This is a genomic window from Leptolyngbya sp. CCNP1308, assembly GCF_034932455.1.
Classification (GTDB): domain Bacteria; phylum Cyanobacteriota; class Cyanobacteriia; order Phormidesmidales; family Phormidesmidaceae; genus Nodosilinea.
In genome coordinates this window covers 1-57,510 of record NZ_JAYGIH010000109.1, presented here as the reverse complement: position 1 = coordinate 57,510, position 57,510 = coordinate 1, and the positions used below count along the sequence as shown (strand labels likewise).

Below are 57,510 nucleotides of genomic sequence, written 5' to 3'. Positions count from 1 at the left end.
CGGGCGCATTTTGCCCGTGTCTTTGGCCACCTTTGGGGCCTCAGGGGTGAATCTGCCGGTTTGGGTTGCCCACCCCGCAGTGGTAGCCTTTCTCCAGGGTGTGACGCTGCTGCTGGGCATGGCGCTGTCGGTGTGGCTGACGGTCAAAATCTGTCGCCAATCTGGCCCCCAGCGGTGGATTCAGCACACCTGCACCGGGCTGTTGGGGCTGAGCCTGTGGTGGCTAATTCCGGGATTTTGAGTAGATTAAATTTAGGGCTGTAGCCCCTGTCGATTTAGCCGCATCTACCATGTAAAGTTTCAATGTCAGATTGGCCCCCGGTAGTGCCCCCCACAGTCACCCCCCGGTCAAGTCTGGTAGGGTACTGCTACCTTAAACCCAAGCATCTATAGCCCCCAGCACACGCATCCATAAACCCGCCGTCCGGTGGTCCTTTGCCGGTCGTTCCCTCCAGGTCGTCACCTCGTCCCGAGTTCCTTTTCATCGGTTTCGCCCATGTTCCAGGAAAGTTCGCTGGACTTCAAGCTGGTTCAGCGCGTCTGTCTGCTGCAGCAGGCCCTTGACCAGGCCAGAGAGTCTATCGAAGACATGCAGGAGCAGGTGGAAAATCACCAGATGCTCCAGGCCCATCTCGCCCAGACTGAAGAATATTCCAACGTTCAGCAAAAGATTATTGTCAACCTCAAGCAGCAGCTCGAGGCCAAAGACGAGTGGCAAGCCCAGGTGTTTGAACAGCTGCTGGCCGGGGTGAAGGGGCTGGTGGCTGACCAACAGCTGGAGCTAGAGCGGCTGCGATCGCGCATTCACCAGGGCCAGTCTGAGGTGCAAGACTACCTGGTGCGCCTGAAGAACTATTACCAGAGCCTGGCCCTGGGCCGCGCCCCCTCGCAAGATCTAGATTTGAACTCTGAGGTGATGATCGCGCGATCGCTCACCGTCAGCCTCAGCAGCCAGCTCCAGGCGGCCCAGCAGCACATTCAGCACCTCGACAACACCCTCACCCGCCACCAGGTGACTTTGGCCCGCATGCAGGCCTACACTAACGGCGGCAGCCAGGGTGTGGGCGGGCCAGTCGAGTCGTCTACTGCCCCCCTGGCCCTGGCTCCGGTGGGCCAGTCCCAATCCTTAGAGGAAGGCCAATCGTTAGATAACGACCCCATCGCCCTCAAGGCCATCGTTGAGGCCCAGCGGCAAAAAATTGCCGAACTCAGCAGCGAGCTAGGGCAGCAGTTTCACCAGCAAACCAGCCTCAAATACCGCTGCCAGGCGATCGCCGCCGAGCGCGACGGCCTCAAGCAGCGAGCCGTGGCCCTCAGCCTAGAGAACGAAGCGCTGCAGGAGCAGATCTGGCATCAGGAGCTAGATAGCGTGGGGTGATGAAAGTTTTGAGTGTTGAGTTTTGAATTAGCCGGAAAGCCTGAATTCAAAATTTTCCCTGGTACATAAACCTGCCGTTCAGGAGGTTTGAAACGCTGACACCCTGAAGATTGTTCATTTTTAACGTTGCATTTTGAACTCCGCGTAGCGGCCGGCACTAGTGCGCTTCCCCTAGGCGATCGGGCAACACCTCTTCCAGCAGCGGCGTCAGAGTATTTTTCAGCTGTCCGGCGCGAATGAACTCGGCGTAGGTATCCGACTCGATCGCCAGCAGTTCTTCCCGCAGCTGCTCGGAGGCGTACTCGCGAATGCTGTCGTTTTGCTGCTCTAGGGTGGCCAGTTTCTCTTTGACTTCGTGGAGCTGCCCTTGCACCAGGGCCATCTGGTAGCCGATGAACTCGGGGTCAAACTCTTCGTTGACCTTCATATCCTCTAGGCGCTGCATGACGCGGGTGAGGGCGACGCGGTGGGCGGCCATTTGGCTGTACTCCACCCGCATGGGCTGATCGCCCAGCAGGCCCAGATATTCTAGCAGGGGTTTGGTGGTCAGCCCCTGCACCAGCAGGGTAAACAGCATGACGCCAAAGACGATGGAGATGACTTCCTGGCGATCGCTCAATATGACCGGCACGCTCAGGGCCAGAGCCACCGAGACCGACCCCCGCAGCCCGCCCCACCAGAGAACGATCTGGCCCTTCACTGGCAAATCCATCTCGGGGCCGGTGACAGCGTTGCTGAGGGCACCGAGGGCAAAAATGCTGACGGCGCGGGCGGCAATCATCAGGGCGATCGCAATCAAAATCTTGTCTAGCTCGTCAATCAGCCCTTGAAACTGCACCTGATCACCGATCAGCAAAAACACGATGGAGTTGATGAAAAACGACATAAACTCCCAAAACTCAGACACCACCAGGCGGGTGCGGGGGTTCATGCCAATGCGCGAGCCAAAGTTGCCGAGAATTAGCCCGGTAGTCACCACCGCGATTACGCCCGAGCCGCCCAGTTCCTCCGCCACCAGGTAGGTGCCGTAGGCCGACACCAATGTCAGCGACTGCTCCACTAGGGGAATGTCGAACCGCTGGGTGAGAAACGACAGGCCAAAGCCAATTAGCCCGCCGATGCTGATGCCAACCCCAGCAAACACCAAAAAGCGCGCTACCGTCACCGAGACATCGAACTGCTCTAGCCCCAGGGCAATGCCGAGCAGCAGGTTAAAGGCCACCACCGCCACGCCGTCGTTAAACAGGCTTTCGCCCTCCATCACGGTGGTCAGCTTTTTATCGACCCCCAGTTCGCGGAATAGGGCCACTACAGATACAGGGTCGGTGGCAGACAAGCTAGCCCCTACCAGCAGCGCCGTCGCCAGGGATGCCCCCGCGAAGGTCTGCAAGCCCCACACCAGGCTAGCGACGCAGATCACCACGCCGACGATCGCATACAGCACGACGGGCACCGCGTACTGCTTTAAACGTTTCCAGTTGAGGTTCCAGGCGGCCTCAAACAGCAGCGGCGGCAAAAAGATAAACAAAATCAGCTGGGGCGACAGGTTGATCAATCGCACATCCAGCACCGCCAGACCCAGGCCGACCAGCAGCAGCAGCAGGGTGTAGGGAATGTTGCGCAGCACGCTAAACACCCGCGACAGGGTAGCGACCCCCAGCGACACCGACAGCACCAGGCAAAACTGGCGCAGGTGCTGCTCAATGGCGGGGTCTTCGAGGGCTGGCTCAACGGCAATGAAAAAATCCATGGGATGCTGATCCTGAGTTCTACGGCGCGACGGCTACACCACTGAAATAAATGAGAACTGTTTTTTGGCTACCACCGTAGCATTTAGCTAAGAGCAGGCCAGGGACGATTACCCAAAGCGCCTAGAATTTTCGGAGATTCGACGGCGATCGCCGCCGAATAGGCTAAATTCAGAGATCCCGCCCCCAAGATATCAGACATCACAATTTTTCTCGAATACTGTTGGCCTGAGACAACAGCGCTTCCGCAAAGGACAACGATTGCTGGTGCGACTCACCCCCGGCCAGCTGGGCCAGTTCCTCCTGCCGTTCGGTGGGCGACAGCGGCAGCACCCGCACCACCGTGCGCTCGCCCTCGCCATCTGCGGCCTTGCGGCCCTTCGCCACCACCGCTTCCACCACCTGCTTACCGACGCGAAAGTGGGCATCGGCCAGGGCCGCCACCATGGGCTGGTGGGTGACGCAGAGCACCTGGTGCTGGCGACCGAGCTGGTAGAGCTTTTCGGCGATCGCCTGGGCCACCCGCCCCGACACCCCCACATCGATCTCGTCAAATACCAGCGTGCCCACTGGGTCAACCTGCGAAAAACAGGCCTTCAGCGCCAGCAAAAATCGGCTCATCTCGCCCCCCGAGGCCGTTTCCGCCAGGGGTTGCAGCGGTTCGCCGGGGTTGGGGCTAAACAAAAACCGAATGCCGTCGGCCCCGTTGGCGGTGGGGGCAATGGGCTTGAGTTCGACTTCGAACTGCACTCGATCCATGGCCAGGGGTTTGAGTTCGTCGACCAGGCGCGTCTCTAGCTTTTGGGCGACGCCCTGGCGCAGCTGGGTTAGTTTGGCGCAGGCATCCCCCAAGATCTCCTGGGTCTTCTCGACCTCGGCTTCCAGAGCCTCAATGGATTGCCCTTCTCCCGACAGCTCAGCTAAGGATTGAATCACCTCGTCGCGGTAGGCCACCAGCTCGGGCAGGGTGCGGCTAAAGCGGCGGCACAGGGCTTTGAGCTGGCGCATGCGTTCTTCGACTTCTTCGAGCCGCTGGGGGTCGGCCTCGACGCTGGCCCCGTAGGCGTTGATGGCGCGCCCGGCTTCTTCGATCTGGGTGAGGGCTTCGCTGACCATGCCCAAAATCGAGGTAATGGCCGGGTCATAGCGCTCCATGTCGATCAAAATGGCTTCGGCTTTGCCCAGCAGGTCGGCGCCGGCGCTTTCCCCCGCATCGCTCTCGTAGAGAATTTGGTAGGCGGCGTAGCTGTTTTGCTGTAGGTCGACGCTGTGGTTGAGGCGATCGTGCTCCTGGGCGAGAAGATCTAGCTCATTGGGATCGTCGAGCTGGGCCTGCTCTAGGTCTTGGCAGTGCATTTTTAGCAGCTCGAGCTGGTCGCGGCGCTGCTGGTCGGCCTTGCGGCGGGTTTCCAGCCTTTTTTTGGCCTGGGCTGCTGCATCGTAGGCTGTGGCGACCCGCTGGCGTTGGGCCACCAGGGGGGCACCACCAAAGCCGTCGAGCCACTCCCGCTGGCGATCGCCCGAGCCGAGCAGCACCGTTTGCCCCTGGGCGGTAATTTCGACCAGCTTTTGCCGCAGCCCCTCTAGCTGGGGTCGGGTGGCGGGGCTGCCGTTGAGAAAGGAGCGGCTGCGTAGGGTCTTGCCCAGGGTCAGCTCTCGCCGCAGCACGAGGGTACCGTCAGCGGCGGGGAACTCCTGCTCGGCTAGCCAGGTGTGGATGTCTTTGGGTACGTCAAAGGTGGCTTCTACCAGGGCTTTTTGGCTGCCCGATCGCACCAGCCGCTGGTTGGCCTTGCCTCCCAGCGCCGCGTCGATGGCGTCGAGAATGATCGATTTGCCCGCGCCGGTTTCGCCGGTCAGCACGTTTAGCCCCGCCTCTAGCCGCAGATCGAGGTGATCGATCAGGGCAAAGTTCTCGATGTGCAGGGCCGTTAGCATGGGGGCAGCATGTTAGTACCCACGTATTTTAATTGGAACTCCTGTGGATACGCCGCTGAAAGTGCGTAAGATTTAAGCGGCTCGCCGTTTCTCAGGTAGGGCAAACATGGCGCTTGCGTTATTTGACTCGGTGGCAACGTTGCAACCTATTGATGTGGCTCGGCTGACGCTAGTAGAGCCCGTAGAGGGGGCTGCTGAGCAGTTAGCGCGAGGGCAGGTGGGTACGGTGGTGGATGTGGTTGACCAGGATGAGAGCAAGCAATATCTGGTAGAGGTTGCTGACCTGGAGGGGCGCGAATATGCGATGGCATATTTGATGGAGTCGGAACTGCTGCTGCTGCATTACCAGTTCACTGCTGCATAGTGTTCTTGATTAGGCAATAGTTGCGAGGGGGTGGTCCCTAATTTAAGAGAGGTGAGCCATACTATGGGCTGAAACCTCACAGTTGCTGGTGCCGCTTATGCCTCTGGAGTGGAGTGTGCTGATTCGGGCTATAGCAGTTCCTGCTTCGGTGCTCAAAGGGCCTGTTACGGCTCAGGTAAACCGCAACGAAACGGTCATCAAGCTGCTCCAGAACTTTGACCTTGACCCGTATCATCCACCGGAAGAGTTTCAGGGTGTGTATGCCTATGCTCTGGTGGAATATGGCGTGGGCAAGCCTGAACCGATGCTGGAGCTGTTGCGGCGAGAAGAGTTTCGGCAGATTTTTTTTGATGCCTTCAACAACAACTCGTTTCAATAGCTTTTTCAAGAAGGCGAACAGTTCGTTGACTTGTATGCAAGCGGCAAAATCACCGATGCCATTGAGGTAGCAGCCTGGAGAGAGGCAAACGTTGATCCGAAACGAGAGTTTTTTCACTTCAGCAGTGTTTTTATTGAGGTTGCGAAACGGACACGAACGCCTAAAGAAGCTCTGCAAGACCACAAGATAGATAGCTTACGGCGAGGCATAGCTGACTTGCAGCAACAGATCGCACGTCAACCCACCTTAGAAGCTATTCGGACTGAAATCGCGCGGTTAGCTGACAACTCATTACATGCATTGCCTGCATCGGAGTCTGAGCGATGTAAAGCCTATGCCTTGTCTCAGCAAATGAAAGGCTGGTTTGAAACGCTCGACTATAGCTTTGAACCCTACGAGATCTGGGAAGACGATTACTTTGAGTGGATCTTGCAGATTCCAGCACGACGGGGCTTTGACCGGGTGCTGGTGCGAGGCATTGCCGGTGTTGCCGAGATGAGTGATGTGGAGGGACTGCGGCAATCGGTTGAGGCCCAAAAGGCCGATGAAGGATGGCTAGTGACGGCTCGCCGCAAAAGCCCCCTAGCAGAGGAGCAGATTGATCAAGCGCGTGACTTGTTTTGCTACACCTTTGACGAGCTTTTGGATGAGAATGCCGATTTCAGCACCTATCTAGACTGGTTAGAAGCAGAAGTCAAGCAGCGAAAGGTTGATCAGTACTACATTCCGCTCGGCTGCCAGAAAGATGAGTTTGACCCCATCACTCAACGAAAATTAGGGGTGAGTCGGTTTGCTGAAGAAAAAGGTGGCATTGATGCCTACATTAATCAGTGGTTGGATGACCCCAACAAAGAACACATTTCTATTTTGGGGGAGTTTGGCACGGGCAAAACCTGGTTTTCGCTGCACTATGCCTGGACTGCGCTGCAAGCCTACCGTAAGGCAAAAGATGAAGGGTTAGAACGCCCCCGCCTACCGCTGGTGATTACCCTACGCGACTATGCTAAAGCGCTGGATTTAGAAAACGTGATAGCCGGGTTCTTCTTTAGTAAGCACAACATTCGTCTGACCAGCAATGTATTTAACCAGCTCAACCGCATGGGGAAACTGCTGCTAATTTTTGATGGGTTTGATGAAATGGCGGCGCGGGTCGATCGGCAGCAGATGATCAACAACTTTTGGGAACTGGCACAGGCGGTGGTGCCGGGAGCCAAAGCCATTTTGACCTGTCGCACGGAGCATTTCCCAGAGGCTAAGGAGGGGAGATCGCTTTTGAACGCCGAACTAAAAGCATCTACGGCAAACCTGACTGGAGAATCACCGCAGTTTGAAGTGCTGGAGTTAGAAAAGTTTAGCGACGACCAAATTCAGCGAGTCTTTTCGTTTAAGGCCAATGAGCAAACCGTGATTCAGGTAATGAGGAATCCGCAACTGCTGGATTTGGCCCGTCGCCCGGTGATGACCGAACTAATTTTGGCCGCGCTGCCCGATATCGAAGCGGGTAAACCTATTGACTTGGCGCGGGTATATCTCTATGCCGTGCGTCACAAAATGCAGGAAGACATTCGCAATGGTCGCACCTTTACCTCTCTGGCCGATAAGCTCTACTTCCTGTGTGAGCTGTCGTGGGAAATGCTCTCGACCGAAAAGATGTCGATTAACTATCGCCTGATCCCTGACCGCATCAGGCGGTTATTTCCTAATGTCGTGCAGGAAGACAAGACCCTGGATCACTGGCACCACGACATGATGGGCCAGACGATGCTGATTCGTAATGCCGATGGCGACTATAGCCCAGCCCACCGATCGCTGCTGGAGTTTTTTGTGGCCTACAAGCTCGTAGCGCAGTTGGGCGTGCTGGCTGATGATTTTACTGAAGTGGCCCGAGAGCAGTCTCATCTAGCTAGCACCGACCCGCAATTTTATACTTGGTCGGGCTATTTCAAGCGCCAGATGGGCGAGAACGATGAACCGGTTGCTATTACCCCCCTCAGCCAATTTGAGTTGGATGATTTAAGTGACTTAAGCCTTATTTTGGTCGATGCACCTCTGGCAAAAGCCGTGCTGGATCTGGCAGTACCGATGCTGAATGACCAGGTGATGACCGCACGCCTGCTGGATTTAGTGCGAACCACCCGTGGCAAAACAGTGGCTGAGGTTCAGTACTTTGGGGGCAATCTCATCACGCTGCTGACTCGATGCAATCGGTTTGCTTTAGAGTACAGTGATTTGTCTGAAACCGTGATTGCAGGCGTCAATTTTGCCAACATCAGTCTGCGCTGGGTCAACGGGGTAAATAGCACCTTTGACCGGGTGCTGTTTAACAAGGTTTTAGGAACGGTTCATGCCGTTGTTTTTAGCCCCGATGGGCAGTTGCTTGCCATTGGCGATAGTGACGGTCGAGTTCAGCTTTGGGAGGCCGCCACGGGGCGAGTGCTGTGGATACGACAAGACCATACGAGTTGGGTCACTTCAGTGAGCTTTAGCCCCGATGGGGAGCGCATTGTCAGCGGCAGTTTGGACAATACGATGCGGCTGTGGGGTGTGGCGGGCCAGGCCATCGGCGAACCCTTTGAGGGCCATACAAGTTTTGTCTTGTCAGTGGGCTTTAGCCCGGATGGCCAGCGCATTGTCAGCGGCAGTTATGACCAGACGATGCGGCTATGGGATGCCAAAACGGGTGAATGTCTGCAAGTCATTGATATGCGCCTGTGTGTGGGGTTGCAGTTCGCTGGCGCAACCGGGTTGACCGAGGCGCAGCGCATTGTCTTACAGGGGCTGGGGGCAATTGATGAGTAGAGCAGCACTCACTTAACACCTCAAGCCACGTGGGGTACATTCCCGACACATAAATCCGCGCAAAGTTCAAAAGTAGGGTGGGCACTGCCCACCACCCCACTCGTTCACCCACCATCAACCCCTCCCCTCAAATATTCAGTGATGGTATAAGGCAGACCGTAAGCGGTGCTCACCCAACCTATCTAGCTTGCGATTCCTTCGGATAGCTTCGCGAACGCATGGGTAAAAGGTGGGCAGTGCCCACCCTACAGCGGTCTACGTTTTTGTCGCCAACGCGAAGCAAGTACATCCCAGCGCAAATCAAGTACGAGCGATGCTCTAGAGCGGCTTCGCCAACGCGAACCAAGCACACCCCAGCGCGAACCAATTACGGGCGATTCTCCGCTGGAGAGGCTTCGCCAACGCGAACTAAGTACACTCCAGCGCGAGGCAAGTCCCACGGCGGTGGGCTTTACCCACTACGCCATCGACATCCACAGCTGCCGCTATCACAACTACGGCGAATGGCCGGCCGGGTCAACCGAATCTATAGAAAAGGTGATCCAAATCCACCTTGGGAGATAGAAAGACGCTACATTTGTTACATAAAGTAAAGAAGACCCTCAGGTGGATTCCGCCCGTGCTACCCGTTATTGTTGTCGAATCACTGGTTTCGCCGTTTAAGTTTTGGCATGGGAATATCCATAGCGGTATGCTCTACCGCAACGACTTTTTTGCCTGTGTGCAACAGTTTTCGGTGGATGATCGCAGCCGCGCCTATGCTCGCGCCATAGAGGAAGGCAAGCCAGGATACAAGGTCTGCATCACCGTCTCCAAAACCACCTACACCGTCTGGGTAGAAATGCGATCGCGCCTGCCTTACCCTGCCAACGATACGGTTCTAGGCCCCTCGGGCGACTCTGCAATTGTTGATGAGCCTGTCGAGAGCTGCGTAACAGCCTAGGGCAACACAGTGCAGTGCCCTACGTGATTCCTGTTTTGAATCGAGTTTCTCGATTGGGGATTTCGTATTCAACAAATTCGTATCCAGCAAAATGGTACGGCTCATCCAGTTGGGGTGCCGCCGGGTTCAGCAAAATCCAAATCTGCCCTTGGCCCAGGGCCACCCCCCACCAGAGCGGGCCAGGCATAGATGGGAACCCGAAGGCTCTCTCAATTGACAGACGCCGATCGGGGGAAGTAGGGCGGTCACTACCGGGGATTCGTGAGTCAAACCGTTACAATAGTTTACGGGAATGCTTCAGGCTGCGGTCTTTGATTCCTCGGTTCCCTTACTCTTCTCTGAGCGTGCTATGGCATTAGACACCAACCAGAATTCGGCTCAGCGCTTCGGTGGCTCCATCGACATTATCGATGCTGAGGTGATCGACGCTGAAGTCATTGCGGTAACCGAGGAAGTGCTGCCTGCGCCGCTGCCCGACCCCGCCGCACCGCGCACGCTGGCTACCAAGGCCCAAGATCCCTTCGTGTCGTTTGGCTATGACCCAGAGGCGATCGCCGCCCACTACCGCCGCCGCCCCCTTCAGGTTTGGGCACGGTTTGTCGGCATCTTCTTGCCGCTGATCAGTTTCTTCGCCCAGCTATGGCTCGATGCCCGCGCCGGTCGCAGTGCTCAAAACGAGGTCAAGCGGGCGGCCCAGCTGCGCACCATGCTCACCAAACTTGGCCCCGCCTACATCAAAATTGGCCAGGCCCTCTCCACCCGGCCCGACCTGGTGCCACCGATTTTTCTCGAAGAGCTGACCACGCTGCAAGACCAGATTCCGCCCTTCCCTAACGCCACGGCCTACCGCTTTATTGAAGAAGAGCTGGGCGCACCCCCCAGCCAGATCTACGCCGAAATTTCTGAAAACCCGATCGCGGCGGCGTCCCTTGGCCAGGTTTACAAAGGCAAACTGCACAGCGGCGAAGACGTAGCGATTAAGGTGCAGCGCCCCGGCCTGGCCCGCAGCATTGCCCTCGACCTGCACATTCTGCGGGGGCTGGCCCGCTTCGCCACCAACCGCATTAGCCAGATTCGCAGCGACCTGGTCGCCATTATGGATGAGTTTGGCGAGCGCATCTTTGAGGAGATGGACTACACCCACGAGGGCGAAAACGCCCAGCGGTTTGCCAAACTCTACGGCCACATTGCCGACATCTACGTGCCCCACATTTACCCCCAGTACACCGCCCGCCGGGTGCTGACCATGGAGTGGATTGAGGGCACCAAGCTCACCAATATCGACAAGCTCAACAGTCTGGGCATCGACGCCACTCACCTGATCGACGTGGGGGTGCAGTGTTCGCTGCGACAGCTGCTCGAGCACGGTTTCTTTCACGCCGACCCCCACCCCGGCAACCTGCTGGCTATGGCCGACGGCAAGCTGGCCTACCTCGACTTTGGCATGATGAGCGAGGTCAAGCCCTACCAGCGCTACGGCCTGATTGAGGCGGTGGTGCACATGGTCAACCGCGACTTTGAGGGGCTGGCCAATGACTACGTTAAGCTGGAATTTCTCACCCCCGACACCGACCTGACGCCGATTATTCCGGCCCTGGCCAACGTGTTTAGCAATGCCCTGGGGGCCAGCGTCGCCGAGCTGAACTTTAAGAGCATTACCGACGAATTTTCGGCGCTGATGTATGAGTACCCGTTTCGGGTGCCCGCCTACTACGCGCTGATCATTCGCTCGCTGGTGACGCTGGAGGGGATTGCGATCAACGTGGATCCTGAGTTTAAGGTATTGAGCAAGGCCTACCCCTACGTGGCCAAGCGCCTGCTGACCGACCCCTCACCGCAGCTGCGGGCCTCGCTGCAAGATCTATTATTTAAAGACGGCAGCTTTCGCTGGAACCGGCTGGAGAATTTGCTGCGCAACGCCCGCAGCAGCGATGACTACGATATGGATCGGCTGATTGACCAGACCCTGGAGTTTTTGTTCTCAGACCGGGGCTCGTTTTTGCGCGATCGCATCGTCTCTGAACTGGTCAACGGCCTCGACAGCTTTGGCCAAAGCACTGTGCAAAACCTCACCACCGCCGTGCAGCGCCGTCTGGGCCTCAAGCCAGATCTGCCCCCTGCGGCCACCGCTGCCCCCAGCGACCTCGACCACCTGCGCCGCATTCTAGATATTTTGAAGGATACCCCTGGATTCGATGCCGCCCAGGTGGCGACCCGAATTCCGACCCTGCTCTTTAAGCCTGAGACCCAGGCGATGGGGCAGCAGGTGGTGGCGGGGCTGGCCCAGCGGGGCTTGGCGCGGCTGATTCGGACACTGTTACTAGAAGGGGAGCCTACGCTGAGTAGCGGTAGCCCTCAGCTCCCTCCTTCCCGTGCTGGAAGGTAGGCAAACCCTGCTTGACCCCTGCCGGGGGTGCATCTAGAGATGGGAGACTACTGGCCAAAGCTAGTACCGCTATGCGGAGTTCAAAATGCAAAATTCAAAGTGAAAAAGCCTTGGGGTACAGGCATTTCAATCATTCTGAACAGTAGGGTCATTTCTGCCGCAGCGTACTAGCGATTTCCCTTACTTAAATTCCTCTCTTTAAAGGGGAATTTGAAGCGGACTCAGCTCCTTCTTTTTCAAGGGGCAGGGGGAATCTCCCAACCGTTGCATACGCCCAAGGCAATCTGCTGTGGACAAACGAATAAACAGACAGAACTCGGTTTCAAACAACGAATCCACCCCGAAATCAATCATCGGGCTGTAATACTTCAAATTGTTAGCCGCTCATTTGTGACAGATGATCTTGTTAACGCTAACAAACTGAGGTAATTCCCATGGCTGATATTGTAGATACTGCCGTAAACGCCGGTTCATTTAGTACTTTGGTGGCTGCTGTTAAAGCCGCTGGCCTAGTCGATACCCTTAAGGGTAAAGGCCCATTCACTGTCTTTGCACCCACCGATGAGGCTTTCGCCAAACTGCCCACAGGTGCCGTAGACGGCCTGCTAAAAGACGTGACCAAGCTCAAGAAAGTCCTCACCTATCATGTCGTTTCTGGCAAGGTGATGGCCGCTGACGTAACCAAAATGAAGTCAGCTACCACCGTTGAAGGCTCTGATGTCAAAATCGACGCCTCCAATGGGGTCAAGGTCAACGACTCCACGGTGACCACCGCTGACGTAGCAGCTGACAATGGTGTAATTCACATCATTGATACGGTGCTCATGCCGGCGTAGATTGTTAGCGATTGGGGGGGCGATCGCCCCCAATCGCTAATCCATGCTGGCATGCAACTTGGACATGAATCTGCTGCCGATCATCCCGGTGCCTTTCTAGACAGGTACTGGGGTGATCGACAGCAGCAATTATTTTTTATATACACTTCGGTTATAGCCGTAACTACTCGGTTGGGATATCCAGAAAACATTCCAACGTCGGAACATTCCAACGTTCCGACGTTGGAATGTTTTAACCAAACTGACGACAATATCTATAAATAGCTTTTGCCGATATCCAGTTGATTAAGACACTTTTGAGGCAAGTCTTTGCCTCAAAGGGCTTTCTGGCAGCAAAATATCCTGACGCTCTGCCCACTTGCAGTCCTAGAAACTTAAAGAATTAGGGAAGGAAACGGGTTCCCAGTCTTCTTTTGCGCCATTTATACGAAATCCAATTTGGTAAACCCCGATTCGCAATCAGGAACCCCGATTTGTAGGGGCGTAGCATGCTACGCCCCTACAAATCGGGGTTTATTCATTCGGGATTTGGTATGAGAAACTTTGGTTTTAATTTTACATAAACTTTTAGAGGGCGTTTGAAAAGTGATTTGCTGTAGTTTTAGTCACCTGCCGATCCCCCCTGCCCCCCTTTAAAAAGGGGGTAAAAGTCCCCCTTTTTAAGGGGGATTTAGGAGGATCTCCACTTTTGCTACAAGAAATAGGACTTTTCAAACATCCTCTTACAGCGATTGGCCTACCGGAACGCACGACAGAGTTGCCGCTCGGGTCAGCAATAGTGCAGTTGTGGAGGCAGGTGAAGCCTTGTTTGGCTCAATTGCAAACAGCTGCTGTTCCGGTGGGCAAGGGCGATCGCGTTGACTAGACGATGGCCGCTAGCGCTCAGCTCGGGTTTACCGCCGCGTCTTGGCGTTTCAGTTCTGGTAACCGCCCCAAAAACCCTTCAACCCTGGGGAAAATAGGAGCTGAACCGCAGTCATCTCTGCCCTACCGTGCGGAATTATCGCGCTGGCGGCTGAAGAATCTGGAGCAATCCTTCGGCTCGGAGAAGCATGCGATCGCCCCTAGAGGCTGCGTGACCAGCACCTTGGCCCCGACGTTGCCCGCCTTCGCCCGGTGGGGCGTAACGTCTTTCTCTCCCATAACCTATGAAAACCTCTACTCGTTTGCCGACTCTAGTCAGCATCAGCTTACTCACCACGGTTCTACTGGCCTGTTCTGCAAAGCCCCCGCTCGCTCCGCCAGAGACGCCCGTTCCCCAGGGCGAGGCGGCCACCCTATCAGGCTGGGCCGACATTTTAGGGCCGATCTCTGCTCCCCCAAACTGGCAGGTCAAGCCCTGCGTCAACGCGGTGCTGCTCTGCGTTGAGGCCAACGGTGAGCTGATTGGCACCGTAGAACGCTTTAGCCATCCCATCAGTGAGGTGCCCGTGCCGGGCGGCTTACCGCTGCCCGAAGGGTCAGAACTTGAGTTTCTCCAGGCCTGGGTGAGCAACCACTACCGCACCATCGAAGCAGACCGACAGGTGGCTGACCCCGCCCTCAAGTTTGTTGCAGAAACGCCGACAGCCATCTCCGTGGGTACCCTGCCTGGGCTCCGCTACGACTACACCATCACCCACCCCAACGGGGCGCTGTTTGATCGCAGCCTGGGCTATGTGACCACCGACGGCACCATGGTTCATGTGTTTGTCACCGGGGTAATCAGCGGCGACCCCAGCGGCTCATTTTCAGACGAAGAGCTGGTAGAAACCTTTACACCCCATCTCAACACCATTATTCAGGGGCTAAAACTATGATGCGAGGCAACATGAAGCAGCTGAAACGGTTGGCCTATTTGGCCCTAGGTCTGGTGCTGGCAACGACCTTGAGCTGGCCGGTGTCTCTCCAGGCCCAGGTAGACCCGACCGCACAGCAAACGAACTGGGCCCAGGCCCAGGCGGTGGATGTGGGGGCGCTGCGATCGCACCTAGCCGCCCAAGACTGGCCCGCCGCCGATGCCGAAACCCGCCGGATTTTAGACCCCTGGATTCATCCCGGTGGCGCGATTCTCGGTACACCGCTGGCGACCAACATTCCCCCCGAGGTGCTGCAAACCCTCGACCGGCTCTGGGTCGAGGCCAGCGGCGGTCGGTTTGGCTTTAGCGTGCAGCAGCAAATTTGGGCTGAGGTGAGAGCCGCGAACCCGGTAGATTCGGCGGTGGCGGCCAAGGCCTTTGGCGATCGCGTCGGCTGGACGCGCCCCCCCGGCATGGCAGACCCCACCTTCATTGCTGGAGAATGGCTAACCGAGTCAGAAATTAACCCATCCCTGGATGCGCCCGTGGGCCACCTGCCCTGGGCCGGGGTGAGCTGGGAGCAAATCGCCAAAATTCTGTCGGTCGAAAGCTGCGGCAGCTGCACCATCGATGCCATGTATTTGCAGGGCGAACGGTTCAACCAGTATCTGCCGCTGCTATTTAGCTGGGTAGACACGGCGCTAGAGCTGCCCGTTCCGGCGATCGGCTCCTGGCAGCAGCCCCAGCTGGCGAGAAGCATCGATCTAAAGTCCCTCTACCCCAACTCTCAGTGCCCAATTCACACCGCGTCTTCGGCCATTAGCCCCAATGGGGCGGTGATTGCGATCGGCAGCTACAGCTACGAGCGATCGTGCAGCCCCGGCGAAAGCGCCCTGGCCCTGTGGAACGCCGAGCGCGGCAACCGCATCATTACCCTGCATCGGGGGCCAGCCCTAGAGGCGGCGGCCCAGGGGAATCCGCCCCAGGAGCCTGCGGGGCAAGGCACTCGCATTGTTGGGGATGTGGCCAATGCCGTGGCGTTTACCCCCGACAGTCAGTTTGTTTTGGCGGGCATGTCCTACGGTGTGGTGCGGCTCTGGTCAGCGACCACGGGTCAGCAGATCCGCACATTTGAGGGGCATCGGTACGCGGTACGGGCGATCGCCATCAGCCCTGATGGACAAACCCTGGCCAGCGCCAGCGCCGACCAAACCCTAAAACTGTGGAACCTGCAAACCGGGCAGCTGTTGCGGACGGTGCCGATGAATGCCGCCGATGGCATGGTGCACACCCTGCGCTTTAGCCCCGACGGGCAGCGGTTGGCCACCGCCACCGACCAAAACACCCTCCAGCTTTGGAATGCCACCACTGGGCAGCTGGTGCGCACCCTGGTGAACCGGGCCACAAACCGCTACCCCCTAATACCTCTGGCCTTTAGCCCCGATGGACAAACCCTGGCCACGGGCGACCGCGACCACAGCGTCAAGCTCTGGAACGCCACCACGGGCGCGCGCCAGATCACCCTCACCGGGCACACCGAGCCCGTCCGGCACCTGGCCTTTAGCCCAGACTCCCAGCGCCTGGCCACCAGCGACGGCACCACGGCCCGCCTGTGGACTCGGCAAGCCAATCTGCCAGCCTATGGGGTGGTTCACACCCTCACCCTCAACCAAAGCGTGGGGCACCCCATTCAGCCAACCAACCTGGGCGAACTGGCCTTTAGTCCCGATGGCCAGACCCTGGCCACCAGCACCCTGCTGCTGCCCCTGGTCGAAAGTGAGCCCATCCCCCGTCAGGGTATTACCCTCTGGTCGGTGGCGACCGGGCAGTCGCTCTCGCAACTCCACGACGTGAGCCAATTTCAGTTCAGCCCCAATGGTCGGTTTTTAATGGCCCAGGGTCAGCGGGTGCAGCTTTGGCATCCCTCCCGGGGCATGGTGCAGTGAAGGGGATGGCTGTTCGGGAACCGACTCGTTCCGAGTCGGTTCCCGTTTCTGGGATACCGCGGGCTTTCGCGGCGCGAATTGCCACCCAACCCGTGCTGATTGCCCCGTGCTGATTGATAGAGCACCCTACCTGCCCTGATGGCACAATCTTTGCTGCGCGCATCAAGGGTCAGAGGTTTCTTCAGATTGCTCCAGGGTTACATCTTCGTACAGGGCCGCAATGGTAGCTGTAAAGTCGATGCTCTCCAGGCAGAATGTAGCGGTTTCGGGTGTGTAGTACTGCAACACCCATAGCCCCGCCCCATTGCGGCGAAAGCATTCCACCCGCTGGTGGCGCGTGTTGATTAAGACGTATTCTTGCAGCGTCTCTAGGGTTTGGTAGTCGGCAAACTTATCGCCCCGGTCAAAGGCTTCGGTAGAGTCAGACAGCACCTCCACCACCAGCTTAGGAAAGCGCTTGTAGACCGCAGTCTCCTGATCGCGCGGGTCGCAGGTCACCATCACATCAGGGTAGTAGAAGCGATCGCGAGCCCCAACGCGGGCCTTCATATCTGAAATATAGACCCGACAGCCCGTACCGCGCACATGGCTGCGGAGCAGCGTCGCCAGGTTCAGAGCGATAGTGACATGCCCATCGCTGGCCCCAGCCATGGCATAGACTTCCCCCCCAAAGTACTCATGCTTGATGGGGCTTTCAGCTTCGAGCTGGAGATAGTCTTCGGGGGTGAGATACTGGGGCGAGGCAACCATGGCACTGGGTAAGGTCAACAATCAAGGTTTAGCCTGTAGGCCAATCTGCAATCATCCTATCAACCACCCACGACTCTCTACAGAAACTCCGCTGAGCCGCAAATGCCCTATCTCATGTCGCTATAGACTCGACCCTTCCAGGCACCGCCCTGCCCTGCCCAGTGCTGTCGCGCCGAGTCGAGCGTCATCAACGTATAGAGCAGGGCAATGACCGGCAGCGCCAGCGCCAGCCCTGGGTGGCCACCGTAGAGCCGCAGCGTCGGCCAGTAGGCTAGCGCCATCAGCAGCCACCCCGCCAACCCCGTCAGCGCCAGGGCGGGGTCGCCCCAAATCAATCCCAAAACCACCCCTAGGGGAGCGACCAGGTAGACCAGCAGCATCCCTAGCACCGTGCCGACCAGCAGCCAGGGTGAGTAGTTGAGCTGGGTGTAGGCACTGCGGGTGATCATCGTCCAGATGCTGTGCAGGTCGGGGTAGGGGCGCAGGCTGTGGATGGTAGTGCTGAGGCCGAGCCAGATCGGGCCGTTGGCTTTGACCGCCGCCCCCAGGGCGCAGTCGTCAATCAGCGCCTGGCGAATGGCCTGAAGCCCGTCGATGCGCTGAAGGGCGCTGAAGCGAATCAGGGCGCACCCTCCCGCCGCCGCTGCCGTCTGCTTTTGGGAATTGTTTACCCAGGGGAAGGGGTAGAGCAGCTGAAAGAAGAAGATAAATGCCGGAATCAGCAGCCGTTCCCAAAAGCTCTCACAGCGGAGCTGCACCATCAGCGATACCAGATCGAGCCGATCGCATTCGGCCTTTGTCACCAGCTGTTGCACGCTGGCGGCATCGTGCTCAATGTCAGCATCGGTAAACAGCACGTAGTCGGGTGGGGTAGGCTGCGCCGCCAGATAGCGAAAGCCCTGCTCCATCGCCCAGAGCTTGCCTGTCCAGCCAGGGGGTATGGCTGTCCCTGGGAGGATGGTAAGGCGATCGCCCCGATCTACCGCAGTCGCCGCTTCCCGCGCCACCGCTGCCGTGCCATCGGTGCTCTGGTCATCGACCAGCACCACCTTTAAGCTGCTGGGATAGGTCTGGGTGAGGTGCGATCGCACCGCCACCCCAATCAGCTCGGCCTCGTTACGGGCCGGAATCACCACCGCCACCTGGGGCCAGGTGGCTAAGGGCACCAAATGTTCAGGATCAAGCCGCTGGTTAGCACGCCAAAACTGGCCCCAAAACAGCAGCATCCCCATCCAAATCAGGAGTGCTAGACTCGTCAAGCTCAACGCTAAGGTTGCCATCGGCTTTAGGTACCCAGATTGGTCTTTCGCATCATAAATCAGTTGCTAGGTGCCAACCCATGGCCAAATCTAGTCAGAGTCGCTGCTGGCCGCTTCAGCTATCTTTCCTTGATGGAAGCATTTGCATTATGCTGCCCCAGAGACCGTAGCGTTTTGACCGTGAGGGGTGGCCATGCAGACTCAAGAACCGCAGCAGCTAACCGGGCTGGATCGGGCGATTCGCGAAGCGATCCCTGGGGGAATCGCCGCCGCGCAAAACTACCTGCTGGGCCTACAGCACCCCGATGGCTACTGGTGGGCCGAGCTGGAGTCAAACGTCACCATCACCGCCGAAATCGTTCTACTGCACAAGATTTGGGGCACCGATGGCGATCGCCCCCTGGCCAAGGCAGAGCACTATTTGCGATCGCACCAGCGACCCCACGGCGGCTGGGAGCTGTTCTATGGCGACGGCGGCGACCTCAGCACCTCCGTCGAGGCCTATACGGCGCTGCGGGTGCTGGGGGTGCCCGCCAGCGATCCGGCCCTGCTAAAAGCGAAAGAGTTTATTCTCAGCCGGGGCGGCATCAGCAAAACCCGCATTTTCACCAAGCTGCACCTGGCCCTAATCGGCTGCTACGACTGGAGCGGCCTGCCCTCGCTGCCCGCCTGGGTGATGCTGCTGGAGTCGCCCTCGCCCTTCACCATCTACGAACTGTCGAGCTGGGCGCGGGGCAGCACGGTACCGCTGCTGGTCGTCTTTGACCAAAAGCCGGTTTACAAGCTTGAGCCCGCCATCACCCTAGACGAACTCTACGCCGAGGGTATCGCCAACGTGGCCTGGGAATTGCCAAAAGCTGGCGACTGGAGCGATATTTTCATCGGGCTCGACGGCGCGTTTAAGTTTGCCGAATCGATCAACTTCACCCCATTTCGCACTGAAGGCCTGCGCAAAGCCGAGCAGTGGATTCTAGAACGGCAGGAGACCACGGGCGACTGGGGCGGCATTATCCCCGCCATGCTGAACTCGATGCTGGCCCTGCGCTGCCTCGGCTACGACGTCGATGACCCGGTGGTGCGGCGCGGTCTGCGGGCGATCGACAATTTTGCCGTCGAGACCGACGACACCTACTGGGTGCAGGCCTGCGTCTCCCCGGTGTGGGATACGGCGTTGGGGATGCGATCGCTCACCGACTCGGGCCTGGCCCCCGACCACCCCAGCCTGGTGCGGGCAGGGGAATGGCTGCTGGATAAGCAAATTCTCGACTACGGCGACTGGATCGTCAAAAATCCCCAGGGCAAGCCGGGGGGCTGGGCCTTTGAGTTTGAGAACCGCTTCTACCCCGATGTGGACGATACGGCGGTAGTGGCGATGGCCCTCCAGGATGTCACCCTGCCCGACGAGGCACTGAAGCGCGAGGCGATCGCCCGGGCCGTGCGCTGGGTGGCCACCATGCAGTGCAAAACCGGAGGCTGGGCCGCCTTCGACATCGACAACGATCAAGACTGGCTCAACGCCATTCCCTACGGCGACCTCAAGGCGATGATCGACCCCAGCACCGCCGACATCACCGCCCGAGTGCTGGAGATGCACGGTCGCCTCTGCCGCGAACCCAACCTTGCCAGCCGCTATGCCAGCGACCTCACCCCCCAGCGGCTCGAACGGGGCTTAACCTTTTTGTTGAACGAACAGGAGGCCGACGGCAGCTGGTTTGGCCGCTGGGGCGTCAATTACCTCTACGGCACCAGCGGGGCGCTGTCGGCCCTGGCGCTGATGGCTCCAGAGCGCGGTCAGCATGCGATCGCGCGCGGGGTGAACTGGCTCGTCAGCTGCCAAAACCCCGATGGCGGCTGGGGCGAAACCTGCCGCAGCTACGACGACCCCACCCTCAAGGGCCAGGGGCCGAGCACGCCGTCGCAAAGCGCCTGGGCACTGCTTGGGTTACTCGATGCCGATGATTCTAGTGCCGCCGCAAAGTCAGCGATTCAAGAGGGCATTCGCTATCTGCTTGAGACCCAAACCCCCGAGGGCACCTGGGAAGAGCAGGAGTTCACCGGCACTGGCTTTCCGCGCCACTTTTACATTCGCTATCACCTGTATCGCCACCATTTTCCGCTGATGGCCCTGGGCCGCTATCACAACGTCGTGCGCCCCTAGTCAACCACGGTGATTCGCAAGATGCCGCATTCCACAGTGGTTTCGGGAACTCCAGCTGAACGAGCCGCCCTCAGCTGGGGTACAGCCACTGGGTAGCAGACTCGGTCGCCATGGGTGGGGCAAACCAATAGCCCTGGCCAAATTCACACCCCAAGTCCTTAAGAATGGCGAGTTCAGCGGCGGTTTCAATACCCTCGGCGACCACATCCATGTCGAGGCTGTGGGCCAGGGTCAGAATCATCTCCACCGTTTCTAAAGAGGTTTGGTGGTCTGGATCCGTGGGGTTCAGGCGTTGAACAAAGGAGCGGTCGATTTTGAGGGTGTCGATGGGAAACTTGTGCAGTCGGCTGAGGGACGAGTAGCCCGTACCAAAGTCGTCGATGCAGAGCCGCACGCCCTGGGCTTTCAGCCACTTGAGCACCTGGGCTTCGGGGGTGAAGGTTTCGAGAATGCAGCTTTCGGTAATCTCTAGCTTCAGGCACTGGCGGGGAATTTGGGTGGCCTCTAGTACCGCCTCTAGGCGATCGATCAGCTCGGGCTGCCGGAGCTGAATGGCGGACAGATTGACGTTTATGGTCAGCGGCACAGCCTGGGGGGCAGCCGCATGCCAGCGGCCCAGCTGCTGGCATGCGACTTCTAAAACCCACCAGCCAATGGGGCCAATCAGGCCGGTTTCTTCGGCCACGGGGATAAACTCCAGGGGAGAAACGAGCCCTCGGGTGGGGTGCCGCCAGCGCACCAGGGCTTCAAAACCCCTGGCCTGGCCGGTGGCTAGCGACACAATCGGCTGGTAGTAAAGGCAAAATTCTTCGCCCTCAATGGCCCGCCGCAGGTCGCCCTCAAGCTGAAGCCGCTGGGTGATCTGGGTTTGCATGGCGGGGTCAAACACCACGTACTGGTTGCGGCCCTTGGCCTTGGCCTGGTACAGGGCGATGTCGGCATCGCGCAGCACGTGGGTAGCGACCTGATAGTTGAGGGTGCTGTAGGTAATGCCGGTGCTAGTGGTAGAAAAGACTTCGTAGTCGCTGACCCGAAAGGCCAGCGAAAACTGGTCTTGAATGCGCTGGGCGATCGCCAGGGCGTCGTCGGGATGGGGCAGGTCTTCGAGCAAAATGGCAAATTCGTCGCCGCCAAAGCGGGCCACAATGTCGGCGGGCCGCACGCAGCGCTGCAGCCGCTGGCTGGCCAATTTCAAGAACTCGTCGCCGATCAGGTGGCCGAGGCTGTCGTTGATGTTTTTGAACCGATCGAGATCCATAAACAGCACCGCAAACAGCCGCTCGGGGTACTGGGTACGCATTTGGATGGCACGGTTGAGCGAGGTGAGGAAGCAGGCGCGGTTGGGCAGGTTGGTGAGGCCGTCGTAGAGGGCGTCGTGCTGGAGCTGATCGGTGGCCCGAAGCAGCTGGGCCTGGGTTTTTTGCAGACTTGTCAGGGACTGCTGCAGCGTTTGGTTGCTGAGTTCTAGGTTCTGGTAGAGGTTGGCATTTTCAAAAGAGATCGCTGCCTGGGCGCAGAGAATATCGAGCACCTGGAGGCGATCGCAGGTAAACGCCCCCGTAGTCAGGTTGTTTTCGAGGTACAGCACGCCCATCGCCTGGCCTTTGTGCACCAGCGGCAGCCCCAACACCGACTTGAGCGCGTGCTGGCCGAGGTAGGGGTCGGCGGCAAACCGCAGCTCAACCCGCATGTCGTCGATCACCAGTGCCTCAGCGGTGCGATCGACAAAGTGAATCAGGCTGACCGGCAGGTGACGGCTGGTTTCGAGGGGCACCAGATCCCCCTGGCACCCCTCGCCGCTGAGGCACTGGGCCACCACCATAAGCCGATCGGCCTGCCGCAGAATCAGGGCACCGCGCTCGGCCCCGGCGTTTTCTAAGGCCAGCTGCATCAGGGTTACAATCAGCTGCTCGGGCCGCAGCTCTCGCGAAATCGCCTGGGACGCCTGAATGACGGCGGCCAAATCGAGGGCGGCGGTGTCGCTGGTGCGGCTGCTGATCTGATCGCTGGCGCTGAGCACCCCCGGCGCTGGCAGCGGCGATAAAATCATCTGCAACGCCTCAGGGTAGAGGGTTTCGAGCTGGTGCAGTTTAGCCTTGGCCCCCCAGTGGGCGTAGGCGTAATAGGCGGCCTGGAGGTAGGGCTGAGCTAGATTGTCGCGTCCCCAGGCCAGGTAAAACCGGGCGGCCAGTTCATTGGCCAAGCCCTCGTCTTGAATGAAGCCCTGGGCTTTGGCGGTGGCGATCGCCCCATCGTAGGCCGCCATCGCCTCCAGGTAGCGCCCCTCGACTCGGGCGATTTCGGCCTCAACCAGCTGCCAGCGGTGGCGGTGGTTGCTGGGCGCTAAGCTGGCCCACTGCGCCAGCTTAGCCTGCTGCTGCTGAATGCGCTGCCAGCGGGCGGGCTGGTCGGCAGCGGGGGTCTGGTTGTAGAGGGCTAGCTGAATCAGGGCGTCGTAGTAGGCGTAGAGGGCGCTAGGAAACTGGGCCCGGCCCCCATCCAGATAGTCGGCCACCTGATCGGCCTGCTGGGCGGCCAGATCAATCTGCCCAAACAGGAAGTAGAGCACCGTCTGGTTGAAGTGGTAGTGAAACAGGGAGGTGCGATCGCTGTGCTCCAGGTGAAACCGCACCGACGATTCGGCCTCATACACCGACCCGCTCAAGCACCAGGGATTCTCCCCTTCCCCCAGCAGGTTGAGCACCGTCTGCTGCACAATTTCGAGACACTTCAGCGAGACCTGTTTGAGCTGGCGCAGGGTTTGCCGGTAGGCGGCCATCTCCGCCGCCAAATCCGCCAGGGGCTGTCCGGCAAAATAGGCGTAGTGGCTATAGGCCTGGGCGTTGAGCACCACGCACTCCAGATCTCCAGTGGCCAGCCCGCTCTGGTAGGCCTGCCCAAAGGCGGGCAGGGATTGGCGAATTGGGTCGCGCCAGTGGCTGATAAAGTTGTGCACCAGGTACCCGGCCCGGCTCTCGCAGACGGTGGCCTGGAGCTGCTCTAGCAGCCCTAGGGCCAGCTGGCCAAACCCATAGCCCGCTTCGATGTCGCCCATGGCACACAGCGCCATGCCGTAGCCCGCGTAGGCAAAAATCGAGATCGAACTGTTGCCATAGCGAATCGAAAACTCAACCTGCTTGGCCATCAGCAGCGGCATCAGCGCCGGGAGGGCTCGGTAGGTGGGGGCGCTGAGCTTGGTCATGATCTGCATCGCGGCTAGCCGCTGGGCATCCACCATGCTGGGCAGGGCCAGCAGGCTAAGGGGGGATTGCCCGGCCCAGAGCTGGCGGGTGGCGGCTAGGGCCTGCTGCACCTCGGCTGGCGCGGGCTGGGTGGGTAGATCTACCCCCAGGGTATGCAGCACCTCCAGCCCGGTATGGACCGCTGCCAGGTAGTTGCCCTGGGCCCGATCGGCCAGCAGTCGCACCTCGTAGACGGGCAGTTGGTCAAGCAGGTTGTAGGCGTGGCGAAGGGTGAGAGCAGCCCACTGCTCCATTTGCTCAAAGTCGGTACAGAGGTAGGCGACTTCGGTGATCTCTTGGTGCAGGGCCAGGGTCAGCTCGTACTGCTGCCGCCAGGTATTGGCGGGCAATAGGGCAATGCCCTGGCGCAGATAGTCCAGCGCGGCCGGGTAGGCGGTGGCCGCCTTGGCCTTGCGACCTGCCCGCAAATTGAGCTGGGCCAGCTGCTCGCGCTCGGGGGCCACCGTCAGCAGGGCCTGCCCCTCGTTGAGGTGGTTGACAATGGTAAACAGCTGCTCGTCGCGCTGGGCTGGGGATAACTTGTGCCACAGCAGCTGACCAATGGTGAGGTGGATCTGCGGTCGTTGACCGGCTGGAATCAGCGAGGAGGCCGCCTGCTGAATGCGATCGTGCAGAAATTGATAGCTTAGCTCTGGCCTGTCTAAAGGCAGTAGCGCTGGCTCTAAACTGTCTTCCGGCTCTAGAAGCAGGGTGTAAATCTCGCTCTGAGGTAGCACTAGCCCCAGCTCCAGGGCGCTCCATAGGGCGATCGCCACGTCAGTTTCGGGCTGCTCCGAGACCAGCGCCAGCGTGCCCAAATTAAACGGGTTGCCGATACAGGCCGCCAGCTTGAGCATCGCCTGGGTCTGGGGCGACAGCTTTTGCAGCTGCTGGGCCATAAAGGTCACCACATCCTCGCCGAGGGCGGCGTCGCGAGCCCGCGCCAGATCACACTGCCAGGCTCCCTGGGCCGGGTCAAAGGCGATCGCGCCCTCCTGGTGCAGAGCCTGCAAAAACTGGGTGGCAAAAAACGGGTTACCCCCGGTCTTTTGGTAGACCAGATCGGCCAGGGGCTGGGCCAGGGGCACCGGGCAGACCAGGGTATCGGCAACCAGCTGACTGAGGCTGGCCGCCGACAGGGGTGGCAACGTAATGGTGCTAATCGTGGCCTCGCTCTGGCGCAGGGTGTCGAGGGTGAGCATCAGCGGGTGGGCCGGGCTGACCTCATTGTCGCGATAGGCTCCAATCAACAGCAGGTGAGGGTAATGGAGGTCGCCCATCAGCAGCGTTATCAGCTGGAGCGAGGCCAGATCGGCCCACTGCAAATCGTCTAAGAACACCACCAAAGGGTGCTGGGGCGCAGCAAACACCTGCACAAAGTTTTGAAACAGGCGATTAAAGCGATGCTGCGCCGCCTGGCCAGAGAGCTCTACCACGGGCGGTTGGGGGCCAATGATCTGCTCCAGCTCGGGGATGACGTCAATCAGCAGCTGGCCATTGGTGCCCAGGGCGGCCAAAATATCGCTGTGCCAGGCCCGCAGCTGGGCCTCGGGCTCGCTAAGCAGCTGCTGCATCAGCCCTTGCAGGGCGGTCAAAAAGCCCGAAAAAGGGGTATTACGCCTGAACTGGTCAAACTTGCCCTGAATGAAGTAGCCCTGCTGGCGCGCCAGCGGCTTCTGGACTTCGTTCACCACCGCCGTTTTGCCCACCCCTGAGTAGCCCGCGACGAGCACAATTTCGCCGCCGCCCCCCTCCCTAGACCCAGACCCGGCTCCGCCAACCCGTTCAAACGCGGCCAGCACCGCGGCCACCGCTTGCTCTCGACCGTAGAGCTTTTCGGGAATTAGAAAGCGCTGGCTGCGATCGCGCTGCCCCAGCTCAAAGGCGGCTATCTGCTTCGTCTGCTCTAGCTGCGTGCGGCACCGTTCCAGGTCATGGTGCAGACCCACGGCACTCTGGTAGCGATCCTCCGGGTTTTTGGCCATCAGCTTGCCGACGATCGCGGCTACCGCTGCCGGTACAGTCGGGCTTAGGCTGGCGATCGGCGGCGGTGGCTTGGCAATGTGGCAATACACCAGGCCCATCAGGGTATCGGCGGTAAACGGCACCTGCCCGGTCAGCAGCTCGTACAGGGTGACGCCGAGGGAGTAGTAGTCGGTGCGGTAGTCAACCCCGCGATTGATGCGTCCGGTCTGCTCGGGGGAAATGTAGGCCAGGGTGCCCTCTAACATGCTGTAGCGCTGCTGGGGCAGCGCCTCGCGCGGCAGGCGCGAAGCTAGGCTAAAGTCGGTCAGCTTCACCTGTCGGGTGGCCGGATCAATCAGCAGGTTGCTGGGTTTGATGTCTTTGTGAATGATGCCGTGATCGTTGAGGTGCTGAAGAATAGCGGCGAGCTGCTGGGCTATCGCCAGAAACTCCGACAGCTCTAGCCCGTCATGGCCCGCCGCCCGGCGCTGCTCCAGCCACTGGCTGAGGGCAATGCCGCCAAAGTCTTCTAAAATCAGCGCGTAGCTCTGGCGGTAGGGAATCAGATCGTAGGGCTGCACGATGGTGGGCAGGTGCAACCCCCGGGCGATCGCATACTGATGGCGAAACTGCATCAGTTCATCCCGGGTTGGCCGTTCGCTGCGCAACACCTTGACGATTACCGTCTGGCCATCGGCCAGCCGCTGCCCCCGGTAAACCAGACTTTTAACCCCAACGTGCAGCTGATCTAAGAGACGATATCCAGGCAGCTCAATCATCGAATGAGTCATTGAATGCTCTTTCTATTCTTCCCGGACTTGCCTGCTATGACGAGTCGCAGCGCAGAGCAAAGCTCTCCCTGGGCTGTACCCCTATTTAAGCTCAGCTGACCAGGGCTTGATAGCGTTGGCCTGCTCTAGGGCAAAACAGCTGCCATTGTCTAGGTCGTTTCTACCGCAGCGTACTAGGCAGCAGCTGTTTTGAGCAGATCGCGAAGATCGTAGGGCTGAGAGAAAAAGACCCTGGCCCTAGCGCCTCCGCCCCGGCCCCGGCAGAGCCCCCCTTGCCCCTAGGAAGCCCAGATCCAATGGCGAACTGCGGGGAGCGAGGGTTTGGGCTGGGCTAAATCTGTCTATTTTGGCTAAAGAAGACTATTTCTCACGATAGAGTCCTGTTTCTTGGCCAATCCTATAGGCTGCTGACAACACGTTGCTGAGAGAATACCCATGCAAGCATCTCGTTGGATGGCTTTACCGCTTCTGTTTGGCCTGTCTACGCTGGCGATCGCCTGCGACGCTCCCCAGGAAACCGAGGTCGATGAGCAGCTAGAAACCGACCCGACTGGGGCTGAGTCGCTAGAGAATGAGGAAGAAGGAACTGAAGGGGTCGAAGGGGCTGAAGGGGATGACTAGCGGCGGCTCGTATTCCCCATATTCATAGAGAAATACTGGGTGAGAAACCTCCAGCAATTTCTCGATGGGACGCGCTGTGGCCCGGTGGTACTAGGCCACGGGCCGCACGTTTACTCCCCCAGCAGCGGCTGAGTCCGACCAAGTTTACAAGAGTCCAGACAACATGAGCCCAAAGCAAGTTTTGCGACTGCTTAAGCAAGCATTTCAGGCGTGGAATCAAGATCAGGCATCGCAGCTCGCGGCAGCACTGGCCTACTACACGCTGTTTTCCCTAGCGCCGCTGCTGATTTTGGCGATCGCGATCGCCGGCCTCTTCTTTGACAACGCCGCCGTGCGCGACCAGCTCATGGGTCAGGTAGAATCGCTGATGGGCGGTGCCAGCGCCGACTTTGTGCGCACCGTGCTCGACAACGCCAATCGTCCCGGCGAAAACACGGGCTGGGTGGCCTCAGTGATCAGCATTGTGCTGCTGATTGTGGGCGCTACGGGGGTGCTATCGCAGCTACAGATGGCGCTCAATAGGATTTGGAATATTGAAGCTTGTCCCGGCGTCGGCATTGTCGATCAGTTTCGGAAGCGGCTGCTGTCGCTGGGGATGATTATTGTCATCGGTTTTTTGCTGCTGGTGTCACTGCTTGCGACTTCCGTCATCTCAGGGTTTTCTGGCTATCTTCAGACCCTAATGCCGGGGCTAGATGCGCTGGTGCAGCTCTTCAATATTGTGTTGGGCTTTGGCCTAACGACTCTACTCTTTGCCCTGATGTTTAAGTATTTGCCCGATGCAATTATCGCCTGGCGCGATGTCTGGTTTGGGGCCGCCGCCACCGCTGTTTTGTTTTCGGTAGGCAAATATTTGATTGGCTTGTACCTGGGCAACAGCAGTTTTTCCTCATCCTACGGGGCGGCAGGGTCGGTGATTATTTTGCTGGTTTGGGTGTTTTATTCGGCCCAAATCTTATTTTACGGGGCCGAACTCACTGAGGTTTACAGCCGCCACTTTGGCTCGCAGATTAAACCCAACAAGTATGCCGTTCAGCGAGAGCCATCGCCCGATCAACCATGACTGCTCTTACTCCCATTCCGTGGATAGCAGTTGCTGGTCGCCTGAGTATCGCCGTTGTCCTGGGAATGTTAATTGGGATTGACCGAGAATTTAGCCGCAAAGCTGCCGGGCTAAGAACAAATATGCTGGTGACTTTGGGGGCGGCTCTGTTTATTTTAATCCCCATCCAAAGCGGCCTGACCGAATCTGACAGTACCGCCATGGCCCGTTGCCTTCAGGGGATTATTACCGGGGTTGGGTTTGTGGGGGCAGGCTCTATTTTGCGAGAAGGCCGGGTGCGGGGATTGACCTCCGCCACGGCCATTTGGATATCGGCTGGGGCCGGGGTCGCTGCCGGGTTAGGGCTATGGCAACTCGGTCTTTTGGGGACAGGATTTGCGTTGGGAATTTTGCGCCTGGTGAAATTTGCTGAAGACCGCGTTCAGTTACCCTAATCCTTGCTCCATTGAGCTGAAATTTGCTAGAGCGATCGCTATTTTTTTGGTATTGAGAGGATAGATTCTCTGCTAAAGATCCATCAATAGGATGATAAATTTGCGATCGCAGCATTGTTAAGCTGGGCCAATTGCTAAGGTTAACGGCAACTGCCTCAGCAAGTGCCTATTGGAGGTACTTTGGCGTTGACAGTATGGCGTTAGCTTTGCAGTCAAAACAATATGATTTGGCCCCAAGTTCTATGGCTCAAAATAACTCAATGAACCCTAAAACAACCGATCTTGGCGAGAACCTTCTTCCCCACGACGCGGATGCGGCCCCCCCTCCGGCCAATGAGCCCATCATTCACCTTCCGGCCAGTAGGGCAGAGGTGGAAGCGGCCCAGGTTGAGCCGAGGGATGCCAGCGCGAGCCTAGATGCCGAGGAGCAGAGCGATCGCGCGATGGCAACAGGCAGCCCCCTGACGGCGGGCGATCCCGATGCGATCGCAGAGCGAGCCGAGGCCGTAGGCGAAGAGGCTGTTGGTGGCACCACCCCAACCCCCGAACAAAACGACGTTGACGCCATCGCTGCCGCCGCTGGCATTAACACCCAGCCCGAGCATCCCGTTGGGGTGCTGAACGAAATGAATCGCCGGGATGACCAGAGGTTTGAACTCGATCCTGAATCTAAGGATTCTGAATCTTAGCGTTATCTTTGCCTATTCAGTCAAAGTAGAAATAGCTGTAATTGCGTTATTTCAGGCTGGGCAGACGAAATATGTCGGCAAACACCGCTTTGGGATCGGGACGACGGGCTGGGTCGGGAGAATCGTAAACGACCATCAGCCCGTCGTCATAGCCGAGGCAGGGCACCAGGGCAAGCCCTTCGGCATGGTCAGAGCCGATAGTAAAGGGCAGATCAAACAAAACCTTTAGCTGGCCAGAGTCTTGGCTCCACAGGGTGTCGTCGGTGTGGTCAAGCACCTCTCCCAGGCGAAACATCTGCATGGCCCCTTCGAGTTCCATGGTGGGGCCAGCTAAGATCAGCAGATCGCCCTTGTAGAGGCACAGCTCGCGAATGCCCTGGCCGTTGAGGTCGAGAAAATGCTTGCGGTAGAGGCAGCCGTCGCCCAGATCCTTGAGGGCGAGCACGCCGGGTTCGCCGTCTTCGACTTCAATTTCGAGAATGATGGCCCAGCCCCGCAGCACCGGGCCGCGCAGGCCTAAAAAGATCTTGCTGCCACTGACGGCAATGCCCTCAATGTCGAACCCGTTATCCTTAGAGGGCAACTGCATCTTCAGAAACGGCCCCAGGTGCTCGTCCTCGGTTAGGGCCTCAAACAGCAGGTTATGGCCATCGACTTTCTTGAGGCTGGCCGCCGTTAGGGTATCGCCGCTCTGGTCTGAGCGGGCGTAGGTGGGCATAATTTCGCCGTTGAGCACGGGCAGCCGGGCCAGCAGCGATCGGTTGGGGTCGCGATCAATTTCAGACAGGCGCTGAATATCTTTTTGGGGCTTTTTGCCCTTAGCCTTGTTGCGTTTAAAGCTGTGGGAACCCACTACCCAGAGATAGCCATCGCTGTAGTCAAGCCCTTCGATGTCGATTTCAGATTCGTGATCAAACAGCTCGATGAAATTTTTGAGATGAAAGGTTTTGTGGTTGCCGTAGACCCCGTCACCCATGGGGGTCAACCGTTCTAAGGTAATAAATTCGTCGGAACCGAGCCAGAGATGGCCATCGGGGGTGCGGGTGACGGCGGATAGCTCAGCGAGTAGATCCTCGGAGTCGGTTTGGAATCTTAGCAGAGCCCGACTGAGCAAAAAACCGTTCGCCATAGGATCAAATGACCTTTTACTTAGCAATCATTAGCCTAAACAGGCTGCCCAACTGTGACCTCTTTCAAAAGAAAGAAATTACGCCGCTGGGGGCCAATCTTCTACAGAGAGATAGAGGACTAAGAAAATCGCTCAGCGTAGAGTTGGAGGGCGTAATTTTTTAAGCCCTGAGGAGCCTGCATGGAGAGTCCTGTTTCGCCGACCGAGGTTGTACAAGCCCAGCCCCAGGAAATATTGGCGGCGTTTGGCGTTGATGCAAAGCAGGGACTCAGCGATCGCCAGGTCAGCCGCCAGCGAGAAAAATACGGCTGGAACCGACTGGAGGTGGCAAAGCAGCGCGGGGCGGGGGCAATCTTTATCGATCAGTTTAAGAGCCCAATTATTGCTCTGCTGGCGGTGGCTGCCGTGCTGGCCTTTGCCTTTCAAGAGTGGATTGAGGGCATTGCGGTGGGGATTGCGATCGCCCTCAACGCCGTCATTGGCTTTACCACCGAGCTGCGGGCGGTGAAATCGATGGAGTCGCTGCAGCAGCTCAGCCAGACCCACGCCAAGGTGCGCCGCGAGGGGCAGGTAAAGCAGGTGGGGGCCGACGAGCTGGTGCCCGGTGACCTGGTGGTGCTAGAGGGGGGCGACATGGTGCCCGCCGACATTCGCCTGATTACCGCGTCAAACCTCCAGGCCGATGAGTCGGCCCTGACCGGGGAATCGCTGCCCGCCAGCAAAATCACGGAGCCGGTCGAGGCCGATCTATCTTTGGCGGAGCAAACCAACCGCATCTTTAAGGGCACGGCCATTACCCGGGGGTCTGCCGAGGGCATTGTCACCGCCACCGGCATGGAGACGGAGCTGGGGCATATTTCGTCGCTGGCGGCCCAGGCGGGGGGTGAGCAGACTCCCCTAGAGCAGCGCCTCGACCAGCTGGGGCGGCGGCTGATCTGGGTGACGCTGGTGATTGCGACGATCGTGGCGGTGAGCGGTATTGTACAGGGCAAAGACCTGGTGCTGATGGTCGAAACGGCGATCGCCCTTTCCGTCGCCGCTGTCCCTGAAGGCCTGCCCATTGTGGCGACGGTGGCTCTGGCCCGGGGCATGTGGCGCATGGCCAAGCAAAATGCTTTAATCAGCCGCCTTTCGGCGGTCGAAACCCTGGGGTCAACCAGCATTATCTGCACCGACAAAACCGGCACCCTGACCCAAAACCGCATGACCGTCAGCCAGATTGTGGTGGATGCGGGCACCGTTCAGGTGGGGGGAGATGGGTCGTTTGAGCTGGCGGGCCAGGGGATTGACCCCCAGCAGCACAACGCTGTGCAACAGCTGCTCCAGGTGGCGGTGCTCTGCAACAACGCCGAACTGCAAGATCCTGACGCCCCGGACCACCACACCATTGGCGACCCGATGGAAATAGCCCTGCTCAATGTGGGACAGCAGGCCCAGATGCATCGGGGAGAGGTGCGATCGCACCTCCCCGAGGAGCGCGAAGTGGCCTTTGACCCCGACATCAAAATGATGGCGACGGTGCACAGCGCCGAGAATGGCTACTGGGTGGCGGTGAAGGGTGCCCCCGAGGCGGTGCTAGAGCGCTGCACCCACTACTTGGCAGATGAGGGCCGTCAGGCGCTAGATGCGGGCAGCCGCGATCGCTGGCAGCAGCGCCTGCGCGAAACCGCCGAAGCCGGGCTGCGGGTGCTGGCCTTTGCCACCAAAACCGTCGCGGCTGCCGAGGCCGACCCCTACGCCGACCTGATGCTGCTGGGGGTCGTGGGCCTCGAAGATCCGCCGCGCCAGGGGGTCAAAGATGCCATCAAAGCCTGTCACCAGGCGGGCATTCGGGTGGTGATGGTGACTGGCGACCAGCAAATTACGGCGCGCAATATTGGGTTGGCCGTAGGCTTGGTCAGCGACAACGAAGCCCAGGCGCTCTCCGGCAAAGCATTGAAGCCCCTGGACGACCTGACCGAGCAAAACCGCCAGGAGCTTCAGCAGGTGTCGATCTTCGCCCGGGTTAGCCCCGAGCAAAAGCTGAATTTAATTGCGCTACACCAGGCCGACGGGGCGATCGTGGCGATGACCGGAGATGGCGTCAACGATGCCCCGGCGCTGCAAAAAGCCAACATTGGCGTGGCCATGGGCCAGCGAGGTACCCAGGTGGCCCAGGAGGCCGCCGACATGGTGCTGCAAGACGACTCCTTTGCCACGATTGTGGCGGCGGTGGCCCAGGGGCGGGCAATTTTTCGCAATATTCGCCAGTTCACCCTGTACCTGCTGTCGGGCAACACCGGGGAAATCATCGCCGTGGCCGTGGCCTCGGTGCTGAATGCGCCCCTGCCCCTGCTGCCCCTGCAAATTCTCTACATCAACGCCGTCAACGACGTGTTTCCCGCTCTGGCGCTGGGCCTGGGCGAGGGCGACGAGACCATGATGCAGCGCCCGCCGCGCAAGGGCAACGAGGCCGTGCTCACCCAAGACCACTGGATTGCCATTGCCCTCTACGGGCTGCTAATTGCCGCAACGACGCTGGGAGCCTTTGCGATCGCCCTGCAAGTCTGGCAGCTCGACAGCACCGAGGCCGTGACGATTTCATTTATGACCCTGGCCTTTGGCCGCCTCTGGCATATTTTTAACATGCGCAGCCGGGGCACCGCTGTGTTCAACAACGAAGTCACCCGCAACCCCTACGTTTGGGGCGCCCTCGGCATCTGCACCCTGATTCTGCTGGCAGCGGTCTATGCCCCTGGCCTCTCCGATGCCCTCGGCACCACCGGCCTGTCGTGGCGATCTTGGGGGCTGGTGTTTGGGGCCAGTCTGATTCCGCTGGTGGTGGGGCAACTGGGTAAAGTGCTGTTTGAACGCAAGAAAAAGCAGTAGCAGGGCCAGCGGGGAAGGGGAAAAGGCTTAAGGTATGGGGTTCAAGGCATCCCATAGGCCGACGTATAGAAAACAGTTCCAGGGATGGGCAATGCTCACCCTACAGCGGCTACAGGCACTAGATAATCCTAGGATTGCCTTTCCTGTGAAAATCTCCTCCGCTCATCCCCCACCCCAAAGCCTTTTCCCCGTTTCTCTCTTCTCTCTTTCCCCCCTCCCCCACCCATGTTTGACTGGATCACCACCTGGATCGAATCCCTCGGTTATTTGGGCATCTTTGGCCTGATGGTGCTGGAGCATTTGTTTCCGCCCATTCCCTCAGAGTTGGTGATGCCCCTGGCCGGGTTCGTCAGCAGCAGCAGCACCTCCGATATGACCCTGGCGGGGGTGATCTTGGCCGGGTCGTTGGGGTCGTTGATTGGGGCCTCGGCCTGGTACGTGGTGGGCCTGCTGATTACCCACGAACAGCTGATGGGCTGGGTCGAACGCCACGGCCGCTGGCTGACGCTAAAGCCCAAAGACATAGAAAAAGCGATCGCATTTTTTCAGCAGACCGGCGGCAGCTGGGTGGTGGGCCTGGGCCGCATGGTGCCGGGGGTGCGCACCTATGTGTCGGTGCCAGCGGGGCTCAGCCATATGCCGCTGCTGCCCTACCTGAGCTACTCTGCCCTGGGCACGGTGCTGTGGACGGGGGCGCTGGCGGTGGCGGGCTATGTTTTGGGTGATCAGTTTGATCGGGTGCAGGAGTGGCTGGGGCCAGTGAGCAAAATTGTGCTGATTAGCTGTGCGATCGCCGCGGTGATTTGGATTGCCAAGCGCCGCCGCCACCGTCAGTCTTAGCTCGTTGTTGATCTCAAATTCCCAGACAGCGCAGCGAGCACCCTTCGAAGGGTGCTCGCTGCGCTGAATTTGAAGCATATTCGCTGCCGCTACATGGCAACAGGATTCATGCCAAATACGATAACCGCCGCCAAGGCTCCAGCCAAAACGCCGTAGCAGCAGGCGATCAGAGCCTGAAACTGACCACGATATTTGTAGCGCCAGAGCATGGCAGACAGCGTTAGCGAGTAGAGCAATTCTTCAATGGGAAAATAGGCGGTCTCGTTGGTAATATCAATGCCGAGCACCAGCATCGTCCAAAACAGGAAGATGATGAAGCTGTTGATCACTGGCGCGCGGCTCTCTCGGGTGGGAATTTGCAGTCGAGCAATAAACCCCAAATAGATTAAAACCGTCAGCGGGAACAGGGCCGCCGCCAGGCTGCGGGCTCCGGCCCCAGAAGAATAGCTGAGGGCAAACAGCACACTAGTGAATAGCTGGTACAGCAAAAAGCCAACCGCCAAAAAAAGCACAAAAAAACTGATGATGCCCCTTGAGCCCTTAGTCCAGTCGTTAGAAGGCTGCCTTCGACGAGTTTGCATGGTAAACCCCAAACGTAGAGTGGTAGAAGATGCCGTCGCTGCGGGCCTCACAACTGTTTGGCTCGGAACCCATGACAATAGCCCATTTTACCTGAATTGTTGTTTAAGACTATCAACAGGCCAGGGCCGAGCCTATCGCTCCAGGGATGGGTTTCACCTCTCTACAACTCACCCTCAAGACTGAAATTTGAGGCAGGCAAAAAGCATTAGTCTTTGGTGTACCAGTAGGCCCAGGCAATCAGCACTAGCTGAAACGGCAGCCGAATGGCCTGAAACCACCAGGCATCGGGAATCCCAGCAATTTGAATATGATTGATCGCCATATTGAGGTTGGCCGGAAACACCGCAATAAACAGCGCCACCAGTCCCCACGCGGCAATCTGGCGAGCAGCAGGCACCAGCAGGCCAATTCCTAGCGCGATCTCTATTACGCCGCTGATGTAGACCAGGGCCGCAGGGGCGGGCAAAAAGCCCGGCACAATGCGAATGAACGGCTCTGGCTGGGCAAAATGCAGCACGCCAGCCACCACCATGCAGACGGCCAAAATGCCCCGCAGGGTGGTTTTGCTGTGCTCAATGCGATGCATGGCTCAAAGACTTGGATCGGCTATGGGCTTAGATAAACCCGACGGTCGTGGGGATAGGTCGGGGGTGAAAACAGTTAATTCCCTGGGCTGGAATCCAACATTTTGGATTACGGCGCAGGGGGCTGAGCAACTTCTTAGGGAGTAGGGCTCTGTTGCAGTTTGTAGTCTGGGTTAGTCCAGCACTGGGGCAGGGCTTCGCCAGAGGGAAACTGAAGGCGCGACTTTTCGTAGGACTGAGGGGGCTGCTCTTCTTCGCCAGCCTGCTGTCGCCCCTGAATCTCATTGCTCTGGGGATCGATTAAATCGGTGACATCAATTACTTTGATCAGCGTCTGGTCTTGGGTGTCTTTAACAAACATGATTTTACAGTTGGGGTTTACGGTGAGATAGGGAGGGCCAGCATTGCAGTGTCAGCGCCGCCGGTGGCTCTAGGCTATCTAAATAGAAGGGCCAGGGCTTCTGTCTAAATAGATAAAAGGATGTATCGATGAAACGGCTTGAAGGACAGGTTGCGTTGGTAACTGGGGCCACGCGGGGGTTGGGCAAAGGGATTGCCATCGGTTTGGGGGAAGCCGGGGCGGTGGTCTACATCACGGGGCGCACCCTCACCGCCGCCGCCGCCTCAATGGGGTCGCTCGAAGAAACCGCCGCTGCGGTGAACCAGGCGGGCGGAACGGCGATCGCGGTGCAGGTAGACCACGGTGACGATGACCAGGTGGAGGCTCTCTTCGATCGCATTCAAACCGAGCAAAAGGGCCAGCTCGATCTGTTGGTGAACAACGCCTACGCCGGGGTGCCAGCGCTCAAGGCCGCCTACGGCAAGCCCTTTTGGCAGGCCGAACCCGCCGATTTTTGGGATGCATGCAATGCCGTGGGGCTGCGTAGCCACTACCTAGCCAGCGTCTATGCCGCTCGCCTGATGGTGCCGCGTCAGCGAGGTCTAATCTGCACCCTGTCGTCGTGGGGCGGGCTGTCTTACATTTTTGGAGTGCCCTACGGCGTAGGCAAGGCGGCCTGCGATCGCCTGGCGGCAGATATGGCGGTCGAACTCAAACCCCACGGCGTAACCTCCCTCTCAATTTGGCCGGGCATTGTCGGCACCGAGCTGATGACCGAGTTTGCCGCCGAGATGGGTCTGGGGAAGGGGCAACCCTCTGGCGCGGAGGACGATTCCTCTGGGGAGCACTACAACTGGGAAACCCCGCTGCTCACCGGGCGGGTGATTGCGGCCCTGGCGAGCGATCGCCACCTGCTGCGCCGCACGGGCCAGGTGCAGATTGTTGCCGAGCTGGCCAAAACCTTTGGTGCGGTGGATGTTGAAGGCAATCGACCGGCATCGCTCAGGTCGCTGCGGTTTGTGCTGCCCTACGCGGTACCGGGGCTGCGGCCCTACGCGGGGCTAGTGCCCGATCTAGAACTGCCCTGGCCGTTTTTGCTGCTGGGGCCACTGGGTTCCCCCAAGGCCTAAACAGCCGTGGCATCGGGCGGCAGAACGCCCTGGCTGCAAACGACTAATACCCAGGGCTTGAGAAAGCTGTTGGGGGCGACATAATCTGGCACCCCCGCCGTGCAATCCCCGCTCAGACTGATTCCATCCCCCATCTATAATTCAGCCTGTGCGTCGGCTTTGGGCCTCTGGTGTAGCGATCGCATCCCTTCTGCCTTGAGGCAGTGTGGCCTAGCCGGTGCACAGTGCCGAGACCATTCGCCTGCGGTGGGTGGCCCCCTGGTGCTGTCGGTCTCGGTCGATTCATTATCGATATCCAGCTTGAAGATGTATAGCTATAGCCAGTCTGGTTAAGACAGAATCCTCAGAAACGTTTGAACGTTCAAACGTTTCTGAGGATTCTGTCTTAACCCAGGTGACTATGGCTTGGCTATATGACCCTGCGGCGATCGCTCAGCTCAACGACTGATACGGCCCTCCCAGCGCCAAGTCAAGGCAGTGAGACTCCGCACTCTGCTGGCTGAGCGGAGTCGAAGCTAGATCCGCCTGCGCGTAATAGTCGTGCCGTAGCCATGCCCAAGGCGCTGATGAGGGTCAAACCGCTAAATCTGAAAAGTCACGATCCACTGCGGCCAGATGGGTGTGGATGCCGCTGGGGCGAATGCCGCCCGTCTGGATGTCAAAGCCCACGATCGCGCCATCCAATTCAGGCACGATCCGGCAGGCATAGAGCCCCTGGTTTTCTGGGGTCAGCACCCGGATAGTTAGGCTGGCAGGGGGGGAGGGGCTGCGATTCTCCCTTGGAGAGGCTGCGCCAACGCCCTCTCGGGCCGGTCTTTGACTATCGCGCTCATCCGTCCAGAGTTGGGGAACCATGATGCTCTGGAAACCGCCTACCCCTCCTGTAACGGATGAAAAATCGTACTTGGCCCAGCAGGAGAACACCAGTTCATAGCTGCCGTGGGTATGACGATAGAGCTGCGGCACTTCCATTTCGGCGTAGCAGCCGGGCGCTACGAGCGGAGTTAGGTATTGCCATGGGCGATCGCCGCACACCACCTGGGCAAAGTCGGCTTCGGTGGTGTGCAATAGGGCGATCGCGCCACGCTTGCCGATGGGGCCATGCTGCGTCTTAGCGGACACCAGCATAAAAATTTGGCGACTCTCTCGATGCCGAAACAAAAATGGATCGCGCCAGGCGTGAATGGTGAGATCGCCGGTAATGCCTCGGGTTTGGTAAAAGAATTTTGGCTTTAGTTGAGTGTCAAAAAAATGCCACTGCTTAGCGAACAAATCGCGGGTGTAAGCCACGCCTATGCTTTGGGTCTTGCCATCGTCTTGGTGGCGGTTTCTCGATGTGTAGAACATGAGATAGCTGTTTTTGGCTTTGATAATGTCTCCGCTCCAGACGCAGGTATTGGCCCAGTGCCCTAGGGGCGGTTTTAGCACGTCAAAATTGCCCTCGTCGCCCCAGTCGATATTGACAAAATCGGTGGTGGTGGCGTGGCCCACGCAGGAGGCGTAGTGGTGCTGCCCCGATGAGACTAGGTTGCGATCGGCATTGAGATAAAACACATGAAAGAGTTTGGCCTGCGGGTCAAAGTGATACCAAAAATCCCACACGTGGCGGCTGGGATGCTGCATTGAAAAGGGCATTTTGCCACCTGTATAAACGTCGCGTAAAACCCTACCTAAAATACCGTAGAATCCTCTCCTGGCTTTGCTTCTAGCGATTCTGAAAAGTCTTTATCATGGGGATATAGCGACAGTAGATGTAAGACGCAGTATGAAGATTCAATCGTCGGTATTGGTGCACTTGGGCTTTGGTAAGTATGTGCGATCGGATCAGGTGACTTCGCTGCAACCGGTGGAGGAGGAGCGCGGGCCTGGGCGGCGGACGTTTGTGTATTTGGAGGGGCACACTGACCCGGTTGTGGCCTCGCGGGCAGAAGATACCATCGTGCGCGATTTGGTGCAGGAACCGCGTGAGGTGATTCAGTCGCGGCAGCAGCAGGAAATTTTGACTGACCTGCTGGAGGATTTAACGAAGGTTAACTCGACGGTGCGCCGCATCAGCCGCGACGAAGGTGGGCTGGATCTCGATCAGCTAGAGCGTCGAATTCAGCGCGTGCTGGAAGAGTAATAGCGGCAACGGTTCGGGTCAGCGGTTGACGATATCTATGACTCTTACCTCAGTGGCTTCAGTTAATCCGCTGCACCAGAATTGTTGGCCTGTAAACTAAGACCTTATAAAGGTGAATACCCGTTAACGAAGGACAATCTAGGAATAGGAAACTGTGTTGACACCTCAAACCATTGAAAGATACTTATTGCACATTCTATAGCTTCTAACGCATCTTCTTCAGACATTGCAAATGTTGTCTGATTTCCGGCATGAGGTTCACCTAAATGCGCTATCTTGTTTCGAGTTTTATAAAGTTTACTAGCTTTTTGATATAAAACTTCGTTATCGACAAGCAAAGATTTTCCAAAAACATACAAAGATATCTCATGAAGAAGCTCTAAGAACTTACTTCTACTACGCAATAACTCATAGACAGGATCTTTGGTAATTAAAATTCCTCCTTTCCGAGAAAGGGAAACCAATCTCAAGACATTATCAATATCTCCATTTTGAATAATAAGGTCATATGCTTCATCTAATTTTGTCGCTGCTAATGTCTCAACAGAAATAGCTGTGTATAACAGAGACCTTCTGTAATCTTTGTCTTTGTAAGCGTGGATTGCATCGAGCAACAGTCTTTCGTATACAAAGTTTTTTGAAATCAAAAAATCCAAATCTGCATCTACTAAATTATTCCATGTAACTGCTGTCTCTAACGTATATCTTGGTATGGAGACTTCTAATGTTTTAGCTTCTGTGAAATTTAATTCAGGTAGCTCAATAAGTTCACCTTTAGCAATAACGGAAAAACTTGTAGGAATCGTAACCTGTTTGCTTGCTTGACGCAGGCTTGAAGAGAAGTATTCTACATAAGTAGGAAGTACATCGAATATATCAGAACCTGTTTTTCCCTCTGACCCAATCCGAAAAATCTTCGCCTTTTCTACAGGAATTGAAAGTGAAGTAGGATCAAACTCCTCAAGCAAAGTTCCAAATATAAAACCTCCCGTCGAAATAATGACCGTGCTATTAATAATTGCAACTTTTTTGAAAATAAAATTTCTACAGGCTAGTTCTATTTCTGAATAGATCAGAGGATTGATCAAAAACAATCCAGGCAAGGACTTAAGCCTTAGCATTGGTGGATTGTTGGGATGAATCCTCCAATAGATATTACCCGCAAGTGATATAGCGTAAATTTTCATATTCTATTGATGTTTTCACTCTTTGTGATTTAGTCTAATCAAAATAAATATGCTGCCTTTGGTAAAACCTTAAGCAGCCCAGCACGTAATTATAATAGAGAGATTTTCTGCCTGATGCCCTTATGCGGATAATTAAGTGGAAGTCTGTCAGTTTAATTACCACCTGGAGATGATTAGATGAAAGCCGTCCATCTAATGCACCTATTATGGGTAGTTAGGCAGAAAGTTTCAGTGTAATCACTCCCTCATTCAAAATTTCGGCTCCTTAGGTGATCTTTAACACATGGCTTGGTGGTCGGATTTGCTTCACGGTTGACGGGGAGCGTCTGTACTCTTAATCCTCTGTTTTGCGGATGAGTTGTTTGGTAGATCGGGCGGGGCTAGTGGAGCTAGTAGCTGGGGAGCGGGAGTCGGCAATGACCTGGCCATCGCGGAAGGTGATGGTGCGATCGCACATACTAGCCACTTCCTTGTCGTGGGTGACCGTTACCAGGGTCATGCCTTCGCGGTTGAGGTCGGCGAAGATTTGCATAATGCTCTGGCTGGTTTGGGAGTCGAGGGCTCCAGTGGGTTCGTCGGCGAGCAAGAGTTTGGGTCGGTTGACAATGGCGCGAGCGATCGCCACCCTTTGCTGTTGCCCGCCCGAGAGCTGGTTAGGGCGATTGTGCAGGCGATTGCCGAGGCCGACTTTTTGCAGGGCGCGGGTGGCGCGTGACCTGCGCTTGTCTTTGGGCAAGTTGGCATACACCATGGGCAGCATCACATTCTCTAGGGCGGTGAGCTGGGGCAGCAGGTGAAACTGCTGAAACACAAAACCCAGGGTGCGGTTGCGCACTTCTGCCAGGGCATTGGCTCCCAGGCTGTTCACAGAGTAGCCGTCGAGGCGGTAGGTGCCGCTGGTGGGGCGATCGAGGCAGCCGAGAATGACCATCGCCGTCGATTTGCCCGACCCCGACGGCCCCACAATGGCGCAGTATTCCCCAGCTTGGATGGTGAGGCTGACGGGGTGTAGGGCGTGGACGGTGAGTTCGCCGCTGCCGTAGGTTTTGCTGACGCGATCGAGTTCGATGAGGGCCATAGGTTTAGCTCCGGAGAGCAACGATGGGGTCAAGCTGAGCAGCGCGGCGGGCAGGCAAAATGCCAAACACCAGGCCAATGCCGCCCGAAACCGAGAACGAAAGCGCGATCGCCACCCAGCTCACCCCCGCCTCTAGCGGGCTCAGCAGCGCCACCAGGCCAACGCCCCCAGCCCCAAACACTATCCCCACCAGCCCACCCGTCACCGCCAAAATCACCGCTTCAATGGTGAACTGGGCCATTAGGTCTGCGCCCTTCGCCCCGATCGCCTTGCGCAGACCAATCTCTTGGGTGCGTTCGGTGACCGACACCAGCATGATGTTCATAATGCCGATGCCCCCCACCAGCAGCGAAATGCTGGCGGTAAACCCCAGCAACAGCACCAAAATGTCGGATACGCTGGCCGCCGTAGACAGCAATTCTTGCTGACTCTGCACCGTAAAGTCGTCGTCGCGATCGCGCAACTCATGGCGCAGGCGCAGCAGGTTAGTGATCTGGTACTGAGCCGCGCTGGTATCCGCCTCGCTGCGGGCCGACACCGCGATGGTCTGCACCGTAGGGCTGGTTTGACCCGACTCCAACCCCGTAATCTGGCTCACCATCGCCTCAATCGGAATATAAATCGCCTCATCCTGGTTTTGGCCAAAGGAAGACCCCCGCTCCGCCGCCACCCCCACCACCGTAAAGCCCACCCCGTCAATGCGAATCCGTTGATTGAGCGGGTCCTGGCTGCCAAACAAAATCTGCGCCGCCTCACTGCCCAGCACCGCCACCGTCAGACCCCCCTGGGCATCCACCGGGTGCAAAAACCGCCCCCGATCCACCGTCACATTTCGCACCACCGGGTAGTCTGCCGTAGTGCCAATCACATTGGACTGGGTCTCAGCCGCACCCTGCGTCACCCGCAGCCGCTCACTCTTCTCCGGCGACACCGCTTGGATTGCCAGCACTTCTGAAGCGATCGCCCTTGCATCATCCAGCGTCAGCGTATCCGCCCGCGCCACCCCCGCCTGCGGCCCCCGCTGCGCATCCCCCGGCGAAATGAACAACACATTCGTCCCCAACGCCTCAAACTGCTGCGTCACAAACCCCTGCGCCGCCTGCCCCACCGCCACCATCGCAATTACTGACGCATTGCCAATCACAATCCCCAGCATCGTCAAACCGCTGCGCATCCGATTAGCGTTCAAAGTTTTGACCGCCATCGCGGCATTTTCGAGAATGTTGAGAGACATAGGAGTGGGGGTAGGGGGTAAGGAGTAGGTGGGTAAATGGGTGGGGAGTGAGGGATGAGGATGTGATGTGATGCCGATCGCAGCTGCTCACAAGTCCATTCGCAGAACAGAGGTTTAAACCGATGATCGGCCAATCCTTTCCGGGAGGTGCAGGACGACGGAACGTCCTGCTCGACGGGGGTCTGGGGCCTGCGAAATGGCCCCAGCAGCTGATCTGGCTTTCGGCCCCTACTGTGCGCCGCCTCCCTAACCCGGCGGCGACGGCGGACTAAACGGCGATCCCCCCTCCTCCCTCGGCATATCCAGAAAAATGCGATCGCCCCCCTCCACCCCCGTCAAAATCTGCGTCTTCCCCCCCTGCGTCAGCCCCACCGTCACCGGCCGAAAAACCGGATTGCCCAACCCATCAGCAACCCGCACCCCCAGCTGGCCATTCTCAGTCGCGATCGCCACCGTCGGCACCAGCAACGCCTCCGCCACCGTCTCACCCACAAACGTCGCCGCCACCGTCATCCCCGACCGCAGCCGATCCAACCCCGTTTGCAGCTCCACCGTCACCTGAAACACCGTGACATTGTTCTCAATCAGCGCCTCCGGCGCAACCCGCTCAACCCGCCCCCTAAACGACTCCTGGGGGTAGGCATCCGCCACAATCTCCACCGTTTGCCCCACCGCCACCTGGCCAATGCTCGCCTCTGACACCTCAACTTCCACCTCCAGCCCGGACGACAGCGCCAAAATCGAGCTAGACGTCGCCGATGCCGTCGCCGAGGCGCTAGTCGTTGGCGTCACGATCGCCCCCACCGTCGCATAGGTCTGCGTCACCACCCCACCAAACGGAGCGCGAATCGTCGCCTCGTCTAGCTGAGTAGCAATGATCTCAACCTGCGCCTTAGCCGCCGCCACCGCCGCCGCCGCCGCCGCAATCTCTTCCGGGCGAGAGCCACTGGCGGTTTCAGCCAGCTGCTGCTGCGCTTCGTTCAGGCTGGCCTCGGCATTGCGGGCCTCGGTTTCGTACTGGTCAAGCTCATTTTGAGAAATCGCCCCCTGGGCCGCCAAGTCTCGAAAGCGATCGCGCTGACTCACCGCCAACGCCACCTGCGACTCAGCCGAGGCCACCTGCGACTCAGCCCGACGAATCGCCTCAGGCCGATTGCCCGCCACAGTGCGATCGTATTCAGCCTCAGCCTGAGCCAGCTGAGCGCGACGCTGGGCCAGCTCGGCCTCCAGCGTGCCCCCCTCCATGCGGGCCAGCACTTGCCCAGCCGCTACCGTGACTCCCTGATCGACATAGAGCGCCTCCAATCGCCCCGTGGTCTTGGGGCTAAGATTCACCGTAGTCACCGCCACCACACTGCCCCGCCCCTCTACCCGCACCGTCAAGGCAGCGGTTTCGACCGGCTGAGTCAGGGCGTTGAGGTCACTGCTCGCCGCCTCGCGTCTGGGGGGCGACGGCAACAGCCCTACTCGAGGCCCGACAATGGGCACCAGCCCCAGCAAGCCCAGCAAGCCCAGCAGCCAAAGCCACCGAGGCCAGCGCTTTGGTGCGCCCGCGTCTACAGGCGCGTCCATAGGGTTGTCATCGGGCGATCGCTCCCCCGATACAGGAGCTGTCGAAAAAGACTCGGCCATAGGTTCTCTATCTGCAACTGTTGTGAGGAAAGCTTCCCTCAGCCTCGGGGTAGAGGCTAAGAGAAGCGGGGAGTGATGTTTAGGGAGTGGAAAGTCGTCGGAGCATCTAGAGGGTCTCTAGCAGCCCCATGGTCTTGAGCTGTTCGAGCTGCTCAGCGGTAAAGATGTCCTCAAATTCGGCCATCATCAGGTCGCGCAGCGTGTCTAGCTCAGATTGCTGAGCGTCGCTGAGGTCGAGCTGCGCCAGCAGATCTTGGGGTTCTCCCCCGCTCTGCTGACTCATTTGATCGACCCGCAGTGACTCCAACTGCTCTAGCTGTTCATCGGTCAACACCGCTTCAAACGAGCTTTTGTAGTCTTCCATCAGCGATCGCATCTGCTGAACTTGGGTGCGGCTGAGATCGAGATCCTGCATGGCCTGGGGGCCAGCATTGGGCATCATCTGGGCGAGGGCAAGACCGCCCCCCAGCAGCACCCCGGCGCTAAAGCCGAGCAGCACGCGCCCGGCATTGCGAAGGGTTAACAACTTAGTCATGGCTTAATTTCTCCATTTGGAGCAGTGGAACAGTGGAACACACAACCAACCCGATTGGGGTAGCCCCATCCTAGGGAGTAACCCCCCGCTCGCGCTTGAAGCAAAGCTCCCAAACCCTCTGGGGCAAATGTCGCTGTGATGGAGCCCTGAAGCTAGGAGATTTGTCCTACTGAAACTGGGCCGCAGTGGGATCTGAGCCCCTGGTCACGGCCATTTACGGCTTGTACAGTGGGAGGCAGATAGCAGGTGCCAACCTCAGTGAAATTTGAGTTCCTGAACGCGTCAAAAACCGACTCCCAGAGGGCCTCGTCCTCTGGGGCTGACCTGACCCATCCCTCACCCCTGCGCCAGCTGCTCTACGTCGAGTGGGTGCTGCTGGGCATTGCCGTCTGCATGACCCTGCCCTCCTTTGGCCTGGTCTTTAGGATGGGGGTGGCCTGGCTAGAGCTGCTGACTATTGCCCTACTGGGCGGGGTGGGGCTGTGGCAGCCGGTGCGGCGATCGCACAAATTGCTCTACACGGCGATGGAGCTGCTGCTGCTGCTGCTGCTAGCTCTGGCCACAACCCACGTACCCGCCATGATGCGCATTTTGCCGCTGCTGGGGCTGGTGGTCGTGGTGCGCAGCTGCCAGCGATTTAAAACCTGGGGTCAGGTGGTGGTGGTGGCAATTATTTTTGTCTTTCACGGCGCGGCGGCGATCGCCTATCGCGGCATTCCTCTCCACGAAGATCTCTTGCAGCATGTGGGCTTTCCCCCCGACCCAACGCGCCTCAACGTGTTTCAGACCAACGCCATGTTTGTGTTTGGCCTGGTGCTGGTGTTTGTGTCGCTGCTGGTGAATGCGCTGCTGTCGGTCTACCAAAGCCAGCAAGAGCTAGCCGCCGCCCACGAGCAGCTACGCCACTACGCCACCCAAATCGAAAACCAGGCCACCCTGCAAGAGCGCAACCGCATCGCCCGCGAAATTCACGATTCCCTCGGCCACGCGCTAACCGCCCAAACTATTTTGCTAGAGAATGCCCTGCTGTATCTGCCCTCCCAGGCCGACCAGGCCCGAGGCTACCTCACTAGCGCCAAAGATTCGGCCTACCAAACCCTGCGAGACGTGTCGAAGTCGGTCTCGGCCCTGCGCAACAGCCCCTTGCAGGAGCAATCGCTAACCACGGCGGTACCCCTCTTAGTGGACGAATTGTGTAAATCGGCGGGCATGGGAGCTGATTGCTCCGTCGAGCTGCCTGAAACCCTGCCCGACGACATCAAGCTGGCCCTATTTCGCATTGTCCAAGAAGCGATGACCAACGCTGTGAAGCACAGCCGAGCCACCGCCGTGCAGGTCAAGCTAGGGGCCAAGCCCAGCCGCGTTTACCTCCAGGTGCTCGACAACGGTCAGGGCTTTGACCCCAGCAAAAACACCACGGGCTTTGGCCTGCGGGGCATGCGCGAACGAGCGATCGCCCTCGGCGGCACCTGCCAAATCTGGAGCGCCCCCAACGCTGGCTGCCGCATCAGCGTAATTTTGCCTCTACCTGCGGCGATCGACCATCCCGCCTAAGAATCCGTAATCGGTGCAGTGCTGTCGCGACTGCACCCTACCCGATCCACCCCTCACCCCCTCACACCATGATCCGCCTCCTCCTCGTTGACGACCAAACCATCATCCGCCAGGGGCTCGCCAACCTACTCGACGCCCAGCCCGATCTCAGCGTGGTGGGCACGGCCGAAAATGGCCAGCAGGCGGTGGAGCAGGTCGCCGCTCTCTACACGACCCCTAACCGGCCCGACGTAGTGCTCATCGATGTACGCATGCCCCAGGTGGATGGGGTCGCCGCCACCCGCCAGATCTGCGACGACTTTCCGGGGGTGAAGATTTTGGTGCTCACCACCTTTGACGATGACGAATACGTGCAGCAGGCGATGCGCTACGGGGCGAAGGGCTACCTGCTCAAACAAATCCCTATTGAGCAACTGGCGATCGCCATTCGTGCCGTCCACCAGGGCTACACCCACATGGGGCCAGGATTGTTCGAAAAAACCCAGTTCCCTGCGGCCCCCGCCGAACTGCCCGCAGCGCTAATTCCCCCTGAACTGGCCGGGCTATCGCCCCGTGAGCAAGAGGTGCTAAAGCTGATTAGCAACGGCCTCAGCAATCGCGAAATTGCTCAGACGCTCTATATTTCTGAACGCACGGTGCGCAACCACGTCACTAGCATTTTGAGCCAGCTGCGGCTGCGCGATCGCACCCAGGCGGCGCTCTATGCCAGCGGCTTTTGGCCAAGGGTAGAAGGGTAAACATTTGCCCTAACAAACCGGATATAACCCAGCAAAACCTGCTATCACTCGTACTTTTCGCCGCTGAGAATAAAGATTGGGTCTACGGCTGTAAACACCTGGTAGTTGCCCTTGGTCTCTAGACGGTTGACGGCGGGTTGGGCCGCTTCAATATTGCGCACCCGCAGCTGGGCAAAGGTTTCTGACACCACGTAGAGGGTTTCCAGATTTCCCGCCGTCACCACCACCCGCCCCAGCGATGGCAGGTAGTCCCACGCCGCCAGCAAAATATCTTTGAGGTTGCGCCCGCCTTCGACAAAAATGCAGTCGGGGTGGTGGGGCAACTCGCCCAGACAGCCGGGGGCGCTGCCCTGGATGACTTGCACATTGGTGAGGTCAAAGCGATCGCAGTTGCGCCGAATCAACTCGGCCACATCCCCGTCGCGCTCGACGGCGACCACCCTGCCACCGGGGATCATCAACGCCGCCTCAATGGCCAGGGTGCCGGTGCCCGCGCCAATATCCCACAGCACGTCTTTGGGTTTGAGGCGCAGGTAGCCCAGCAGCAGCAGCCGCACCTCCCGACTGCTGAGGGGAATGCCGGGCAGCTGCTCGAACAGGTGGTCGGGAATGCCGGGGGTGGCGTAGGGCCAGAGTTTCGTCATGGAACTGCCGGAAGTAGCGCTGGCTCTATTATGGCCGGGGATGGCGAGGCAGTTCTCTCGATTCTCAGCAGGGTTCAGGCAGTTCTCTTTTGTTCCGTCACCAGGGTCAGGCTTTCCCATGTGCCCTGGGCGTTGTAGGTGCGAATCAACCGCTGCCGCAGGGTGGACGTAATCAGCCAGCCCGCTTCCAAAAACAGCGGCTGCCCCGACTGAATCTCGGTGGGAAAGGTGGCCGACGCCCCCGAGGGCAACAGTAAGACGGTGACCGGCTGAGAGCCCTGGTCAAACCGCAGGGTTGAATCCACCAGCCGACCCTGGGACTGGATGGCGGGGCTGGTACCAAAGGTCAGGGTTTGAGCAATGGTGCCATCGGCCCCCATCTGAATCTCCAGCCGGGTCGCCATCGACTGCTGGGGCTGCCAGTCGGGGAACACCGTGGTCGCCTCCCCCACCCAAGTACCAATCAGCTGATCCACCGTCAGCGCGGGGCGCGGCGTGGGTTCCGTACCAGCCAAATGCTCGCGAATCAGCGTCAGGCTACCCAGGGTGGGCTGTCGGGGAAAAACCTGGGCCACGCGCAGGCGATCGCTGCCGTGGATCAAGCCCAGCTCGGCCCCAAACTCGCTCACCGGGCTGCGCTGAATCGACCCCTGGGAAAAAGCACCGGTCTCGCAAAACAGCACTCCCCGCCCGAGGGAACTGTATTCCAACACTGTTTCGCTGGGGGGTTGTCCGGAAGGGCGCTTGCGGATCTCCTGGCGCATGGTGTTGCCCTCGTTGAGGGGAATCAGCGCCACCTCCGAGGGGGTGTCCTGCAAAATTCCCCCCGTCGGCGACACTTGGGTAAACGACCCGACCCAAGTGCCCTGGTTTTTGAGCAGACGCGCCCACTGAGTCGAAGTAGCCGAGGTCATAGTGCGGTGAATAGACAGCAAACTTAGCCCTGCATCAGGCTAACCAGGTGGGGCAGCTCGGGCAAAATCAGCGCCTCCATGGCTAGGGTCACTGCTTTGCTCGACCCCGGCAGCGAGAAAATTAAGGTGGATTGATAAACTCCGGCCACGGCGCGGGAGGCCATGGCGCGGGAGCCAATCTCTTGAAAGCTGAGCTGGCGAAAGATTTCGCCAAACCCCGGCAGGGTTTTCTCTAGCAGGGCGGCGATCGCATCATAAGTCGTGTCGCGGGGGGCAATGCCCGTCCCCCCGGTGAGAATGATGCAGTCAACCTGCACTGCCAGAGTTTGGCACAGCGGGCGAATCTGACCCGGCTCGTCGGGCACAATGCGGTAGTCGCTCACCTGGTGGCCTGCCTCGGCCAGCAGGGTTTGCAGGAGTTGCCCGCTGCGATCGCTCTCAACGGTGCGGGTATCGCTCACGGTGACGACCGCACAGCGCAACGGTCTGTCTAACGACTGGGGATGGGCCATAGCCGGAGGATTTCCTAGCTCTTGGTAAAGCCCAGCCCGTTTTGCTCGGCGTAGCGGTTCATAAACCGCATAAAGCGATCCCACTCGGCCTCGCTTTTCATGATGTAGGTGGCCTCAATGCCCGCCGGTTCGCCGTTGATAAATTTGCCGTTGACTTCGCGGCTGACCATTTCGCCCTCTTCATCGACCAGGTACATGCCGGTGATTTCCACCCCTTCCTGCTGGGAGAGCGCCTGGGGATGATCGAAGTAGAAGGTGGCGGTACCGTCGGAGCCATCCTTAGCGCGGGTGAGCCGCACGTCAGGAATAACGGGTTCTGCAACGCCACGGGCAAATTGAATCTCGGCCATGCCAAATGTCCTAATCTAAGATTGCCATTTATAAAAACTCATTCTCGCACGATACCGGAACCGGATCTGACGCGAGGAGCAACTCTACCGCAGGCGCGGGGGCAAGCCGATCTACTCCGGATCGTTAAGGCGTATTGCCGAGGGGATCGGCCATGGGATCGGCGGTCAGCACCGTGAAGGATTCGACTAGGGCCACGGCCTCCTCGGGGCTGACATCTTCGCAGCTCTGGAGCGACTCAAACAGGTCGCCAATGTAGGCGGCCCCCACTAGCCGGTAAGCGCCAGAAGTCCCTACCATCCAGTCGGTAAACAGGTTGGCATTAGGGAACTCGGCCCGCAGATCGGCCTCGGTAAAGGGGCCGTAGTTGAGGCCATAACCCTGGTCGCCAAACAGCGGCGGCTGAATGGGAATGCGGCTTTCGGTAGCGGGGGGATCGCCAATGCCCTCGGCGGCAAACTCAACGGCGAAGCACTGGCTGCGGTCATTTTGGTAGACCACCAGATAGCCAGGGCCTGTGTCGCTTGAGTCAACCCGCATCTCTACAATCGCAAAGGAGGGCGGCACTTGCCCCGGCACCACCACCTCGATCCCCAGACTGGTGAGCTGATCTGTCTGGGTGGGCGACATTTGGGCCAAAAATGCCCCTTCGGGTGGTGGTGGTGGCCCTTCGGCAACAGGAGTATCGAGGGGGGCAGAGGAGGTGGCGGTCGGGGCTGGGCGATCGCAGGCACTGGCTAGCCCCATGACCAGCAGCAAAACTGTGGCGACCTTGGCTATGGGGATTGTCATGGTGGCTCCATCACCCGCTAAACAATATCGCCGCTATCTTATCGCGTTGCGCGATCGCCCCCGCTGCCCCAAAACCTGTGACATGATATTGCTCTGTTGACCTGGAGCCCTATTCGTTGGCTAAGCTACCGCCCCTGCCTCTTTCGGTCAAAGTGTCCTACGGCGTGGGCGAGCTAGCGGCAGCGGTGCCCGCCAGCCTGTCGGCATTCTTTGTGCTGTATTTCTTTACCACCGTGGCGGGGCTGAGCCCGGCTCTGGCGGGCTCGGTGCTGCTGTTTGGCCGCCTGTGGGATGCCATCAACGACCCGCTGATTGGCTGGCTGAGCGATCGCACCCAGTCGCCTCTAGGTCGCCGCTTTCCCTGGATGCTGGGCGGCGTGATTCCCCTGGCGATCTGCTCGGTGCTGCTGTGGGTGGTGCCGCCTTTCCCCACCCAGATGGGGGTGTTTGCCTACTACATTGTGCTATCGATCTTTGCCTTTGCAGCTTTCACGGCGGTGCAGCTGCCCTACACGGCCCTGGCGGCGGAGCTAGCCGACGACTACGACGAGCGCACCGACTTAATTGGTATGAAGTCGGCCTTTAGCATTGGGGCCAGTATTTTTGCCCTGGTAATGGCTCAGATCGTGTTTGCGCGGGTGGCCGACCCGGCCCGCCAGTATGCGCTGTTGGGGATGCTGTCGGCCAGCCTGGCCCTGGTGGTGATTGGCATTTGCGTGGCGGGTACCTACCGGCGCTACTGGCAGGTGCAGCGGGGCCGCCCGCCCCTGTCGGGGGCCGCCGCTCCCCCATCGCTGCTGAACCAGCTACGCACCGTGTTTCGCAACAGCGCGTTTCGCCAGGTTTTGGGCCTCTACCTCTGCGGCTGGATGAGCGTACAGGTGACCGCCGCCATGCTGCCCTACTTTGTCGGGGCCTGGATGGGCTTGCCCGCCACCCATTTTGCCCAGATGGCCCTGGCGGTGCAGGGGACGGCGATCGCCATGCTCTGGGTGTGGGACTGGGTGACCAAACGCACGGGCAAGCGCACGGTGTTTTTGATGGGGGCCCCCCTGGCGGCGATCGCCCTGGGGGGCTTGGCCACGGTACAGCCCGGTCAGGTGGCCTGGATGTATACCCTGGGGGTGATCGCAGGAATGGGGGTAGCCACGCTGTATGTGGTGCCCTTTGCCATGCTGCCCGACGTAATTGACCTCGATGAACTCAACACCGGCCTGCGGCGGGAAGGGCTGTACTTTAGCGCTCTGGTGTTTTTGCAAAAGCTGGGGCTGGCCCTGGCGCTGTTTATCTCGGGCCAGGTGTTGAGCTGGACGGGGTATCTGGCCAGCGCCGAGGCTCAGCCCGTGGCGGCCCTCAACGCCATTCGCCTGCTGATTGGCCCCCTGCCCGCCCTGCTGCTGGCGGGGGGGCTGTGGTTTTGCTACCGCTACCCAATTACCCGCGATCGCCATCAGCAGATTTTGCTGGCGCTGCAAGACCAGCGCCAGCAGCAGTTTGACGACGAAACAGCGGCGAACTGAGCAGCCCCCAACCGGGTATGCAGGCAGAATCTCAACACTGCCCTTCAGCCTCACCCTAGCGCTCTAGGGCAGATTGGTTCCGGCAGTCGGCAACATTGGGTTCTACCCTGCGACAGAGGGCTAGGTTAAGAACATTCCTTAAGGTACGTTAAGTGCTTTAACAGCTTCGCCTCCGTGAGGCGTGCTTTTTTTTGCTCTGATTCCGCACGTTTGTGCATGCAGTTTCGAGTATAAGGATTTGTTCCTATGACTACTATTCGCTCCTCTAAGACAAAACGCTGGATGGTTGGTTTTGCCAGCGTGGGTGCTGCGGCTCTGCTAGCTGCCTGCGGCGGTACTGAAACTTCTGACACCGCTGTAGATACTGCGCCTGGGCAAGATCCCATGGCTACCGAAGAGCCCGCCACCGATCCCATGGCTGAAGGCGACACCGTGGTTGATGTGGCCGCCAGCGACGAAGATTTCAGCATTTTGGTGGAAGCCATTGAGGCCGCTGACCTCACCGAGACCCTCAGCGCCTCTGGCCCTGTGACTGTGTTTGCCCCCACCAATGAGGCCTTTGAGGCTCTGCCCGAAGGCACCCTAGACGAACTCCTGCTGCCTGAAAACCAGGATCTGCTGCGTCAGGTTCTGACCTATCACGTGCTCCAGGATGAAGTTCCTGCCTCTGAAGTCACCACTGGCGAAGTACCCACCGCGGCTGGCACCCCCGTCTCCATCCAGGTGGATGAGGCTACCGGTGATGTCATGGTCAACGAAGCCATGGTAGTTACCCCAGATATCCAGGCCAGCAACGGCGTTATCCACGCCATTGACCAGGTGATTCTGCCCCCTGGTTTAACTCTCTAGAGTCTTTCTAGCACCATCGAGTTCCTCGGTCGGGGGTCAGCACTTTTAACGTCTAGCCCGACCTTGTAATTCTCATGACTCCTTCCAATTCTCCCCCGGAGCAGCCCTAGCTAGGGTTGCTCCGGGGGAGTTTCTTTGGTCTGGCTAGACGCCGTGGTCAGAAGACTGTTGCCCCAAACGCGGTTCGCTGCCGGCCAGTAGGCGATCGATGTTGCTGCGGTGGCGCAGCAGGACGTAGAACGCCCCCAGTACCCCCAGCACGGCGTAGGGCAACGGCTGGCCCGTGACCACCATGAGAATGCTCGCCGCGATCGCCGCCACCATTGAACTTAACGACACAACGCGGCTCAGGGCCAGGGTGAGGCCAAAGGCGATCGCCGCCCCCAGGGCCACCGGCCAGGCCAGGCCGATCAGCACCCCCAGCCCAGAGGCCACCGATTTACCGCCGCTAAAGTTAATCCACACCGACTTGCTGTGGCCCACTAGGGCCATCAGACTAGCCCCAACCGCTACCCACGGCTGCCAGAGGGGAGCCAGCGCCGTCAGCGCCGCCACCTGGGGCCAGACCGCCGCCACCACCAGCACCGCCAGTAGTCCCTTGAGTAGGTCGATCAGCAGAACGGCGATCGCCGCTCCTTTCCCCACGGTTCGCAGCACGTTGGTGGCCCCAGTGCCCCCCGAGCCATACTGCCGAATATCAATCCCCTTGACTCCCTTGGCCACCAGGTAGCCGGTAGGAATCGAGCCCAATAGATACGCCGCTGCCAACAGCAGCACAATTGCTAGAACCGCCAACGCCCTATGTCCTTAAAACGTGGTGTAATCTGACGCGGTGCCATCGGGAAAGTGCCCCTGCATCCAGGCCCTTGGGGTGAGGGAAAACCGCTCTTCATTATCTTCACTATTAGTCTAGGAGGATTGGGGGCCTACCTTTAAAGATGGCAAGAAAAGTCTAACTAGCCCGCTGCGGCACACAGCCGCTCGATCACCTGTTCAGCGGTAATCAATCGTTTGAGCACCACCTGGCCAATCGGTTCACGGGTGGCCCCCTCGGGCTTGACCTCTACCATTAGCACCGTTTCTTCGACTTGGTAGAGCCAGAGGGTTTCCCCCTGTTCTTGAATCGACAGGTTGAGGCGGCGCATGTGGGGTTTACGCTGCCAACCCAGTTCGTTCCACAGGCCACCAAACTCCCATACCCGGCCCGTCACCCAACCATCCGAAAGAAAAAAATATTTCACCGCTCACTCTGCCACACCATATATCAATGGCATTATGCACCGTGACGACCCACAGACCACAGGACTCACTGATTTAAACGCCAATGATATTTAAACTGGCTAGCCCATGATTGAGATTGTCGCGCTCGACCACTTGGTGCTCACCGTGGCCGATATTGCCCGCACCCGCGAGTTTTATCAGTCGGTGCTGGGCATGGCGGCGGTGAGCTTTGGTGACGGTCGCCATGCTCTGCGCTACGGGCAGCAAAAAATTAACCTGCACCAGGCCGGAGCGTCGTTTGCTCCCCATGCCCAGGTACCCACGCCCGGCTCGGCAGATCTGTGCCTTTTAATCAGCGGTTCCCTAGCCGCGGCTGAGGCCCATCTTCAAGCTCTGGGTGTGCCGATTGTGGCTGGGCCAGTACGCCGCACCGGGGCAACAGAGACACTGAGGTCGATCTACATTCGCGACCCCGACGGCAACCTGCTGGAACTGAGCGTACCGGCAGCCCCCTCGGGCGACGGGGGGTGATGCACTGAGCTGGGCCAAACTTTTGGGCAACTGTCCGGATGGAGGCTACCCGCTGCGTATTAGAGAAAGGTAGATGCACCCTGATTGTTAGCCCTGGGATACCTGGAGGGATCCTAGGGCTTTTTTTTTGCCTGAAATTAGGGGTGGGTTATGTGGCCTCGCTGCTGTGATACTCTTATCCGCAATTGGCGCACTGGTAGGACATTTCCATGGCAACAGTAACGGTGGGTCTGGTATTTGGCGGCTGCTCGGGGGAGCATGAGGTGTCGATTCGCTCGGCCCAGGCGATCGCCCGCGCCCTGGCCAGTGGCACCAACGCCGCAAAATACAGGGTGCTGCCGGTTTACATTGGCAAAGACGGCGCTTGGCTAGCTGGTGCAGCCGCTGAGTCAATCCTAAGCGCTGGCGTTCCCCCTCAAGAACAGCCCGACGCCCGGTTGGCTACTGCCCGCGATCGCCTACCGCAGTTTGATCAGATGGCCACCATTGACATTTGGTTCCCGGTGCTGCACGGCCCTAACGGCGAAGACGGCACGGTACAGGGCCTCTTTACCCTGATGCAGCGGCCCTACGTGGGCTCCGGCGTGCTGGGCTCAGCAGTGGGGATGGATAAGATTGCCATGAAAGCGGCCTTTGCCCAGGCTGGGCTACCCCAGGTGAACTACCTGGCGGTGAGCCGAGCGGAGGTGTGGTCGAACCCCTGCGTGTTTCCGAAGCTGTGCGATCGCATCGAGGCCGAGCTGGGCTACCCCTGCTTTGTCAAACCCGCCAACCTGGGCTCGTCAGTGGGCATTGCCAAAGCCACCACCCGCAAAGAACTCGAAGCCGCCCTCGACAGCGCCGCCAGCTACGATCGCCGCATCATCGTCGAAACCGGGGTGGTGGCCCGCGAGGTCGAGTGTGCTGTGCTGGGCAACGCCAACCCCAGAGCCTCGCTGCTGGGCGAAATCACCTTCCAGAGCGATTTTTACGATTACGAGACCAAGTACACCAGCGGTCAGTCGCAGCACACCATTCCCGCTGCGGTGCCCGAGGCGGTGGTCCGCAGCATTCAGGAGATGGCGATCGCGGCGTTTCAGACCATCGATGCCGCCGGTCTGTCACGGGTGGATTTCTTTTACGTAGAAGCCACCGGAGAGGTGTTAATCAACGAGATCAACACCTTTCCAGGGTTTACCGCCACCAGCATGTACCCGATGATGTGGGAGGCCAGCGGCGTGACCTTTGCCGAGTTGGTAGACACCCTCATTCAGCTGGGCTTTGAGCGTACCGGCAGCGGCGAGACCCAGGACTAGATCATGGGCTCCAACTGCGATCGAGCTGCCGCTAGGGCCGATGAGCGGGAGCTTTTGTGCCCAAAACGACAATTTAGGAGAAAATCCTGGGGCCAGCATACCCCGAGCGGCTGTGGCTCCCACGAGTAACCCTATACGTATTTTGCTGGTTAGAAGATGTGCGCCTGGCAGACTCCCTGGCGGAGATTCTGGTGGCCGCTCTGGGGCTGGGCATGGGGGTGTCGTTTGTGCCCGATGCCCTGGCCAATACCCCCTCCTTGATTTGCGGCATGTTTTCGTCGGGCATTGCCACTGGGCGCACCGTGGCAATGCTGCTGAATATGATTGTCCCCGGTACGCGCGCGTAGGCGACCGGGGAACACTGGGTTTAGACGTTGAAACAGTCCTTCAATACAAAAGCAGGGGTCGGTTGAACCCCTGCTTTTCTTTGGTAACAGGTTATGCCAAGCGGCGGATTGTGCTGACGACAGGTTACGACGGCGACAGGAATAGGGTGAGAGAGCGGTGATCGAAGGATTGCACCTTACCGGCGTCGTTCAGATCTTCTACAACCCGATTCAGAAGGTCGGTGGCGCGATCGCGGTGCTGGTGTTCTCGCCCTCGCAGCCGCACTAAAAACTTGACCGAGTCTCCTTTACTCAACCACTCAGTGGCTCGGTTGATACGCAGGGCATAGTCAGATTCGCCGATGTTGGGGCGAAACTTAACCTCTTTGACGGAGGGACGAGAGGTCTGCTTCTGGCGCTTATTCTGCTGGTACTGAAGCTTACCGTAGTCCATGATCTTGGCCACGGAGGGGCCATCTTCACTGGGGGAGACGACCACCAGATCGAGTTTGCTCTCTTTGGCCATCCTGAGGGCGTCTCTAGTGTCGGTGACGCCCAGATTTTCACCAGTCTGAGTAATCAGTAGAACCTCAGGGTCTCTAATGTCGCGGTTAACAATGGCTTTTTGCTTCTTAGCGATAAGACAAATCTCCGAATTCTGCAAGAAAAATTTAGAAAGCTTCCCTGAATTGACGCATACCGCGACAACCCATTCGTTCCTCCTATATAGAGGAAAGGTAAAACTACAATAGCCCACAGCCGAAAGACCGCAGGACTTAGCCTGTAGGTACTTTAGCAAACTGGGAACCGTTTATTTTCATTTTCAAGGATACGCTGGGCCGATTACAGCCACATCTCCCAGCCGATAGGTTCTCTCCTCCAACGTGAAGATTTCGTAATAGAAACTGCAATGGCTCACTCCAGAGGCAGCTGTACGGTGATGGTGGTGCTCTGACCCTCGGTGCTGGCGATGTGCCAATGGCCACGGTGCTGAGTGACGTCGGTGTGGACGATCGTCCGCCTACATCAGCGGAGCCTACATCAGCGGAGCCCACTCCAGCGCCTGAATGCCGGGGTAGGTCAAGAGCGATCGCGCTATAAACCCAGCAAACACCGGCTGTCCTACGACCCAGTAGTAATCTTGTAAGAACGTCAGCACGTCGGTGTAACGGTTGAAGCTGCGCTGTAGGACAGTGGCCATGTTTTCGATCTGCTGCTGAAACTGGGCCTGTCGCCGCACTGTCTCCCACTAGCCCACAAACCAGGCTGCCCCCAGATATAGGCCCAGGCCCAGTCATAGGGTCAGCCCCAGGATGGTTGGGTATTACAGCGATGACTTAGTCATACAGCACAATATGATAATCCATATCCTTCACATAGCCACCCTAGCCCTGTCGACTTTATTAAGTGATCACTTTCACAGAAGCTTAAAGCAAATGCTCAGTCAAGACAGCGCCGAGGCAACCTCTAAGAGTATTAAGTCAAATAATTTTCCTTAAACGAACCCCCCTCTACTTCTTAGAGTAGAGGGGGGTTCGT

The 57,510-nt window shown here is 58.5% G+C and carries 51 protein-coding genes (1 of these 51 only partly in view); 27 read left to right on the top strand and 24 right to left on the bottom strand.

Translation table 11 applies throughout. From position 1 onward, the window contains the following. Positions 1–241, top strand: the final stretch of a protein-coding gene (locus tag VB780_RS28285; protein WP_323354536.1) for a cyclic nucleotide-binding domain-containing protein. Its footprint begins 2,276 nt before the window's first position; the window shows 241 of its 2,517 coding nt (coding positions 2,277–2,517); the start codon falls outside the window, past its left edge; the stop codon is at positions 239–241. A gap of 255 nt (positions 242–496) precedes the next feature. Next, a complete protein-coding gene (locus tag VB780_RS28280; protein WP_323354535.1) occupies positions 497–1,378 on the top strand; it encodes a hypothetical protein in 882 nt (293 codons plus the stop codon). Between the two features lie 157 nt (positions 1,379–1,535). Here VB780_RS28280 and VB780_RS28275 read toward each other — a convergent pair whose 3' ends face one another. Then, entirely contained in the window at positions 1,536–3,128 is a 1,593-nt protein-coding gene (locus tag VB780_RS28275; protein WP_323354534.1) for a sodium:proton antiporter, read from the bottom strand. Between the two features lie 199 nt (positions 3,129–3,327). Then, entirely contained in the window at positions 3,328–5,064 is a 1,737-nt protein-coding gene (gene recN / locus VB780_RS28270; RefSeq protein WP_323354533.1) for a DNA repair protein RecN, read from the bottom strand. A 106-nt stretch (positions 5,065–5,170) separates the two neighbouring features. Between recN and VB780_RS28265 the strand changes: the two genes are divergently transcribed. The 8 genes from VB780_RS28265 (at position 5,171) to VB780_RS28230 (ending at position 16,495) form a co-directional block, all read left to right on the top strand. Then, positions 5,171–5,428 (top strand): DUF4926 domain-containing protein, encoded by a 258-nt coding sequence (locus VB780_RS28265; RefSeq protein ID WP_323354532.1) that lies wholly within the window; start codon positions 5,171–5,173, stop codon positions 5,426–5,428. A gap of 97 nt (positions 5,429–5,525) precedes the next feature. Next, positions 5,526–5,807, top strand: coding sequence for a hypothetical protein (locus VB780_RS28260; protein WP_323354531.1), 282 nt, complete (start codon positions 5,526–5,528; stop codon positions 5,805–5,807). Positions 5,808–6,146: 339 nt separating this feature from the next. Continuing rightward, positions 6,147–8,606, top strand: a complete 2,460-nt coding sequence (locus VB780_RS28255) for an NACHT domain-containing protein (protein ID WP_323354530.1) — start codon at positions 6,147–6,149, stop codon at positions 8,604–8,606. A gap of 619 nt (positions 8,607–9,225) precedes the next feature. Continuing rightward, positions 9,226–9,549, top strand: coding sequence for a hypothetical protein (locus tag VB780_RS28250; protein ID WP_323354529.1), 324 nt, complete (start codon positions 9,226–9,228; stop codon positions 9,547–9,549). Positions 9,550–9,898: 349 nt separating this feature from the next. Then, positions 9,899–11,935 (top strand): AarF/ABC1/UbiB kinase family protein, encoded by a 2,037-nt coding sequence (locus VB780_RS28245; protein ID WP_323354528.1) that lies wholly within the window; start codon positions 9,899–9,901, stop codon positions 11,933–11,935. Between the two features lie 434 nt (positions 11,936–12,369). Beyond that, positions 12,370–12,771, top strand: a complete 402-nt coding sequence (locus VB780_RS28240) for a fasciclin domain-containing protein (protein WP_323354527.1) — start codon at positions 12,370–12,372, stop codon at positions 12,769–12,771. Positions 12,772–13,919: 1,148 nt separating this feature from the next. Next, complete coding sequence (locus VB780_RS28235) at positions 13,920–14,570, top strand: hypothetical protein (RefSeq protein WP_323354526.1); 651 nt, start codon at positions 13,920–13,922, stop codon at positions 14,568–14,570. Further along, complete coding sequence (locus VB780_RS28230; protein ID WP_323354525.1) at positions 14,567–16,495, top strand: GUN4 domain-containing protein; 1,929 nt, start codon at positions 14,567–14,569, stop codon at positions 16,493–16,495. The genes VB780_RS28235 and VB780_RS28230 overlap by 4 nt, the downstream gene beginning before the upstream one ends. A 162-nt stretch (positions 16,496–16,657) precedes the next feature. On the opposite strand, the gene VB780_RS28225 is transcribed toward VB780_RS28230, so the two are convergent. After that, complete coding sequence (locus VB780_RS28225; protein WP_323354524.1) at positions 16,658–17,245, bottom strand: Uma2 family endonuclease; 588 nt, start codon at positions 17,243–17,245, stop codon at positions 16,658–16,660. Positions 17,246–17,352: 107 nt separating this feature from the next. Further along, a complete protein-coding gene (locus VB780_RS28220) occupies positions 17,353–18,525 on the bottom strand; it encodes a glycosyltransferase (RefSeq protein WP_323354523.1) in 1,173 nt (390 codons plus the stop codon). 172 nt (positions 18,526–18,697) lie between these two features. Between VB780_RS28220 and shc the strand changes: the two genes are divergently transcribed. Then, entirely contained in the window at positions 18,698–20,662 is a 1,965-nt protein-coding gene (gene shc, locus VB780_RS28215) for a squalene--hopene cyclase (protein ID WP_323354522.1), read from the top strand. A 70-nt stretch (positions 20,663–20,732) separates the two neighbouring features. Here the strand turns inward: shc and VB780_RS28210 are convergent, their stop codons facing one another. Continuing rightward, positions 20,733–26,660: an EAL domain-containing protein gene (locus tag VB780_RS28210; RefSeq protein ID WP_323354521.1), complete on the bottom strand. Its 5,928-nt coding sequence runs from the start codon at positions 26,658–26,660 to the stop codon at positions 20,733–20,735. Between the two features lie 435 nt (positions 26,661–27,095). Here VB780_RS28210 and VB780_RS28205 point away from each other — a divergent pair, with 435 nt between their 5' ends. The 4 genes from VB780_RS28205 to VB780_RS28190 all read left to right on the top strand — a co-directional run bounded on the left by VB780_RS28205 (position 27,096) and on the right by VB780_RS28190 (position 29,467). After that, the gene (locus VB780_RS28205) at positions 27,096–27,281 is read left to right on the top strand and encodes a hypothetical protein (protein ID WP_323354520.1); all 186 of its coding nucleotides are present in this window, start codon (positions 27,096–27,098) and stop codon (positions 27,279–27,281) included. 163 nt (positions 27,282–27,444) lie between these two features. Then, positions 27,445–28,344 (top strand): YihY/virulence factor BrkB family protein, encoded by a 900-nt coding sequence (locus VB780_RS28200; protein WP_323354519.1) that lies wholly within the window; start codon positions 27,445–27,447, stop codon positions 28,342–28,344. Then, positions 28,341–28,778 carry an MgtC/SapB family protein gene (locus VB780_RS28195; RefSeq protein ID WP_323354518.1) on the top strand — a complete coding sequence of 146 codons (438 nt, stop codon included), beginning with the start codon at positions 28,341–28,343 and terminating at the stop codon, positions 28,776–28,778. The genes VB780_RS28200 and VB780_RS28195 overlap by 4 nt, the downstream gene beginning before the upstream one ends. 260 nt (positions 28,779–29,038) lie before the next feature. Further along, complete coding sequence (locus VB780_RS28190) at positions 29,039–29,467, top strand: DUF6335 family protein (protein ID WP_323354517.1); 429 nt, start codon at positions 29,039–29,041, stop codon at positions 29,465–29,467. A gap of 46 nt (positions 29,468–29,513) precedes the next feature. On the opposite strand, the gene VB780_RS28185 is transcribed toward VB780_RS28190, so the two are convergent. Beyond that, entirely contained in the window at positions 29,514–30,596 is a 1,083-nt protein-coding gene (locus VB780_RS28185; RefSeq protein WP_323354516.1) for a DUF3616 domain-containing protein, read from the bottom strand. Between the two features lie 180 nt (positions 30,597–30,776). Between VB780_RS28185 and VB780_RS28180 the strand changes: the two genes are divergently transcribed. Next, the gene (locus tag VB780_RS28180; protein ID WP_323354515.1) at positions 30,777–33,464 is read left to right on the top strand and encodes a cation-transporting P-type ATPase; all 2,688 of its coding nucleotides are present in this window, start codon (positions 30,777–30,779) and stop codon (positions 33,462–33,464) included. A gap of 225 nt (positions 33,465–33,689) precedes the next feature. Then, positions 33,690–34,304 (top strand): DedA family protein, encoded by a 615-nt coding sequence (locus VB780_RS28175; protein ID WP_323354514.1) that lies wholly within the window; start codon positions 33,690–33,692, stop codon positions 34,302–34,304. A gap of 89 nt (positions 34,305–34,393) precedes the next feature. On the opposite strand, the gene VB780_RS28170 is transcribed toward VB780_RS28175, so the two are convergent. The 3 genes from VB780_RS28170 to VB780_RS28160 all read right to left on the bottom strand — a co-directional run bounded on the left by VB780_RS28170 (position 34,394) and on the right by VB780_RS28160 (position 35,831). Further along, positions 34,394–34,885: a hypothetical protein gene (locus VB780_RS28170; protein WP_323354513.1), complete on the bottom strand. Its 492-nt coding sequence runs from the start codon at positions 34,883–34,885 to the stop codon at positions 34,394–34,396. A 206-nt stretch (positions 34,886–35,091) separates the two neighbouring features. After that, the gene (locus VB780_RS28165) at positions 35,092–35,472 is read right to left on the bottom strand and encodes a DoxX family protein (RefSeq protein WP_323354512.1); all 381 of its coding nucleotides are present in this window, start codon (positions 35,470–35,472) and stop codon (positions 35,092–35,094) included. Positions 35,473–35,606: 134 nt separating this feature from the next. Further along, the gene (locus VB780_RS28160) at positions 35,607–35,831 is read right to left on the bottom strand and encodes an acetyltransferase (RefSeq protein WP_323354511.1); all 225 of its coding nucleotides are present in this window, start codon (positions 35,829–35,831) and stop codon (positions 35,607–35,609) included. Between the two features lie 128 nt (positions 35,832–35,959). Here VB780_RS28160 and VB780_RS31530 point away from each other — a divergent pair, with 128 nt between their 5' ends. Next, entirely contained in the window at positions 35,960–36,940 is a 981-nt protein-coding gene (locus VB780_RS31530) for an SDR family NAD(P)-dependent oxidoreductase (protein WP_416349271.1), read from the top strand. Positions 36,941–37,513: 573 nt separating this feature from the next. Here the strand turns inward: VB780_RS31530 and VB780_RS28150 are convergent. Then, on the bottom strand, positions 37,514–38,575 hold the full coding sequence (locus VB780_RS28150; RefSeq protein ID WP_323354510.1) for a hypothetical protein: 1,062 nt from the start codon (positions 38,573–38,575) through the stop codon (positions 37,514–37,516). A gap of 130 nt (positions 38,576–38,705) precedes the next feature. On the opposite strand from VB780_RS28150, the gene VB780_RS28145 reads away from it, so the two are divergent. Continuing rightward, on the top strand, positions 38,706–39,062 hold the full coding sequence (locus tag VB780_RS28145) for a hypothetical protein (protein ID WP_323354509.1): 357 nt from the start codon (positions 38,706–38,708) through the stop codon (positions 39,060–39,062). A 104-nt stretch (positions 39,063–39,166) separates the two neighbouring features. On the opposite strand, the gene VB780_RS28140 is transcribed toward VB780_RS28145, so the two are convergent. From VB780_RS28140 to VB780_RS28130, 3 genes are all read right to left on the bottom strand, one after another. Then, complete coding sequence (locus VB780_RS28140) at positions 39,167–40,249, bottom strand: hypothetical protein (protein ID WP_323354508.1); 1,083 nt, start codon at positions 40,247–40,249, stop codon at positions 39,167–39,169. A 334-nt stretch (positions 40,250–40,583) separates the two neighbouring features. Beyond that, entirely contained in the window at positions 40,584–41,327 is a 744-nt protein-coding gene (locus VB780_RS28135; RefSeq protein WP_323354507.1) for an ABC transporter ATP-binding protein, read from the bottom strand. A gap of 4 nt (positions 41,328–41,331) precedes the next feature. Then, complete coding sequence (locus VB780_RS28130) at positions 41,332–42,561, bottom strand: ABC transporter permease (RefSeq protein ID WP_323354506.1); 1,230 nt, start codon at positions 42,559–42,561, stop codon at positions 41,332–41,334. A 122-nt stretch (positions 42,562–42,683) separates the two neighbouring features. On the opposite strand from VB780_RS28130, the gene VB780_RS28125 reads away from it, so the two are divergent. Beyond that, positions 42,684–42,833 carry a hypothetical protein gene (locus tag VB780_RS28125; protein WP_323354505.1) on the top strand — a complete coding sequence of 50 codons (150 nt, stop codon included), beginning with the start codon at positions 42,684–42,686 and terminating at the stop codon, positions 42,831–42,833. Here VB780_RS28125 and VB780_RS28120 read toward each other — a convergent pair. Further along, the gene (locus VB780_RS28120) at positions 42,808–44,193 is read right to left on the bottom strand and encodes an efflux RND transporter periplasmic adaptor subunit (protein WP_323354504.1); all 1,386 of its coding nucleotides are present in this window, start codon (positions 44,191–44,193) and stop codon (positions 42,808–42,810) included. The genes VB780_RS28125 and VB780_RS28120 overlap by 26 nt on opposite strands. A gap of 106 nt (positions 44,194–44,299) precedes the next feature. Further along, complete coding sequence (locus tag VB780_RS28115) at positions 44,300–44,728, bottom strand: hypothetical protein (RefSeq protein ID WP_323354503.1); 429 nt, start codon at positions 44,726–44,728, stop codon at positions 44,300–44,302. A gap of 258 nt (positions 44,729–44,986) precedes the next feature. Here VB780_RS28115 and VB780_RS28110 point away from each other — a divergent pair, with 258 nt between their 5' ends. After that, positions 44,987–46,282: a sensor histidine kinase gene (locus VB780_RS28110; protein WP_323354502.1), complete on the top strand. Its 1,296-nt coding sequence runs from the start codon at positions 44,987–44,989 to the stop codon at positions 46,280–46,282. A gap of 68 nt (positions 46,283–46,350) precedes the next feature. Further along, positions 46,351–47,019, top strand: coding sequence for a response regulator transcription factor (locus VB780_RS28105; protein WP_323354501.1), 669 nt, complete (start codon positions 46,351–46,353; stop codon positions 47,017–47,019). 44 nt (positions 47,020–47,063) lie between these two features. On the opposite strand, the gene cbiT is transcribed toward VB780_RS28105, so the two are convergent. The 5 genes from cbiT to VB780_RS28080 all read right to left on the bottom strand — a co-directional run bounded on the left by cbiT (position 47,064) and on the right by VB780_RS28080 (position 50,229). Beyond that, positions 47,064–47,663, bottom strand: a complete 600-nt coding sequence (gene cbiT, locus VB780_RS28100) for a precorrin-6Y C5,15-methyltransferase subunit CbiT (protein ID WP_323354500.1) — start codon at positions 47,661–47,663, stop codon at positions 47,064–47,066. A gap of 74 nt (positions 47,664–47,737) precedes the next feature. Then, entirely contained in the window at positions 47,738–48,577 is an 840-nt protein-coding gene (locus VB780_RS28095; RefSeq protein ID WP_323354499.1) for a DUF3598 family protein, read from the bottom strand. A 23-nt stretch (positions 48,578–48,600) separates the two neighbouring features. Next, positions 48,601–49,089 carry a MogA/MoaB family molybdenum cofactor biosynthesis protein gene (locus tag VB780_RS28090; protein WP_323354498.1) on the bottom strand — a complete coding sequence of 163 codons (489 nt, stop codon included), beginning with the start codon at positions 49,087–49,089 and terminating at the stop codon, positions 48,601–48,603. A 14-nt stretch (positions 49,090–49,103) separates the two neighbouring features. Further along, positions 49,104–49,439, bottom strand: a complete 336-nt coding sequence (gene psb28 / locus VB780_RS28085) for a photosystem II reaction center protein Psb28 (protein WP_323354497.1) — start codon at positions 49,437–49,439, stop codon at positions 49,104–49,106. 124 nt (positions 49,440–49,563) lie between these two features. Beyond that, a complete protein-coding gene (locus VB780_RS28080; protein ID WP_323354496.1) occupies positions 49,564–50,229 on the bottom strand; it encodes a hypothetical protein in 666 nt (221 codons plus the stop codon). A 116-nt stretch (positions 50,230–50,345) separates the two neighbouring features. Here VB780_RS28080 and VB780_RS28075 point away from each other — a divergent pair, with 116 nt between their 5' ends. After that, entirely contained in the window at positions 50,346–51,749 is a 1,404-nt protein-coding gene (locus VB780_RS28075) for an MFS transporter (RefSeq protein ID WP_323354495.1), read from the top strand. Positions 51,750–51,995: 246 nt separating this feature from the next. Next, positions 51,996–52,598: a fasciclin domain-containing protein gene (locus VB780_RS28070; protein ID WP_323354494.1), complete on the top strand. Its 603-nt coding sequence runs from the start codon at positions 51,996–51,998 to the stop codon at positions 52,596–52,598. Between the two features lie 144 nt (positions 52,599–52,742). Here VB780_RS28070 and plsY read toward each other — a convergent pair whose 3' ends face one another. Both plsY and VB780_RS28060 read right to left on the bottom strand, forming a co-directional pair. Then, a complete protein-coding gene (gene plsY / locus VB780_RS28065) occupies positions 52,743–53,393 on the bottom strand; it encodes a glycerol-3-phosphate 1-O-acyltransferase PlsY (RefSeq protein WP_323354493.1) in 651 nt (216 codons plus the stop codon). Between the two features lie 161 nt (positions 53,394–53,554). Continuing rightward, positions 53,555–53,839, bottom strand: a complete 285-nt coding sequence (locus VB780_RS28060) for a hypothetical protein (RefSeq protein ID WP_323354492.1) — start codon at positions 53,837–53,839, stop codon at positions 53,555–53,557. Between the two features lie 106 nt (positions 53,840–53,945). Here VB780_RS28060 and VB780_RS28055 point away from each other — a divergent pair, with 106 nt between their 5' ends. The 3 genes from VB780_RS28055 (at position 53,946) to VB780_RS28045 (ending at position 55,992) form a co-directional block, all read left to right on the top strand. Then, entirely contained in the window at positions 53,946–54,350 is a 405-nt protein-coding gene (locus VB780_RS28055; protein ID WP_323354491.1) for a VOC family protein, read from the top strand. A 209-nt stretch (positions 54,351–54,559) separates the two neighbouring features. Beyond that, entirely contained in the window at positions 54,560–55,645 is a 1,086-nt protein-coding gene (locus VB780_RS28050) for a D-alanine--D-alanine ligase family protein (protein WP_323354490.1), read from the top strand. Positions 55,646–55,803: 158 nt separating this feature from the next. Beyond that, positions 55,804–55,992 (top strand): hypothetical protein, encoded by a 189-nt coding sequence (locus tag VB780_RS28045; RefSeq protein WP_323354489.1) that lies wholly within the window; start codon positions 55,804–55,806, stop codon positions 55,990–55,992. A 124-nt stretch (positions 55,993–56,116) separates the two neighbouring features. Here the strand turns inward: VB780_RS28045 and infC are convergent, their stop codons facing one another. Both infC and VB780_RS28035 read right to left on the bottom strand, forming a co-directional pair. Next, on the bottom strand, positions 56,117–56,728 hold the full coding sequence (gene infC / locus VB780_RS28040) for a translation initiation factor IF-3 (protein WP_323354488.1): 612 nt from the start codon (positions 56,726–56,728) through the stop codon (positions 56,117–56,119). Positions 56,729–57,007: 279 nt separating this feature from the next. After that, positions 57,008–57,172, bottom strand: coding sequence for a hypothetical protein (locus VB780_RS28035; RefSeq protein ID WP_323354487.1), 165 nt, complete (start codon positions 57,170–57,172; stop codon positions 57,008–57,010). Between the last annotated feature and the right edge of the window lie 338 nt (positions 57,173–57,510).

Bases quoted from the DNA above. Each gene is read 5' to 3' on its own strand.
- VB780_RS28120 (WP_323354504.1), bottom strand. From the start codon at position 44,193: ATGGCCGAGTCTTTTTCGACAGCTCCTGTATCGGGGGAGCGATCGCCC.
- VB780_RS28220 (WP_323354523.1), bottom strand. From the start codon at position 18,525: ATGGCAACCTTAGCGTTGAGCTTGACGAGTCTAGCACTCCTGATTTGG.
- VB780_RS28175 (WP_323354514.1), top strand. From the start codon at position 33,690: ATGTTTGACTGGATCACCACCTGGATCGAATCCCTCGGTTATTTGGGC.
- VB780_RS28160 (WP_323354511.1), bottom strand. From the start codon at position 35,831: ATGTTTGTTAAAGACACCCAAGACCAGACGCTGATCAAAGTAATTGAT.
- VB780_RS28050 (WP_323354490.1), top strand. From the start codon at position 54,560: ATGGCAACAGTAACGGTGGGTCTGGTATTTGGCGGCTGCTCGGGGGAG.
- VB780_RS28210 (WP_323354521.1), bottom strand. From the start codon at position 26,660: ATGACTCATTCGATGATTGAGCTGCCTGGATATCGTCTCTTAGATCAG.
- VB780_RS28140 (WP_323354508.1), bottom strand. From the start codon at position 40,249: ATGAAAATTTACGCTATATCACTTGCGGGTAATATCTATTGGAGGATT.
- VB780_RS31530 (WP_416349271.1), top strand. From the start codon at position 35,960: ATGAAACGGCTTGAAGGACAGGTTGCGTTGGTAACTGGGGCCACGCGG.
- VB780_RS28090 (WP_323354498.1), bottom strand. From the start codon at position 49,089: ATGGCCCATCCCCAGTCGTTAGACAGACCGTTGCGCTGTGCGGTCGTC.
- VB780_RS28080 (WP_323354496.1), bottom strand. From the start codon at position 50,229: ATGACAATCCCCATAGCCAAGGTCGCCACAGTTTTGCTGCTGGTCATG.
- VB780_RS28035 (WP_323354487.1), bottom strand. From the start codon at position 57,172: ATGGCCACTGTCCTACAGCGCAGCTTCAACCGTTACACCGACGTGCTG.
- VB780_RS28070 (WP_323354494.1), top strand. From the start codon at position 51,996: ATGACTACTATTCGCTCCTCTAAGACAAAACGCTGGATGGTTGGTTTT.
- VB780_RS28130 (WP_323354506.1), bottom strand. From the start codon at position 42,561: ATGTCTCTCAACATTCTCGAAAATGCCGCGATGGCGGTCAAAACTTTG.
- VB780_RS28230 (WP_323354525.1), top strand. From the start codon at position 14,567: ATGATGCGAGGCAACATGAAGCAGCTGAAACGGTTGGCCTATTTGGCC.
- VB780_RS28185 (WP_323354516.1), bottom strand. From the start codon at position 30,596: ATGGCGAACGGTTTTTTGCTCAGTCGGGCTCTGCTAAGATTCCAAACC.
- VB780_RS28105 (WP_323354501.1), top strand. From the start codon at position 46,351: ATGATCCGCCTCCTCCTCGTTGACGACCAAACCATCATCCGCCAGGGG.
- VB780_RS28165 (WP_323354512.1), bottom strand. From the start codon at position 35,472: ATGCATCGCATTGAGCACAGCAAAACCACCCTGCGGGGCATTTTGGCC.
- VB780_RS28265 (WP_323354532.1), top strand. From the start codon at position 5,171: ATGGCGCTTGCGTTATTTGACTCGGTGGCAACGTTGCAACCTATTGAT.
- VB780_RS28190 (WP_323354517.1), top strand. From the start codon at position 29,039: ATGAACCCTAAAACAACCGATCTTGGCGAGAACCTTCTTCCCCACGAC.
- VB780_RS28170 (WP_323354513.1), bottom strand. From the start codon at position 34,885: ATGCAAACTCGTCGAAGGCAGCCTTCTAACGACTGGACTAAGGGCTCA.
- cbiT (WP_323354500.1), bottom strand. From the start codon at position 47,663: ATGACGAAACTCTGGCCCTACGCCACCCCCGGCATTCCCGACCACCTG.
- VB780_RS28125 (WP_323354505.1), top strand. From the start codon at position 42,684: ATGATCGGCCAATCCTTTCCGGGAGGTGCAGGACGACGGAACGTCCTG.
- VB780_RS28180 (WP_323354515.1), top strand. From the start codon at position 30,777: ATGGAGAGTCCTGTTTCGCCGACCGAGGTTGTACAAGCCCAGCCCCAG.
- VB780_RS28280 (WP_323354535.1), top strand. From the start codon at position 497: ATGTTCCAGGAAAGTTCGCTGGACTTCAAGCTGGTTCAGCGCGTCTGT.
- VB780_RS28245 (WP_323354528.1), top strand. From the start codon at position 9,899: ATGGCATTAGACACCAACCAGAATTCGGCTCAGCGCTTCGGTGGCTCC.
- VB780_RS28095 (WP_323354499.1), bottom strand. From the start codon at position 48,577: ATGACCTCGGCTACTTCGACTCAGTGGGCGCGTCTGCTCAAAAACCAG.
- VB780_RS28145 (WP_323354509.1), top strand. From the start codon at position 38,706: ATGAAGATTCAATCGTCGGTATTGGTGCACTTGGGCTTTGGTAAGTAT.
- VB780_RS28260 (WP_323354531.1), top strand. From the start codon at position 5,526: ATGCCTCTGGAGTGGAGTGTGCTGATTCGGGCTATAGCAGTTCCTGCT.
- VB780_RS28275 (WP_323354534.1), bottom strand. From the start codon at position 3,128: ATGGATTTTTTCATTGCCGTTGAGCCAGCCCTCGAAGACCCCGCCATT.
- VB780_RS28135 (WP_323354507.1), bottom strand. From the start codon at position 41,327: ATGGCCCTCATCGAACTCGATCGCGTCAGCAAAACCTACGGCAGCGGC.
- VB780_RS28235 (WP_323354526.1), top strand. From the start codon at position 13,920: ATGAAAACCTCTACTCGTTTGCCGACTCTAGTCAGCATCAGCTTACTC.
- recN (WP_323354533.1), bottom strand. From the start codon at position 5,064: ATGCTAACGGCCCTGCACATCGAGAACTTTGCCCTGATCGATCACCTC.
- VB780_RS28150 (WP_323354510.1), bottom strand. From the start codon at position 38,575: ATGCCCTTTTCAATGCAGCATCCCAGCCGCCACGTGTGGGATTTTTGG.
- VB780_RS28200 (WP_323354519.1), top strand. From the start codon at position 27,445: ATGAGCCCAAAGCAAGTTTTGCGACTGCTTAAGCAAGCATTTCAGGCG.
- VB780_RS28195 (WP_323354518.1), top strand. From the start codon at position 28,341: ATGACTGCTCTTACTCCCATTCCGTGGATAGCAGTTGCTGGTCGCCTG.
- VB780_RS28055 (WP_323354491.1), top strand. From the start codon at position 53,946: ATGATTGAGATTGTCGCGCTCGACCACTTGGTGCTCACCGTGGCCGAT.
- VB780_RS28240 (WP_323354527.1), top strand. From the start codon at position 12,370: ATGGCTGATATTGTAGATACTGCCGTAAACGCCGGTTCATTTAGTACT.
- VB780_RS28205 (WP_323354520.1), top strand. From the start codon at position 27,096: ATGCAAGCATCTCGTTGGATGGCTTTACCGCTTCTGTTTGGCCTGTCT.
- shc (WP_323354522.1), top strand. From the start codon at position 18,698: ATGCAGACTCAAGAACCGCAGCAGCTAACCGGGCTGGATCGGGCGATT.
- psb28 (WP_323354497.1), bottom strand. From the start codon at position 49,439: ATGGCCGAGATTCAATTTGCCCGTGGCGTTGCAGAACCCGTTATTCCT.
- VB780_RS28225 (WP_323354524.1), bottom strand. From the start codon at position 17,245: ATGGTTGCCTCGCCCCAGTATCTCACCCCCGAAGACTATCTCCAGCTC.
- VB780_RS28115 (WP_323354503.1), bottom strand. From the start codon at position 44,728: ATGACTAAGTTGTTAACCCTTCGCAATGCCGGGCGCGTGCTGCTCGGC.